Genomic DNA, 56,603 nt, shown 5'->3' on the forward strand with positions numbered 1-56,603 from the left:
CCCCCCCCCCCCCCCCCCCCCCCCCCCCCCCCCCCCCCCCCCCCCCCCCCCGCCCGGTCGGTCGGGGTGCGCTTCACGCCGTCGTTCTCGACCACCACGCGGCAGCTGCCGGACGTGGTGCTGACGCGAGCCGCGTCCGTGCGCAGCGGTTCCCAACCGCACACCATGACCGGCCGAGGCCGATTCACCCTCGTCCTCGCGGCGACACCGACCGAGCAGTCGAGCCGTGCTTCGCTCGACGTCCGGTTCCTGCCCCGCATCTCGTTCCCTGCGCGCACGACGAAGGTGCGTGCCCACCGACCGGTCTCCCGCACCGTCACCATCCAGGACGGGGCCGGGTTGAAGGCCGAGCTGCAGTACTGGAACCCTCGGTCCGGCTGGGACCCTGCCGGGCTGGAGCGGTCCATCTCGAGTGCCGGGAAGGTCCGCCTCACCGCTCCCGGTGCGCGTGGGACCCGGAAGTACCGGGTCGTCGTCTACTCGCCGGGCATCGGGGGTGGGCTGGAACCCGTCGTCGTCTCGCGCGCCACGTGGACGGTGCGCCACGGCTGAGCAAGCCCGGCCGATAGGTTGTGCGGGTGACTGCCGACGACCGCCTGGAGCGCCTCTGGGTGCCGTACCGCATGTCCTACGTGCGGGGCGAGGAGCCCGAGCCCGACGACTCCTGCCCGTTCTGCCGCATCGCCTCCGGCGGCCGCCAGTCCGAGCTCGTCGTGCACCGGGGGACCCACTGCTTCGTGGTCCTCAACCTCTACCCGTACAACCCAGGGCACCTGATGGTGGTCCCGAACCGGCACGTGGCCGACTACACCGACCTCACCGAGGACGAGACCTGCGAGGTCGCCACGCTCACCCAGCAGGCCCTGCGCGCGGTCCGTGCCGCCTCGAACCCCCACGGGTTCAACGTCGGGCTCAACCTCGGGGGAGTGGCGGGCGGCTCACTGTCGCAGCACCTGCACCAGCACGTGGTGCCTCGGTGGTCCGGCGACGCCAACTTCATGACCGTGATCGGGCAGACCAAGACGCTCCCGCAGCTGCTCGAGGACACCCGCGACCTCCTGGCCGACGCCTGGCCGGGGGAGACGCCCACGACCGAGGACGACGCCTGATGCTCGAACGTTTCCGCCAGTTCTGGACGAACATCTGGTCGCCCCTGGCCGACCTGCTGCTGCGGCTGGGCGTCAAGCCCGACCACGTCACGATCGTCGGCACCCTCGGGGTCAGCGCCGGCGCGCTGTGGTTCTTCCCGCGCGGGCAGTTCTTCGTCGGCGTCATGGTGGTCACCGCGTTCGTGTTCAGCGACCTCATGGACGGCTACATGGCCCGCAAGTCCGGTCAGTCCTCGAGGTGGGGGGCCTTCCTCGACTCGACGCTCGACCGGGTCGGCGACGCCGCGGTGTTCGGCGGACTCCTGCTCTACTACACGCGCGCCGACGCCGAGACCACCCTCGGCCCGGCCGACCTCTACCTCGGCCTGAGCCTCGCCTGCCTCGTGCTGGGCAACCTCACCTCCTACGCGCGGGCCCGCGCCGAGAGCCTGGGGATGCAGGCCAAGGGCGGCATCGCCGAGCGGGCCGACCGACTGGTCGCGATCCTGGTGATGACCGGTCTGAACGGTCTGTTCGGGCTGCCCGTCCTGACCGAGATCACGCTGTGGGCACTCGCCCTCGCGAGCCTGGTGACCGTGTTCCAGCGCATGGCGATCGTGCACCGGCAGGCTTTCCCACCCGCCGGGACGGAGTCCTGACCGTCCTCGACCGAACGTGACATCGCGAATGTGACATCGCTCTTGACACGTAGAGATGCGGGTCACATACTCGCGGTATGACCCTCATGGACGAGCACGACCTCGACCGCACCCAGGACGCGCTGGCCTCCCTGACGCGCAGCGAGTACGAGGCCACGCTGACCCAGCTGTCCCAGGCGTCGGTCGACCGTCACTTCGACGCGTTCGTCGATGTCCCGTGGGACCACCCGGACTTCGCGATCGACCCGACCGACGCCCACTGGGTGCTTCCGGAGGCCGACCCGCTCGGTGCCCACCCCTGGTACAAGTCGCTCCCCGTCGAGCGGCAGATCGAGATCGGGATGTGGCGCTACGCGAACATCTTCAAGGTCGGTCTGCAGTTCGAGAACCTCCTGATCCGCGGCATCATGCAGTACGTCTTCTCCCGCCCCAACGGGTCGGCCGAGTTCCGCTACCTCACCCACGAGGCCACGGAGGAGTGCCACCACACGCAGATGTTCCAGGAGTGCATCAACCGCATCGGCGCCGACGTCCCGGGCATGCCGCGGTGGATGCGGGCGATCCACGGGATCATCCCGCTCATGGCCTCGCGGTACCCGCTCGGCTTCTTCATCGCGGTGCTCGCGGGCGAGGAGCCGATCGACCACACGCAGAAGAAGATGCTGCGCGAGGGTGCCACGATCCCGCCGGTCATGCGCCGCATCATGCAGATCCACGTGGCGGAGGAGGCGCGGCACATCTCGTTCGCGCACGCCTACGTCATGCGCAGCGGACCCAACCTCGGGAAGGTCGACCGCTGGGTCATGTCGATGTTGTTCCCGATCATCATGCGCGTCGCGGGCGACCTCATCCTGGTCCCGCCGAAGGAGCTCCGGACCGAGATGGGCGTGCCGAAGGACGTCGTCAAGGAGCTCTACTGGAAGGCCCCGGAGTCGCGCGTGTTCCTCTCCGAGCTGTTCAGCGACGTGCGCATGCTGGCCGAGGAGTCCACGCTCATGACCCGGTCCTCGCGGCGCATGTGGCGCTGGCTCAAGATCGACGGTCGCCCGGCCCGCTACCGCAGCGAGCCTCCCGCGCGTCTGGCCGACCCCGCCTCGGTGGACCCCGCCTCGGTCGACCCGGTCTGACCCGTGACCCACGTCGTCACGCAGCCGTGCTGCGGTGACGCGGCCTGCGCGTTCGCCTGCCCCGTCAACTGCATCCACCCCACGCCGGACGAGCCGGACTTCGCGACGGCCGAGATGGTCTACATCGATCCTCAGGCCTGTGTCGACTGCGGAGCCTGTGTGAAGGCCTGCCCGGTGGGGGCGATCAAGCCGGAGTCGCGACTCACGGCCGACGAGCGCGTGTTCGTCGAGCTGAACGCGCTGTTCCACGCCGACTCCGACGTCGGCAACGGGCTGGAGTCCCCGACCCGACCGGCGCAGGCGCCGGTTCCGCCGGTCGTGCGCATCGACGGGTCGCGCCGGCTGAGCGTCGCCGTCGTCGGTGCCGGTCCCGCCGCGCTGTACGCGGCCGACGAGCTGCTCAAGCAGCGTCAGGTGCGGGTCCGCGTGCTCGACCGGTTGCCCACCCCGCACGGACTCGTCCGGGCCGGCGTCGCACCCGACCACCAGCACACCAAGGACATCGGGCGACTGTTCGAGAAGATCGAGTCCCACCCCGGCTTCGCGTACGAGCTCGGGGTCGAGGTCGGCACCGACGTCACGCACGACCAGCTGCTCGCCACCCACGACGCCGTCGTCTACGCGACGGGCGCGGCCGTGGACCGGCGACTCGACGTGCCGGGGGAGGACCTGCCCGGCAACGCGACCGCCACGGACGTGGTGGCCTGGTACAACGGGCACCCCGACCACGTGCAGGCGCCGCTGGACCTGACGGGGGACCGCATCGTGGTGGTCGGCAACGGCAACGTGGCACTCGACGTCTCGCGCGTGCTGCTGAGCGACCCGGAGTCGCTCGCGAGCACCGACATCGCCGACCACGCCCTCGACGCCCTGCGCGTCAGCAGGGTGAGGGTGGTGGAGGTCCTGGCGCGACGCGGTCCGGCCCAGGCCGCCTTCACCGTCCCCGAGCTCGTCGGGCTGCTGCACCACCCCGACCTCGACGTCGTCGTGCCGCAGCGCGAGCTGCTGGACGGGGACGACGTCAAGAGCCGCCTCCTGCGGGAGGGGACGGTCGCCGAGGCCGACCCGTCTCGACGGCACGTCGTCCTGCGCTTCCTCGTCGCACCGGTCGCGGTGCTGGGGGACGGGTCCGTCGCCGGGCTCGAGGTCACGCGCACGAGGCTCGCGACGGGACCCGACGGTGTGGTCGCAGCCGCGCCGACCGGCGACCACGACGTGATCCCCACCCGGGCGGTGCTCCGCTCCGTGGGGTACCGGTCCGCACCGGTCCCGGGGGTGCCGTTCGACCCGCTGACCCATCGCATCCCGAACGTCGGTGGACGCGTGCTCGACGTGCCGGGCGGGGACGTGCTTCCGCGCACCTACGTCGTCGGCTGGGCCAAGCGCGGTCCGTCCGGCTTCATCGGCACCAACAAGTCCTGCTCGCTCGAGACCGTGAACCACCTGCTCTCCGACGTGGCACAGGGACGGATCGAGGCCGTCGACCGGCCGGAGCTGCCGCGGGCGTCGGCCGGTGTGCTCGACCGCGAGGGCTGGCTGCTGCTCGACGCGCACGAGCGCGAGGCGGGCCGCAGGGCAGGACGTCCACGTCGCAAGGTGGTGGACCGGCGCCGGATGGTGGACGTCGTCGAGGCCGCCAGGAGCGGCCGATAGACTCGAGGGGTGAGCAACGAGCAGACCCCCTCCACGTCCCCCGACGGCACCAGCCCCCAGTCGACCGGCACCGCCCGCGTCAAGCGCGGCATGGCCGAGATGCTGAAGGGCGGCGTCATCATGGACGTCGTCGACGCCGACCAGGCGCGCATCGCCGAGGACGCCGGCGCCGTGGCCGTCATGGCCCTCGAGCGCGTCCCGGCCGACATCCGGGCCCAGGGTGGCGTGGCGCGCATGAGCGACCCGGACCTGATCGACGGCATCGTCTCGGCGGTCTCGATCCCGGTCATGGCCAAGGCCCGCATCGGGCACTTCGCCGAGGCGCAGGTGCTGCAGAGCCTGGGCGTCGACTACATCGACGAGTCCGAGGTGCTCACCCCGTCCGACTACGCGAACCACATCGACAAGTGGGCCTTCAACGTCCCGTTCGTGTGTGGCGCGACCAACCTGGGAGAGGCGCTGCGCCGACTCACCGAGGGCGCGGCCTTCATCCGCTCCAAGGGCGAGGCCGGCACGGGTGACGTCTCCAACGCCGTCACCCACATCCGGAAGATCACCGGCGAGATCCGCCGGCTGCAGTCGCTGCGCGACGACGAGCTCTACGTGGCGGCCAAGGAGCTGCAGGCCCCCTTCGAGCTGGTCAAGGAGGTCGCCGAGCTGGGCAAGCTGCCCGTCACGCTGTTCACGGCCGGCGGCATCGCCACCCCGGCCGACGCGGCGCTCGTCATGCAGCTCGGCTCGGAGGGCGTGTTCGTGGGCTCGGGCATCTTCAAGTCCGGCAACCCGGCCCAGCGCGCCGAGGCGATCGTCAAGGCCACCACGTTCTACGACGATCCCGACGTCGTCGCCAAGGTCTCCCGCGGACTGGGTGAGGCCATGGTCGGCATCAACGTCGACGACATTCCCGAGCCGCACCGCCTCGCCGAGCGCGGCTGGTAGCCGCACCCGGTGGCGGTGAGCCGCCGAGGTCTTTGGGATTTGTCTCCTACTTTCCCTGAATTCCCATGTGACGCAGGTCGCACGTCGCATGCTCGAGGTGAGGGCTCGTCCCTCGTGCCGGCGTAGGGAGCGCCGCGCCTCGAGACATGGGAGCATGCGATGAAGAACTCGACCAAGGGTGCGCTGGCCGCAGGTGCGGCCGCCGTCCTCCTGCTCGGTGGCGCCGGGACGCTGGCGTACTGGAGCGATGCCGTCGACCTTCCCGGCGGGAGCGTCACCTCCGGTGAGCTCAAGCTGCTGAACGAGTCCTGCGACGCCGACTGGGTCTATGCCGTCGGCAGTGCGAGCGCGGGCCAGACCGTGGACCTCGTCGTCCCCGGTGACGTGATCTCCAAGGAGTGCGAGTTCGAGGTCGTCGCCACGGGTGACAACCTGAGTGCCGACCTCGTCGTGCCCGACACCGCCACGTTCACGTCCGTGGCCCCGGCCGCCCCCAGCTTCGACGCGACGGTCGCGGCCACCTACGCCGACGCGGGCGGCGATCCGTTGCCGGCCACGATCACCGAGGCGAACGACGGTGTCGTCACCGCGACGATCAGCGTCACGTTCCCCTACGGCACGGCGCAGGACGATCCCGACCCGGTGAACATCAACGACACGCAGGGCGTGACGGCGACGTTGGACGCCATCACGGTCTCGGTCGAGCAGAACGACCCGAACTGATCGTCGGCGGTGATCCCGTGCGCCGGTGGTGGCGGATCGCCGTCCAGGTCGTGGCCTGGACGGTGATCCTCGGCGTCGGTGCGGCCCTGGTCGCGGCGGTCCTCGTGCCGCGCCTGGTCGGCGCCACCCCCTACACCGTCCTGACCGGCTCCATGCGTCCTGAGCTGCCGCCCGGGACGCTCGTGGTGGTCCGACCGGTCGACATGGACGACATCTCCGTCGGGGACACGATCACCTACCAGCTGCGATCGGGGGAGCCTGCGGTGGTGACCCACCGGGTGGTGGCCTCGGGGGTGAGGGCCGACGGGACGGCGGTGCTCACGACACGGGGCGACGCCAACCAGGTGTCCGACGCACGGCCGGTCCGTCAGGAGCAGGTGCGTGGCCGGGTCTGGTACGCGGTCCCGCACCTCGGGCGGCTCAACACCGCTCTCGACCCGGCGCAACGACAGACCGCGGTCCACGCCGTGGCGGCCGGTCTCCTGCTCTACTCCGCGTGGATCGTCGTCGCCGGCCTCGTCGCCCGCGGCGCGTCCGCACGTCGCGGGACCGTGAAGGAGGAAGCCCGGTGAAGCGCGGCCGACTGCTGCTCGCCGGCCTCGCGACGACGACGCTCCTCGGGGGGTCGGTGGCGCACGCGGCCGACGAGATCGGGCTCAGCAACGACGGGGTGACGTGGTCGTCCGGTCTGGACGCGCCTCTCTTCGACTCTGACGTGCGGTGGGTTCCGGGTGACTCGCGGACGGAGAGCTTCTACGTCCGCAACGAGGGGCCGAGCGGTGCCTCCCTGACCATCGAGGCCCGCAGCGAGGACGAGGACGACCTGCTCGCCGACGACGACATCGACCTGCGGGCGCGTGCGGACGGCGGCGCGTGGGTGGAGCTGCGCAACGGTGTCGCCTCCACCCGCCTCACCGAGCGTGAGATCGAGCAGGACGGGGTCGTGGAGGTGGACGTGAACGCGACGTTCGACCCGACGTCGACCAACCAGTCCCAGGTCCGGCGCCTGGCGCTCGACTTCCGTGTGCTGCTGGCCGACGCCGCCGGTACCGACGGGGAGAGCGACGCCGACGCGGACGGCGGCACCGATGCCGATCTCGACGGATCGGGCATCGACGCCGATCTCGACCCGCCGGCGGGCGAGGAGACCACCGGGGCCCTCCCCGGCACGGGCACGACGACCGAGCAGTGGATCCTGCTGCTCGGCGCCGCTTTCGTCGTCGGTGGGACCTCACTGGTGGTTCGCCGGCGCGACCGCGAGAGGGCAGGGCGATGAGCCGGCACGCCGGGCCGAGGCGGAGCAGGGCGGGAGAGCGTCGAGGACGGGTCCGGGTCCTTCTCTCCGCTGGGCTCGTGCTGGGACTCGGCTCGCTCAACACCATGGCGTCGTGGACGGACGACGCCGCGCTCGACGTCGGCACCATCCAGGCGGGTTCGCTCGACCTCCTGGTCGCCGGGAACCTCCCGGGTCAAGGGGGCACCACGACCACGCCGACGCTCGGTCTGACGGACATGGTCCCGGGCGAGAGCGTCGCCGTGACGGTCCCGGTCCAGCGTGCCGCGAGCACCGTCGGCTTCGCCTACACGGCGAGGGCGACCGCGGCGGGAGCGCTCGCCCCCTACCTCCGGTGGACCGTCACCGTCGGGTCGGCGGGCACGCCCAGCAGCTCCGGGCTGAGGACCAACACCTGCGGCGGGACCGCGCTCGTCACGAACGTCACGCTGTCGGGGACGCCCAGCGACGTCATCGCCTCGGCGCGCACGCTCTCCGGAGCGACCATGAGCGAGAACGTCTGCATCCGCGTGGAGCTCCCCAGCGGCACCGCCAACGCGGCGCAGGGTGCGTCGGCCACCGCCTCCTTCGTGTTCGCCGCGACGCAGCTGAGCTGATCGTCGTGCTGGAACGCGTGCGTCAGACGGTCCTCTGGGCGGGGGCCGGCCTGGGTGGTCTCTGCCTGTTGTGGGCGGTAGCGACCCACGTGCTCGGGCTCACGCCCCTCGTCTTCACGTCGGGGTCGATGGCCCCGCAGATCGCCGCGGGCGACCTCGCTCTCGCCGAGTCGGCCCCGGCGCGGGCGGTCGCGGTCGGCGACGTCGTCAGCGTGGTCAACGCCGCCGGTGTGCGCGTCACCCATCGCGTGGTCGACGTCGACCCGGTCGACGCCACGTCGGTCGTGCTCTCGTTGAAGGGTGACGCGAACGCCCGTCCGGACGCCGAGGCCTACAACGTCCGCGAGGTCGAGCGCGTCGTGACGTCGGTGCCCGCGGCGGGCTACGTCGTGGCGGCAGTCGGGACGCCGGCCGGGCGGTTCGCCGCCGGCGCAGGTCTGGGCCTGTGCCTCGTGCTCCTGGTGCCCTGGGGTCGTGGTGGGGCTCCTGCGGGCTCCCGCGCGGGTGTCCACCGGCGAGCTCACCCGCACCGCGCCCGTCGATCGATGTCGTCCGCGGGTCGCGGCGCGGCCGCGCTGGTCGCCGTCGCCCTGGCGGTGGCGCCCTCGTCCTCGCGGGCGGTGCCGACCGACGCGTCGTTCACCGACGACGGCACGCTGGCGTCGACCTCGTCCGCCCGCACGATCGGCTCCCAGGCCCAGCCGGTCTGCGCCAACGTCGACGGGGTGCTGGTGCTGGGCAACATCGCCCGCGTGACCTGGAGCCAGGTGGCCTCGGACCAGGAGTACGCCTGGGTGCTCCGGCGCACCGACAACGGCACCGCGGTCGCCTCGGGGACGGCAGGGACGGGCCAGGCTGCCGGGACGACCGTCCAGGTGGACCTCGGCACCGGGCTCCTCGGCACGAACACGAACTACGACCTCGTCGTGACGGCCAGGCTCGCGTCCTCGCCCACCTGGGTCGCCGCGACCTCGACCACCACGCCGGTGCGTCGCGCCAGCATCCTCATCATCGGCGCGGCCGTCCGGTGCGGGCACACGTGAGGCGCCACGCGGGCGCGGCGGGCCGCCTCACTACGCTGTCCCGGTGAGCTCACCGACCATCGGCGTCTTCGCCCTGCAGGGCGACGTCCGCGAGCACCTGCAGGCCCTCGAGGCGCTGGGCGTCCAGGCCGTCACGGTGCGTCGCGAGGAGGAGCTCGACCGCGTCGACGGCTTGGTGATCCCCGGCGGGGAGTCCACCACGATGATCAAGCTGGCCGACGTCTTCGGCGTGGCCGAGGCGTTCCGCCGTCGGATCGCGGACGGGTTGCCCACGTTCGGCACGTGCGCCGGGATGATCATGCTGGCCGACCGGCTCGTCGACGGTGCCGAGGGACAGACGACCTTCGGTGGGCTCGACGTCACGGTGCGGCGCAACGCCTTCGGGCGGCAGGTCGACTCCTTCGAGGCCGACGTCGACTTCACGACCTTCGACGACCCCGTCCACGCGGTGTTCATCCGCGCGCCCTGGGTGGAGGAGACGGGTGCTGGCGTGGAGGTGCTGGCCACGGTCCCGGTCGGTCCGGGTGCCGCGGCGGGCGCGACGGACCGTGCTGCCGATAGGATCGTGGCGGTCCGGCAGGGATCGGTGCTCGCGACGTCGTTCCACCCCGAGGTGGGCGACGACCTGCGCCTGCACCGCCTGTTCCTGGACCTCGTGACGACGTAGGGATCCGCCACTCGCCAGGGTGGCGCGGAAAGGGGCACGGGATGTCAGGCCACTCCAAGTGGGCGACGACCAAGCACAAGAAGGCCGCGATCGACGCCAAGCGCGGCAAGATGTTCGCCAAGCTGATCAAGAACATCGAGGTGGCGGCGCGCACGGGCGGCCCCGACCCCGACGGCAACCCGACGCTCTACGACGCGATCCAGAAGGCCAAGAAGTCGTCGGTCCCGAACGACAACATCGACCGTGCGGTCAAGCGCGGCGGCGGGATCGGCGAGGACGCCGTCGACTACACGACGATCACGTACGAGGTGTACGGCCCGAGCGGCGTCGCCCTCCTGGTGGAGTGCCTCACCGACAACAAGAACCGGGCCGCCATGGAGGTCCGCACCGCGGTCAGCCGCAACGGTGGCAACCTCGCCGACCCGGGCTCGGTGGCGTACATGTTCCACCGCAAGGGCGTCGTGCAGGTGCCGGCCCAGGACGCCGGCGAGGACGACATCCTCCTGGCGGTGCTCGACGCCGGTGCCGAGGAGGTCAAGGACCACGGCGAGTCGTTCGAGGTGATCAGCGAGGCGTCCGACCTGGTCGCGGTCCGCACCGCGCTGCAGGACGCCGGTCTGGACTACGACTCCGCGGAGGCCTCCTTCGTCCCGTCGGTCGAGGTGCCGGTCGACGTCGAGGGCGCCAAGAAGGTCATCAAGCTGGTCGACGCGCTCGAGGACCTCGACGACGTCCAGAACGTCTACTCCAACGTCGACATGAGCGACGAGGTGCTCGCCGCGCTCGACGAGGAGTAGGTCCGCCAGGGGCATCGGTCGTCGGTGCCGGCGGGAGGCGCGTCGGTCGGCGTGGCGTCCGGTGGGGCGTCGGGGGAGCGGGTTATCGTTCGAACATGCGTTCTCCCACGCGTGTGCTCGCGGTCGATCCCGGGCTCACCCGCCTCGGCCTCGGCGTCGTCGAGGGCTCGGTCGGTCGACCGCTGCACCTCGTCCACGTCGACGTGCTGCGCACCCCGGCCGACCTCGACACGGCCAAGCGACTGCACCGGCTCGAGCAGGGGCTCGAGGAGGCGATCCGGCTGCACCGTCCTGCGGTCGTCGCGGTCGAGCGGGTCTTCGCCCAGAACAACGTGCGCACCGTCATGGGCACCGCCCAGGCCAGCGGCGTGGCCATGCTGGTCGCCGCACGGCACGGCATCGAGGTCCGGCTGCACACGCCCAGCGAGGTCAAGGCCGCCGTCACCGGCAGCGGTCGGGCCGACAAGGCCCAGGTGGCCGCCATGGTGGTCCGGCTCCTCCGGCTCGCCGAGGCTCCGAAGCCGGTCGACGCCACCGATGCGCTGGCCCTGGCCATCTGCCAGATCTGGCGCGGGGGAGCGCAGAACCGCCTGCAGCAGGCGCAGGCCCAGCTGAAGGAGTCCGTCCGATGATCGCCCACGTGCGCGGCGAGGTCGCCGCCCTCTCGCTCGACTCCGCGGTCATCGACGTCGGCGGCCTCGGCCACCACGTCTACTGCACGCCGGGCACCCTCGCGCGGCTGCGGCTGGGGGAGCAGGCCCGGCTGGCCACGTCGCTCGTGGTGCGCGAGGACTCCCTCACCCTCTACGGCTTCGCCGACACCGAGGAGCGCGACATGTTCGTGCTCGTGCAGACGGCCAGCGGGATCGGCCCCAAGGTGGCCCAGGCCATGCTCGCCGTCCTCCCGCCGGACCGCCTTCGACGCGCCATCGCCGAGTCCGACCACGCCGCGCTCACCTCGGTCCCGGGCATCGGCCGCAAGGGTGCCGAACGCATCGTGGTGGAGCTCAAGGACCGGGTCGGGCCGGTGCTTCCTGCGTCCGCCGCGCCGGGGACCTCGACCGCGCCCTGGCGTGCCCAGGTCCTGCAGGCCCTCGAGGGTCTCGGGTGGTCCACCCGCGACGCCGAGAAGGCCGTCGAGTCCGTCGCCGACGCCGCCGGTGACTCGCCCGACGTCGGGCAGCTGCTGCGGCTCGCCCTCCGATCGTTGTCCAAGGCGTGAGCGGCGTGCACGACGACTCCTACCCCGAGGCAACCGCCTACGACGTCGACGGGCTCGACGCAGTTCTCGCCGAGGCCACGCCCGACGACCGTGCGTTCGACGCGGCCCTGCGTCCGCGCACGCTCGAGGAGCTCGTCGGCCAGGAGCGCGTGCGCGAGCAGCTGTCCCTCGTGCTCGAGGCCGCGCAGGGAAGGGGACGGACACCCGACCACGTGCTGCTGTCGGGACCGCCCGGCCTGGGCAAGACCACCATCGCGATGATCATCGCGCACCAGCTGGGAGCCCACCTGAGGCTCACCAGCGGGCCCGCGATCCAGCACGCCGGCGACCTCGCAGCGATCCTCTCGGGCGTCGACGAGGGCGACGTCCTGTTCATCGACGAGATCCACCGCATGTCGCGCCCGGCTGAGGAGCTCCTCTACATGGCCATGGAGGACTTCCGGGTCGACGTCATCGTCGGCAAGGGCCCCGGTGCCACGGCTATTCCCCTGGAGATCCCACCCTTCACCGTCGTCGGGGCCACCACCCGGGCCGGACTGCTGCCGGGGCCATTGCGCGACCGGTTCGGCTTCACCGCCCAGCTCGACTACTACGAGTCCGCCGAGCTCAAGCGCATCGTCGAGCGGTCCGCGCGACTGCTGGACCTGACGATCTCCGACGACGGCTCCCACGAGATCGCGTCCCGCTCGCGTGGGACCCCCCGCATCGCCAACCGCCTGCTGAGACGGGTGCGTGACTACGCCCAGGTGCGCGGCGACGGCACCGTCGGGCACGGCGAGGCCCGCAGTGCGCTCGCCCTGTACGAGGTCGACGACCTGGGGCTCGACCGTCTGGACCGGGCGGTGCTCCAGGCGTTGTGCGCCAGCTTCGGCGGGGGTCCGGTGGGCATCAGCACGCTCGCGGTCGCCGTCGGTGAGGAGCGCGAGACCGTCGAGGAGCTCGCCGAGCCCTTCCTCGTGCGTCTGGGCTTCCTGGCGCGCACACCGCGCGGGCGCATCGCGACGCCTGCCGCCTGGCGCCACCTCGGTCTGGCGGCGCCCGCCGGGACCGACCAGATGCCGCTCGACGACGCCGCGGACCCGACCTAGAGGTACCTGCTCGACCCGCGCGCCGTCCGTGGAAGCATGGACAGGGCCGCCGGGCTTGGTTGCATGTCTAAACTACTCCCTGGCCCCGTGCCAGGTCCGCTGTGCGGACGACATTTCCTTCGACGGAGCAATCTCGTGTCCGATGTCTACAGCTTCATCCCGCTCGTCCTCCTGCTGGTCATCTTCTACCTCCTGGTCATGCGGCCCGCGCGGGCTCGCCAGAAGGACTACCTCGCCACCCAGTCCGCGCTCGAGCCGGGCCGTCGGGTCATGCTCGCCAGCGGCATCTTCGGCGAGCTCGTGTCGCTGGGCGACACCGAGGCCGAGCTGCGCATCGCCCCGAACACGGTGATCACCGTCAACCGCCAGGCCGTTGCGAAGGTCGTCGACCCGAGCCCGACCACCGAACCGGAGAGTCCGATCGACTGATGGCCAGACCCGCGCCCCGCTCCGGCAGGAACAGTGCCGGCATCCCGCGTCCGCGACGCACGCTGCTGCTGTTCCTCGCCCTGCTCCTCGCCCTGTTCGGCCTGCTGGTGGGCCTCGACCTGAAGGACGGGGGCGGGGTCTGGAAGCCCAGGCTCGGGCTCGACCTGCAGGGCGGCACCCGCATCACCCTGCAGGCCGAGGCGTCGTCCGGTGACGTCACGGCGACAAAGCTGCAGGAGGCGCGCGACATCATCGACCAGCGGGTCAACGCGACCGGTGTGAGCGAGGCCGAGGTCTCCACGCAGGGCGGCAACCAGGTCGTCATCGAGATCCCGGGGGAGCGCAAGGGCAACATCGTCGACGAGGTGGGCCGCACCGCCCAGCTGCGCTTCCGCCTGCTCTGGGGATCGGGACAGAGCGCGACCCAGGCGCCCGACGAGAAGGCGGTCGCCGCGGCCGCCAAGACCGTCAGCGCAGCGGACTGGTCGAAGCTCTCGCTCGACCAGCTCATCGCCGCGGAGACCCAGGGTCTGGACTCGCTGCCGAAGGCCTACGCCTCGGCCGCCGAGGCGTTGCAGACCGAGCTGGCCGGGTTCCGGTGCACGAAGGACGACCTCGCGGTCGACGACGTGCCGGACGAGCCGATCGTCTCCTGCGACCCGTCCACGGGCGAGACGATGATCCTCAGCCCCACGGTCATCGAGGGCACCCAGGTCAAGAGCGCGGACGCCGTCGTGCCCCAGGGCTCCGTCGAGTGGGTCGTGGCGATCGAGCTGCGCAAGGCCGGGACCAAGGCCTTCGACACCATCACCGACGCGCTGTACCAGCAGGAGCAGGCCGGCAACCAGGCTGCGTCGCGCTTCGCGATCGTGCTCGACGGCGAGGTGCTGAGCGCCCCGACCACCAACGGCCACTTCACCAACGGGAGCTCGCAGATCTCCGGCGGGTTCACGCAGTCCACGTCGCAGTCGTTGGCCAACCAGCTGAAGTACGGGGCGTTGCCGCTCACCTTCGAGGTGAACGGGGTGTCCGTCGAGGGCCCCTCGCTCGCCGGGTCCCAGCTGCAGGCCGGCATCATCGCCGGAGCCATCGGGCTCGTGCTCGTGATGGCCTACCTGCTGCTCTACTACCGCGCGCTCGGACTCGTGGCCATCGGCTCGTTGCTCGTCGCCGGCGCGTCCACCTACGCCATGGTGCTGCTGCTCGGGAAGTCGCTCGGCTTCACGCTGACCCTGCCCGGCATCGCCGGCCTCATCGTGGCCATCGGGATCACCGCGGACTCGTTCATCGTCCTGTTCGAACGGATCCGTGACGAGGTGCGCGACGGCAAGTCGCTGCGGCTGGCCGTCGAGTCCGGCTGGGAGCGCGCACGTCGCACCATCCTGGCCGCGGACGGTGTCTCGTTGCTGGCGGCGGTGATCCTGTTCATCTTCGCGATCGGCGTCGTCCGCGGCTTCGCCTTCGCACTGGGTCTCACCACGGTGATCGACGTGGTCGTGGTGTTCCTGTTCACCAAGCCGCTCATGTCGCTCCTGGCCCGCACCAGGTTCTTCGGTCGCGGCCACAAGCTGTCCGGCTTCGACGCCGCCCACCTCGGCATCGGGGACCGGGCCGTCGACCGCACCGGTCCGGTCCGCCGTCCGGACCGGGCCCCGACACCCGGCAGCACCACGGGAGGACGATCCTGATGGGACGCATCAGCAGCTTCGGCCAGCACCTCTACACCGGGCGGGTCTCGGTCGACTTCGTCGGGCGTCGTCGGCTCTGGTACTCGATCTCCGTGCTCATCCTCCTCGCCTCCACGCTCGGCTTCGTCGTGCAGGGCTTCAACCTCGGCATCGAGTTCAAGGGTGGTGTGGAGCTGACCGCCAAGGTGCAGAAGGCCGACGCGGCCACCGCCGACGCCCTCTCCCAGGCGATCGAGGACGCCGACGTCCCCGCCGCCGGTGATCCGATCGTCACGACCTCCGGCTCGGACACCATCCGGATCGACGTCCGTGCCCTCAGCCAGGACGAGACGTCGGTGCTCGAGAAGGCCCTGACCGACGCGGGCGCCGAGGAGGTGAGCCAGAACCTCATCGGTCCGTCGTGGGGCAGGCAGGTGGCCAGCAAGGCGCTCACCGGCCTCGCCGTCTTCCTGGTCGTGGTCGTCATCTTCATCGCCGCCTACTTCCGTGACTGGCGCATGTCGCTCGCGGCGCTCGTGGCGCTCGCCCACGACGTCCTCATCACCGCGGGTGTCTACGCGTGGTCCGGCTTCGAGGTCACGCCGGCCACCGTCACCGGCTTCCTGACGATCCTGGGCTACTCGCTCTACGACACCGTGGTCGTCTACGACAAGGTGCGCGAGAACACGCACGGCGTGCTCGCCTCGTCGCGTCGTACCTATGCCGAGCAGGCGAACCTCGCCGTCAACCAGACGCTCGTGCGCTCGGTGAACACGTCCATCACCGCGCTGCTGCCCGTCCTGGCGCTGCTCGTCGTGGGCACGTTCGTGCTCGGGCAGGGACCGTTGAAGGACCTCGCGCTCGCCCTGTTCATCGGCATGGCCGCCGGAACCTACTCGTCCATCTGCATCGCGACACCGCTCGCCGTGCAGCTGCGCGAGCACGACCCGGAGGTCGCGGCCCACACCAAGCGCGTGCTCGCCCGGCGCGAGAAGGACGCCGCGGCGCCCAGCGCGGGCGAGGCGGCGCCGGTGACGTCCGGGGTGGGAGCGGGAGGTCGGCGCCAGCCGACGCGAGGTCCGCGGTCCTCGCGCAGGCGCGGCGGCACCGGTCAGGGCGGGGCGGGGCGGTCCTGAGCTCTCAGGCGGCCATGACATGCTTGCGCGCATGAAGAAGCTCGCTCTCGCCGGCGCCGTGCTCGCCGCCGCCACGACCCTGACCGCCTGTGGATCCGGGAGCAGCGCCTACTGCTCCGACCTCAAGTCCGCCACGAAGGAGTTCGACTCCCTCGAGGGCAGCGACCTCGGGCAGATCGACAAGGCCTTCGCCACCTTCCACAAGCTCGCCGACGAGGCCCCCTCCGACGTCGAGTCCGACTGGAAGGTGCTCGACGACGGCATCACCTCGGTCGAGAAGTCCCTCGACGACGCCGGCATCAAGCTCGAGGACCTCGCGAAGGTCCAGCAGGGCGAGCTGCCCGAGGGTGTCGACATGGCCAAGCTCCAGGGCCTGGCCGCGGACTTCCAGAAGCTGAGCGACGAGAAGTTCACGAAGGCCTCCGACGCCATCGAGAAGCACGCCAAGGACGAGTGCGACGTCGACCTGAGCGGCAACGGCTCCTGAGCTCCATGGACGCGGCCACGGCCATCGACGCCTGCGTCCGGCCGGTCGAGGACTGGCCGGCGCAGGGCGTCACCTTCCGTGACGTCACGCCCCTGCTGTCGAACCACGAGGCCTTCTCGGCCGTCTCGGCGGCCCTGTGCGACGCCGTGCGCGACCTCGAGCCCGACGTCGTCGTGGGCGTCGAGGCGCGCGGCTTCATCTTCGGCGCACCGTTGGCCCTCGAGCTCGGCGTCGGCTTCGTGCCGGTCCGCAAGCAGGGCAAGCTGCCGGCCGACACCCACAGCGCCACCTACGCGCTGGAGTACGGCGAGGCCACGCTCGAGATCCACACCGACGCCCTGGCGCCGGGGGCCCGGGTGGTCGTCGTCGACGACGTGCTCGCCACCGGGGGCACGCTGGTCGCGGCCGGCGAGCTCGTGGCGGCGTGCGGCAGCACCGTCGTCGGCAACGTCGTGGTCCTCGAGATCGGCGCGCTCGGGGGCCGGGACGTGCTCTCCGGCACGCCGCTCGTCAGCCTGCGCCGCTACTGACCCCTCGCTCGTCGACCCCGCGATCCGTCAGGACACCCATGAACCCCCGTCACACCCGAACCATCGCCCTCGTGCTCGTCGCGATCCTGGTGCTCGGCGCCGCGGCCACGCTGCTCGACGTCCTGCTCTGAGGTCTGGTCGGTCCCGTGACCGCGGTGATCGGGCCTGTCCTACGATGGAAGGCACGACAGGAGCACTGAGTGGCTGAGCGCATCGACACCGACCACGGCGGAGCCGCCGACACGGCTGCGCCGCCGGAACCTGCCCGCGCCGACCAGGCGCCGGCCGGTGCCCGCGTGCGCAGCCGGCTGGCCCGCATCGGCGGCCGCTCGACGCCGCAGAACCCCGTGCTCGACCCCTTGCTCGCGGTGTACCGCGAGAACCACCCCAAGGCCGACGTCGACGTCATCCGCAAGGCGTACGAGATCGCCGAGCGCATGCACGAGGGGCAGACCCGCAAGAGCGGCGACCCCTACATCACCCACCCGCTCGCGGTGTCCACCATCCTGGCCGAGCTGGGCATGACCGGGCCCACCCTGTGCGCGGCGCTCCTGCACGACACGGTCGAGGACACGCCCTACACGCTCGACACGCTCCGCGTGGACTTCGGCGACGAGGTGGCCCTGCTCGTCGACGGCGTGACCAAGCTCGACAAGGTCAAGTACGGCGACTCCGCGCAGTCCGAGACCATCCGCAAGATGGTCGTGGCCATGAGCCGCGACATCAGGGTGCTCGTCATCAAGCTCGCCGACCGCCTGCACAACATGCGCACGCTTCGCTACCTGCGGCAGGACAAGCAGGAGCGGATCGCGCGCGAGACGGTCGAGATCTTCGCCCCCCTGGCCCACCGGCTGGGCATGAACACCATCAAGTGGGAGCTCGAGGACCTCGCGTTCGCGACCCTGCACCCCAAGGTCTACGACGAGATCGTGCGCCTCGTGGCCGACCGGGCACCGTCGCGTGGGCAGTTCCTCGAGCGCGTGATCGGTGACGTCGAGTCCGACCTGCGGCACGCCAAGATCAAGGCGACGGTCAGCGGCCGCCCCAAGCACTACTACTCGATCTACCAGAAGATGCTGGTGCGGGAGCGCGAGTTCACCGACATCTTCGACCTCGTCGGCGTCCGGATCCTCGTCGACACGGTGGCCGACTGCTACGGCGTGCTCGGGGTCCTGCACGCCCGGTGGAACCCCATCCCCGGCCGCTTCAAGGACTACATCTCGGTCCCGAAGTTCAACATGTACCAGTCGCTGCACACGTCGGTGATCGGTCCGCAGGGCAAGCCGGTCGAGCTGCAGATCCGCACCCGCGCCATGCACCGTCGCGCCGAGTACGGCGTCGCTGCGCACTGGAAGTACAAGGAGGACGGGAGCGCGAACCCGTCCACGGCGAAGGGCGCGTCGCCCGGCAGCGACGACATGGCCTGGCTGCGCGAGCTGGTCCAGTGGCAGTCCGAGACCGAGGACTCCGTCGACTTCCTCGACAACCTGCGCTTCGAGATGAACAGCGTCGGCGTGTACGCGTACACGCCGCGCGGCGACGTCATCCAGCTCCCGGCCGAGGCCACGCCCGTCGACTTCGCCTACGCCGTGCACACCGAGGTCGGGCACGCCTGCATCGGTGCGCGCGTGAACGGACGGCTGGTGTCGCTGGAGTCCGAGCTCAAGACCGGCGACGTGGTGGAGGTCTTCACGTCCAAGTCGCAGGACGCCGGACCCAGCCGCGACTGGCTCGAGTTCGTCAAGAGCCCGCGCGCCCGCAACAAGATCCGGCAGTGGTTCACGAAGGAGCGTCGCGAGGAGGCGATCGAGCGCGGTCGTGACCTCATCGCCAAGCAGATGCGCAAGGAGAACCTGCCGCTGCACCGCATCTTCAAGCACGACACGCTCGACGCGATCGCCAAGGACCTCAACCTGCCCGACGTCTCCGCGCTCTATGCCGCGGTGGGGGAGAACAACGTCGGCGCGCAGAACGTGGTGGAGCGGGTCATCGCCCTCTCTGGCGGGCGCGACGGTGCCGAGGAGGACCTCGCGGAGGCCACGGTCATCCCCGGCAGCGGCTCGCGCCGCCAGCGGGCCGACGGCCAGGCCGGCGTGCTGGTCGAGGGCGTCTCGGGCGACGTGATGGTCAAGCTCGCCCGCTGCTGCACCCCGGTCCCCGGCGACGTGATCGAGGGCTTCGTGACGCGTGGCTCCGGCGTGTCGGTGCACCGCAGGGACTGCGTCAACCTGCAGTCGCTGAGGTCGCAGCCCGAGCGGCTGGTCCCGGTGCAGTGGGCGCCCAACGCGCACAGCACGTTCCTCGTGGCGATCCAGGTGGAGGCGCTCGACCGTCCCCGTCTGCTGAGCGACATCACGCGGATCATCTCCGACCAGCACGTGAACATCCTGTCCGCCGCGCTCTCCACCGGGCGCGACCGTGTGGCCAAGAGCAAGTTCAGCTTCGAGATGGGCGACCCCAAGCACCTCGACCACGTGCTCGCGGCCGTCCGCACCATCGAGGGCGTCTTCGACGTCTACCGCGTCACGCAGTGACGTCGGGCGGCGTGACCGGCCGCTCGGTGGTCACCCGGACGTCGCTTCGGTCCGTGACGCTCGGGTCGTGACCTCGGGGGAGATCGACCGTTGCCGCCGTCCGTTCCGATCAGCTCTACGGCGAGGTCGAGATCGACGTCCGTACCCGTGCCCTGGCGGTCACGCTGCGCGACGTCGAGGGCTGGGGCCTGTACTCACGCGCGCTGCAGGCGCAGTTTGACTGAGCCGGCCTCGCCCGTCGGGTGAGTCGGTCCGGCTGCGGCTCGTCGTGCGGCATCCGAGAGGGCCTCGACTGGGGGCTGGGCTCGGGTGGGTCTGCTGGGCGCGGCTGGGCTTCCACTCGCTGCTGCGTCGTCGTGGCTGCGAGTGGGCGTGGTCTCCGAGAGGGCCTCGACCGGAGCGGGGGGGGTCTCGACCCGGGTGGGTCTGCGGGGCGCGGCCACGATTCTCCGTCTCTGCGGGATCCACGCACGATTCTCCCTTCGCGTGGACCGTGCCTCGCGAAGGAAGCATCGTGGCGACGACTTCGGCCTCGTAGGGGCAGTGATTCTCCATCGTCGTGGAACGGTCCGCGAGAAGGGAGAATCCCTGCCCCACCGCCGCGCACCATCGCCCCCGCCGACGCAAGATTCTGCCGTCGCGTCCTGAAGTCCGAACGATGCTGCGTTCGCGACCGGATCCGAACACGAACGCAGCATCCTTCGACCCCTCACGCACGAACGCAGAACCTTGCGTCCCCGAAGCCACGCTCCGAGTGTTCGACCGACCCCGGACCCGTCCGCCGGTCGAGGCCCTTTCGGAGACCGACCTGACTCGGCGCCACAGCAGCGCAGCAGCAGGAGAAGACCCAGCAGCGGCGACGCACCAGCAAGGCACGCCCCACCGCGGCGACGCAGCAGCAAGGCACGCCCCACCGCGGCGACGCAGCAGCAAGGCACGCCCCACCCGCAGCGGCCGAACAGCAGCCCAGCCGCCGCCCCGGCCGACGGCCGGCTCAGCTGTAGTCGGACGCGGCCTTCTGAGCCATGGCGAGGAACGACTCGTTCGACTCCAGCTTCTGCGTCAGGTCCTTCACCTTGCGAGCGTCGCCGGCGGCTTCGGCCTTGGCGAGGGACTCGCGGGTCTCGTCGATGGCGCGCTGAAGCTTGCCGATCATGTCGTCGGCGCGAGCCGACTTCTCCGGGTCCGAACGCTTCCACTCCTGCTCACCGGCGGCACGCACGGCCTGCTCGACGGTGCGCAGACGCCCCTCGAGCTCCTTGACCCGGCCGCGCGGGACCTTGCCGGCGGCCTCCCAGCGGTCGGCGATGTCGTGCAGCGCCTTGCGGGCGGCGTCGAGGTCGGTGATCGGCAGCAGCGCCTCGGCCTCGACCAGGATCTGCTCCTTGACCACGGCGTTGGCGGCGAACTCCTCGTCGAGCGCGGCGTTGGCGGCGTCGCGGGCCTGGAAGAAGACGTCCTGGGCGGCTCGGAACCGCTTCCAGAGCTTGTCCTCGACGTTGCGCGGGGCGGACCCTGCCTTCTTCCACTCGGTCATGAGGTCGCGGTACTTGCCCGACGTCGGACCCCACTCGGTCGAGGACGACAACGCCTCGGCCTCGACGATCAGCTTCTCCTTGACCTTCTGCGCCGCCTCGCGCTGGGTGTTCTGCTCGGCGAAGTGCGTCTTGCGCTTGCGGGTGAACGAGGTGCGGGCGGCGCTGAAGCGGTGCCAGAGCTCGTCGTCGGCGGACTTGCTGAGGCGGGGGAGCGCCTTCCACTCCTCCAGGAGGGCGCGGAGCCGGTCGGCCCCGGCACGCCAGTCCTGGCCGGCGGCGATCTTCTCGGCCTCCTCGACGATGCGGGTCTTGGCCACGGTCGCCTCGGCGACCTTCGCCTCACGCTCGGCCCGACGCTCCTCGCGCTGCTTCTCGATGGCGGGAGCGAGCGCGTCCAGTCGCGTGTCGAGCGACGCGAGGTCACCGATCGCGGCGGCGTCGGCCACCTCGCCGCGCACCTTCGCGACGGCCTTCGCCGCCTCGTCGGGCGAGAGCGCACCGGTGGTGAGGCGCTTCTCGAGCAGGTCGACCTCGGTCTCGAGGCCCTCGAAGCGACGCACGTAGAAGGCGAGACCCTCGGCAGGTTCTCCCACCTTCCACTCGCCGATCTCGCGCTCGGCGTCACCGGTCTTGACGAAGACCCTTCCTTCGGCGTCGACGCGGCCCCACGGATGCTCGGCGGCAGAGGTCATGGCGACAGTCTAGGAGGACACCACCTGGGCATGACCACCCCGGCGTCGCCTGGGCGTCGCCGCCCCGGACGAACCGCCGGGCGATCCGACGTCGCGGCCCCGCGTACCCTGTGGTGCGTGCTGCTCACGTCCTTCCCCGCCGGCCCGCTTCAGGCCAACTGCTACGTCGTGGCCCGAGGTCCCGGCACCGGCTGCGCCGTCGTCGATCCGGGCATGGACTCGATCGAGGGCGTGCGCCAGGTCGTCGCCGAGCACCGGTTGACGGTCGACGCCGTGCTCATCACCCACGGCCACTTCGACCACATGTGGTGCGCGCAGGACGTGGCCCGCGAGCTCGACGCACCGGTGTGGATCCATCCCGCCGACCGGCACCTCCTGGCCGACCCGATGGCCGCGATCTCCGGACCGTCGGCGGCGATGCTGCGCGCCCAGTTCGGCCTCGACGACCTGCCGGAGTTCCGCGAGCCCGACGACGTCCGCGACGCGGTCGACGGTGCGGTCGTGGAGGTCGACGGACTGCGGATCAGCGTCGACCACGTGCCCGGGCACACCCCGGGCACCGTCTACTACCGAGTGGACTGGGACGGCCCCGAAGACGTGTCGCAGGTGATGTTCTCCGGCGACTTCCTGTTCGCCGGGTCGATCGGACGGACCGACCTCACCGGCGGTGACCACGACCAGATGCTCACCAGCCTGCGCGAGCGCATCCTCCCGCTGCCGGACGACGTCGTCGTGCTCCCCGGGCACGGGCCGCAGACGTCGATCGGACGCGAGCGGGCCACCAACCCCTTCCTGGCCGATCTGAAGGAGGCCTGACGTGGCGAAGCTGAGCGGGTTCCCCGAGCTGCTGCCCGCCGACCGTGCGGTCGAGCTGGCCGTCACCGACGCCCTGCGTCGCGTGTTCGAGCTGCACGGCTTCGCCAACGTCGAGACGCGTGCGGTCGAGCCGGTCGAGACGCTGCTGCGCAAGGGCGAGATCGACAAGGAGGTCTACGTCGTGCGTCGCATCCACGACGACGCCTCCCCAGGAGCGTCGTCGTCGCGGTCCGACGCGCTCGCCCTGCACTTCGACCTCACCGTCCCGTTCGCGCGCTACGTGGTCGAGAACGCCGGCAAGCTGCAGTTCCCGTTCCGGCGCTACCAGATCCAGAAGGTCTGGCGGGGCGAGCGACCGCAGCAGGGTCGGTTCCGTGAGTTCACCCAGGCCGACATCGACATCGTCGGCGACGGCACCCTGCCCTTCCACGCCGACGTCGAGGTCGCGCGGGTGATGGCCGAGGCGCTGGCGGCCGTGGCGACGGTCCTCGGTCTCGGCGCGGGGACGACCCCCGGCGGGGGTGCCGGGCTCCGGGCGGCTCCGGAGGAGCTGTTCACGCTCCAGGTGAGCAACCGCAAGGTGCTCGAGGGCTTCTACATCGGGCTCGGGGTGGCCACGCCGACCGCCGTCATGCAGGTCGTCGACAAGCTGGACAAGCTGCCGGGCGAGAAGGTCCTGGAGCTCCTGGCCGAGGCCGGTCTCGACGACGCCTCCGCACGCGCCTGCCTCGCGCTCGCCGAGATCAGCACCGAGGACACCTCGTTCGTGGAGCGTGTCCGCGCGCTGGGCGTGCAGCACCCGCTGCTCGACGAGGGCCTCGACGAGCTCGCCTCCGTGGTGGCCGCGTGCGCCGACGTCGAGGGCGTCCGGGTCACCGCCGACCTCCGCATCGCCCGTGGCCTGGACTACTACACCGGCACGGTCTTCGAGACCCGCATGAACGGCCACGAGCAGCTCGGCTCCGTGTGCTCCGGTGGTCGCTACGACGAGCTCGCCTCCGACGGGAAGCGCACGTACCCGGGCGTCGGCATCTCGCTCGGCCTCTCGCGGCTGCTGGTGCCCCTCGTCGCCGACGGGCTCACGAGCAGCCGGCCCGTCCCGTCCGCCGTGCTCGTCGCGGTCACCGACGAGGAGTCCCGACCGGCCAGCGACTCGCTGGCCCAGCGGTTGCGCTCCCGTGGCATCCCCACCGAGGTGTCCGCCGCCGCGCAGAAGTTCGGCAAGCAGATCCGCACCGCCGAGCGCCGCGGCATCCCGTACGTCCTCTTCCCGGGCGAACCGCCTAGTGTCAAGGACATCCGCACCGGCGACCAGGTCGAGGTCGACCCCGACACCTGGACGCCCCCCGCTCACGACCTGACGCCCACCGTCGTCGGGACCCCCCTCTCGAAGGAGACCTCGCCGTGATCCGCACCCACGACGCCGGAAGCCTGACCGCCGCCCACGTCGGCGACCAGGTCACCCTCGCCGGATGGGTCGCGCGCCGACGCGACCACGGCGGCGTCGCATTCATCGACCTGCGCGAGGCCAGCGGCGTCGTGCAGGTGGTGGTGCGCGAGGAGGTCGCCCACCAGCTCCGCTCGGAGTTCTGCCTGAAGATCGTCGGCACCGTCGAGAAGCGTCCCGAGGGCAACGAGAACGCCGCGATCCCCACCGGCGAGATCGAGGTCATCGCGAGCGACGTCGAGATCCTCAGCGCGTCGGCGCCGTTGCCGTTCCCGATCGACGAGCACGTGGAAGTGGGGGAGGAGGCGCGTCTGCGCTACCGCTACCTCGACCTGCGCAGGCCCGCCCCTGCCCACGCCATCCGGCTGCGCAGCAAGGTCAACGCCGTGGCCCGTCAGGTGCTGGAGCGCCACGACTTCGTCGAGGTCGAGACGCCCACGCTCACCCGCTCCACGCCCGAGGGCGCCCGCGACTTCCTCGTGCCCGCGCGTCTGCGCCCGGGCAGCTGGTACGCCCTGCCGCAGAGCCCCCAGCTGTTCAAGCAGCTGCTCATGGTCGGCGGCCTGGAGCGGTACTACCAGATCGCGCGCTGCTACCGCGACGAGGACTTCCGTGCCGACCGTCAGCCGGAGTTCACCCAGCTCGACATCGAGATGAGCTTCGTCGACCAGGACGACGTGATCGCTCTGGCCGAGGAGGTCTACGCCGAGCTCTGGAAGCTCATCGACGTCGAGCTCCCGCGCCCGTTCCCGCGCATCACCTACGCCGACGCGATGCGTCGCTACGGCTCCGACAAGCCCGACCTGCGCTTCGACCTCGAGCTCGTCGAGCTGACCGACTACTTCAAGGACACCCCGTTCCGGGTGTTCCAGGCGCCGTACGTCGGGGCCGTGGTGCACCCCGGCGGCGGCTCGCAGGCACGCCGCACGCTCGACGGCTGGCAGGAGTGGGCCAAGCAGCGCGGTGCGCGTGGTCTGGCCTACGTGCTCGTCGGCGAGGACGGGACGCTCGGCGGCCCCGTCGCCAAGAACCTGTCCGAGGCCGAGCGCGACGGACTGGCGGAGGCCGTCGGCGCGAAGCCCGGCGACGCCATCTACTTCTCGGCCGGTCCGGTCAAGCAGATGCGTCAGCTGCTCGGCGCGGCCCGCATCGAGATCGCCCGCCGCGAGAACCTCATCGACGAGTCGGCGTGGGCGTTCTGCTTCGTCGTCGACTGGCCGATGTTCGAGGCCGTGAGCGACCTCGACTCCGGCGACGTCGCCGTGGGAGGTGGCGAGTGGACCGCCGTGCACCACGCCTTCACGGCGCCCCAGGACCCGGCCACGCTGGCCGATCCGGGCAGCTCGATCGCGCAGGCCTACGACATCGTGTGCAACGGCAACGAGGTCGGCGGCGGGTCCATCCGTATCCACCGTCCCGACGTCCAGAAGCGCGTCTTCGAGATCATGGGCATCGGCGAGGAGGAGGCGCAGGAGAAGTTCGGCTTCCTGCTCGACGCCTTCGCCTTCGGCGCCCCGCCGCACGGCGGCATCGCGTTCGGGTGGGACCGCACCGTCGGTCTGCTGGCGGGCACGGACTCCATCCGCGACGTCATCGCCTTCCCGAAGTCCGGCGGCGGCTACGACCCCCTCACCGCGGCCCCGGCGCCCATCACGCCGGAGCAGCGCAAGGAGGCCGGCGTCGACGCCGTGGCCGAGGACGAGGGGTCGGAGGAGGCGTCGGAGGCCTGACTCCCGTCGCGTCCGTCCGCCGGCATCGGTGGCTGAGCAACATCTGGGCGCCGTCTGCGGTTGCCGATCCACCGGTGCGCGGCCTGATGTTGCCGATCCACCGATGGGGGCGATGTCGGGGTCGGTGACTAGGCTCGCGGGGTGAGCGACGACGGACTGTTCGACCTGCCCGCGGCGGACGACCGCCCGGCGGCGCGGCCCGGCGGGGGCGCCGGGCCGTGGGCGGCGAACGGAACGGGCTCGTCGGGCTCGCTCGCCGGCAACGCTCACTCCTCGGCGCCGCTGGCGGTGCGCATGCGTCCGCGCACGCTCGACGAGCTGGTGGGCCAGCAGCACCTGCTCACCCCCGGATCGCCCCTGCGGCAGGTGATCGACGGCGACCAGCCGCTCACCATCCTGCTGTGGGGCCCGCCGGGCACTGGCAAGACCACGATCGCCTCGCTCATCAGCAACCACACGAACCGGCGCTTCATGGAGGTCTCGGCCGTCTCGGCGGGGGTCAAGGAGGTGCGCGACGTCATCTCCGGTGCCCGCCGGGCGCTGCAGAACGGCGTCGAGACCGTGCTGTTCGTCGACGAGGTGCACCGCTTCTCCAAGGCCCAGCAGGACGCGCTCCTGCCCGGGGTCGAGAACCGGTGGGTCTCGCTCGTGGCCGCCACCACGGAGAACCCCCACTTCAGCGTCATCTCGCCGTTGCTCAGCCGTTCGCTCCTGCTGACCCTGCAGTCGCTCGACGATGACGACGTCGCCACCATGATCGACCGGGCGGTCGAGGATCCCCGCGGTCTCGGCGGGGCGGTCTCCCTGAGCGACGACGCCCGCGACCACCTCGTCCGGCTCGCCGGGGGCGACGGCCGACGGGTCCTCACCTACCTCGAGGCCGCCGCCGGTGCCACGCTCAGCCAGGGTCGCATCGAGGTCACGGTCGACGACGCTGCGCTCGCGGTCGACAAGGCGGCGGTGCGCTACGACCGGCAGGGCGACCAGCACTACGACGTCACCAGCGCCTTCATCAAGAGCATCCGCGGGTCAGACGTCGACGCCGCCCTGCACTACCTCGCCCGGATGATCGAGGCGGGGGAGGACCCGCGCTTCATCGCCCGGCGGCTGATGATCCACGCCAGCGAGGACATCGGCATGGCCGACCCCACGGCGCTGCCGGTGGCCACGGCCACGGCCCAGGCCGTCGCCATGATCGGGTTCCCCGAGGCTCGCATCCCTTTGGCCCAGGCCGTGATCCACCTGGCCACGGCCCCGAAGTCGAACGCCGTGGTCCAGGCCATCAACGCCGCCCAGACCGACGTCCGCGCCGGCCGGGTGGGTGCCGTCCCGCCGGCCCTGCGCGACGCGCACTACGCAGGTGCCAAGAAGCTCGGCCACGGGCACGACTACCGCTACGCGCACGACGACCCGCGCGGTGTCGTCACCCAGCAGTACGCACCCGACGACGTCGACGGCCGCGACTACTACGAGCCCGGACGCCACGGAGCCGAGGCGGCCGTCGCCGAACGGCTGGCCCGCATCCGCGCCATCCTGCGCGACCGCTGACGACGGCGCCGAACCTCGACGGGCGGGTCGCGCGAGCACGGTGAGCCCGCCCCGGCGCTCGCGGGGGCCGGCCCTAGTAACCTCGAGGTCATGTCCGCCGACGTCGCCATCCTCGTCGCCATCGCGGTCCTCGCGGTCGTGACCGTGGCGGCCGCGGTCGTGGCGGTCGTGGCTGCCCGGCGGGTCGCCCGTTCGGCCGCTGCTGCGGTGTCGGCCCCGGACGACGCGAGCCACCACGACCGGACGCCGCGACCCGCGTCGGTGCAGCGCTCGACCGGGCCGGAGGCACGCCCCGACGCCGCCGCTGCGCTCGAGGTGCGGCCGGTGGCGCTGGAACCTCGTGTCGTCGAGGGTCGGGTCGTCGTGCCGCCCACCCAGGATCAAGTCGTCGAGGCCGCGCTCAGCCGTCCACAGGTCAGGTTCGCCGTGGTCGTCCAGGGTGTGGCTCACGCCCTGCGACCCGAGAGCCGCGACCGGATCGGCGCCCTGATGCGCCGGGAGTACCGCAACCGGCGACGTGACCGACTCCGGGCCGGACGCCGGGCCGCTCGTGCGGCCCACGCCTCCACGGCACCGCCGCCGCCCTCCGACCAGTGGCTGGGGGAGCGATGAAGCCGCGCGCCGTCTGGTTCGTCGCCGGCTCGGCCGTGGGTGTCTACGCCAGCGCCAAGGCCCGGCGGGCCGCCTACCGGGTCTCGATGCCCGGACTCATCGACCAGGCTGCCGCGCTCGGCACCGGGTGGCGGGCCTTCGCCGACGAGGTCCGCGACGGGATGTCCACCGCCGAGTCGCGGCTCGCCGACCAGATCACGCCACCCCGACCCTCGCTCGAGGCCCCAGCCGCGGACCAATCGGCCGCGGACCGTCCCGAGCTCACCGACGAGAGAGACCACCCCTGATGGAGACCGCAGAGATCCGGCGCCGATTCCTCGAGCACTTCGAGGCCGCCGGGCACACCGTGGTGCCCTCGGCCCCACTGCTGCTGGACGATCCCAACCTGCTGTTCGTCAACGCGGGCATGGTGCCGTTCAAGCCCTACTTCCTCGGCCAGGAGACGCCGCCCTACGGCACCGCCACCAGCGTCCAGAAGTGCGTGCGCACCCTCGACATCGAGGAGGTCGGCAAGACCACGCGGCACGGCACGTTCTTCCAGATGAACGGCAACTTCAGCTTCGGCCAGTACTTCAAGGAAGGTGCGATCACCCACGCCTGGCGCCTGGTGACCGGCCACGTCGACGACGGGGGCTTCGGCTTCGACGCCGACCGGGTGTGGGTCACGGTGCTCGAGGGCGACGACGAGTCCCGCGCGCTCTGGAAGTCCGTCGCGGGCCTGCCCGACGAGCGGATCCAGGACCGGGGTCTGCTCGACAACTACTGGCACATGGGCGTCGCCGGTCCTGGCGGCCCGTGCAGCGAGATCTACATCGACCGTGGCCCCGAGCACGGGCCCGACGGCGGCCCGGTCGTCGACGAGGACCGGTTCCTGGAGATCTGGAACCTCGTGTTCATGCAGGAGGAGATCACCAACGTCCGCGCCAAGGACCAGTTCGACGTCGTGGGCCCGCTGCCGAGCCAGAACATCGACACCGGGATGGGCCTGGAGCGCGTCGCCTACCTGCTGCAGGGCAAGCAGAACCTCTACGAGATCGACGAGGTGTACCCCGTCATCGAGCGCGCGTCCGAGCTGACCGGACGGGCCTACGGCGCGAACCACGAGGACGACGTCCGGTTCCGGGTCGTGGCCGACCACGTGCGCAGCGGGCTCATGCTCATGGGCGACGGCGTGACCCCCGGCAACGAGGCGCGCGGCTACGTGCTGCGGCGCCTGCTGCGGCGCGCGGTGCGGTCCATGCGTCTGCTGGGCTACGAGGACCCCGCCCTGCCCGAGCTGCTCCCGGTCAGCAAGGACCGGATGAAGGCGTCGTACCCCGAGCTCGAGGCCGACTTCGCCCGCATCTCCCAGGTCGCCTACGCCGAGGAGGACGCGTTCCGGTCCACCCTCGGCAAGGGCACGCAGATCTTCGACGTCGCGGCGCAGAAGGTGAAGGCCGACGGCGGGAGCGGCCTGTCCGGCTCGGCGGCGTTCACGCTGCACGACACCTACGGCTTCCCGATCGACCTGACGCTCGAGATGGCCGAGGAGCAGGGCCTCACGGTCGACGCCGAGGGGTTCCGGTCGCTCATGGCCGAGCAGAAGGCCCGGGCGAAGGCCGACGCGAAGGCCAAGAAGGGCGTCCACGCCGACACCACCGCCTACCGCGCGGCCCTCGACGCGAACGGTCCGACCGACTGGCAGGCGTACACGACCCTGTCGACGGAGTCTCGGGTCCTCGCGCTGCTGAGCGAGGGCGCAGCGACGCCGGCGCTCGGTGCGGGGAGCGTGGGCGAGGTCGTCCTGGACCGCACGCCGTTCTACGCGGAGTCCGGCGGCCAGAACGCCGACGCGGGCACCATCACGTGGACGTCGGGCGGAGGAGGCAGCGCCGAGGTCCTCGACGTGCAGCGGCCCATCAAGGGCCTGGTCGTCCACCAGGTGCGCGTGCTCGAGGGCGAGCTCGTCGTCGACGAGACCGTCTCGGCCGACGTCGACCGCGAGTGGCGCACCGGAGCGCGTCAGGCGCACTCGGGCACGCACGTCGTGCACGCGGCGCTGCGCGAGGTGCTGGGCCCCACCGCGCTGCAGTCGGGCTCGTACAACCGACCCGGCTACCTGCGTCTCGACTTCGGGTGGAACGGGGCGCTGTCGCCCGAGCAGCTGCACGACGTCGAGCACGTGTCGAACCGCGCGCTGCGCGAGGACCTGCTCGTCTCGGCCCAGTACATGACCCTGCCCGAGGCCCGCGAGTGGGGCGCTCTCGCGCTCTTCGGCGAGACGTACGGCGAGCAGGTGCGCGTGGTCGAGATCGGCGGTCCCTGGTCGCGTGAGCTCTGCGGTGGCACCCACGTGGAGCGGTCCAGCCAGATCGGCACCGTCGTCATCACCTCGGACGGCTCGGTCGGAGCCGGCAACCGCCGCATCGAGGCGCTCACCGGCATCGAGGGCTTCGCCTACCTGGCCAAGGAGCGCGATCTCGTGCTCCAGCTCACCGACGTGCTCAAGGCGCGGCCGGAGGAGGTGCCGGTCCGGGTCGGCGACCTCGTGGCACGGCTCAAGGCCACCGAGAAGGAGCTCGAGAAGCTCAGGACCGCGCAGCTGCAGGGAGCGGCCGGCGACATCGCCGCTGCCGCGGCCGACGTCGACGGGGTGGCCGTCGTGACGCACCGTGCCGAGGGTGTCGGTGGCGGCGACGTCCGGTCCCTCGCCCTCGACGTCCGCGGCCGCCTGCAGGACCGGCCCGCCGTGGTGGTGGTGATCGGAACCGCGAACGACCGACCCTCCGTGGTCGTGGCCGTCACGCCCGCAGCGCAGGAGCGCGGGCTCTCGGCCAACACCCTGGTCGGGGTCGTCGGTGAGCGCATCGGCGGCAAGGGCGGCGGGAAGCCCGACGTCGCGCAGGGCGGAGGCACCGACGTCGGCGGGATCGACGCTGCGTTCGGGGCGGTCGTCGAGACCGTGCGCGAGACGGTCTCTCGGTGAGGCAGGTCCGATGAGAAGGGGACGTCGACTCGGCGTCGACGTCGGCGACGTCCGCATCGGCGTGGCCGTGTGCGACCCCGACGGGCTCGTGGCCACGCCGCTGGAGACGGTGGCCGCCGGACCCGACGCGATCGGCCGGCTCTCCGCCCTCGCCTCCGAGGTCGACGCGCTGGAGCTCGTGGTCGGTCTCCCGGTGTCGCTGAACGGGCGCGAGGGTCCCGCGGCGGCGAAGGTGCGGGTGTTCGCCCGCGCTCTCGCCGACACGGTGGCGCCCACAGTTGTCCGGCTGTTCGACGAGCGGATGTCTACGATGACTGCGGACAGCCTGCTCCGCGAGGGCGGGCGGTCCGGGCGGTCTCGACGCTCGGTGATCGACCAGGCTGCGGCCACGGTCATCCTGCAGACCGCCCTGGACACCGAACGGACCCGGGGATCGGCCCCGGGCGAGACGATCTGAGGTCGACGTGAGTGACAGCGGACTCGACATCCTGGGCGCCGACAGTGGTGGGCGACGCGCCACCAAGGCCGGCGGCCGGCGTGCCCCCCGCAAGCGCGGACCCCGCTGGGGACGCATCCTGCTGGTGCTCGTGCTCCTGGCCGGCCTCGTCTTCGCCGGCAAGGTCGTGTGGGACAAGGCCGGCTCGTACCTGAACGGCCCGGAGGACTACTCCGGCCAGGGCAGCGGCGAGGTCGTCGTCGAGATCCCCGCCGGGTCGGACGGCCAGGCGATGGCGTCGATCCTGGCGAAGCAGGACGTCGTGGCCAGCGCCGAGGCGTTCTACCAGCTGTCGCTGAACGACGAGCGCTTCGCGACCATCCAGCCCGGCTTCTACCAGCTGCGGCGCAAGATGTCGGCGGAGTGGGCGATGCGTGAGCTCACCGACGCGAGCAACCGGGTCGAGGGCAAGGTCACCATCCCCGAGGGCTCGAGGGTGGGCCAGATCGTCAAGGCGATCGCCGCCGGCTCGGAGATCAGCGAGGACGAGGTGACCGCGGTGCTCGACGACCCGAAGGACCTCGGCCTGCCCGAGGGCGCCAACGGCAACCCCGAGGGGTACCTGTTCCCGGCGACCTACACCGTCGAGCCCGGCACCACGGCGCTCGAGCTGATGCAGCAGATGGTCAAGAAGACCCTCGAGGTCGAGGCCGACCTCGACATCGACGCCCGCGCCAAGGCCCTCGGGCTGTCCAAGGAGGACGTCCTCACGATGGCGAGCATCCTGGAGTACGAGGCGGCCCGCGACGAGGACTACCCCAAGGTGGCCCGGGTGCTCTTCAACCGGCTCGAGGACGGCATGCCGCTGCAGCTGGACTCCACGGTCTCGTACGTGAGCCAGCGGGAGGGCGACGTGTGGACCACGCCGGAGGAGCGCGCGAACCCGTCGGAGTACAACACGTACCAGAACGCCGGGCTGCCGCCCGGCCCGATCGGCTCACCGGGCGAGAAGACCATCGAGGCGGCCCTCAACCCCGCCGACGGCGACTGGTTGTACTTCTTCGCCGACAAGGAGGGCGTCACGATCTTCAACACCGACTTCGCCCAGCACAACGCCGACTGCCAGAAGGTCTACGGCGCCGGCTCCTGTGGTGGCTGACCCGCGTACCGGGCGGCCCGCTCGTCGACGCTGTGCGGTGGTGGGCCACCCGGTCGCGCACTCCCTCTCGCCGGTCATGCACCGCGCGGCCTACGCCGAGCTCGGCCTGGACTGGACGTTCGACGCGGTCGACGTCGAGCCGGCGGGCCTCGGTGCGTGGGTCGAGCGCCTCGACCCCACGTGGCGCGGCCTCGCCGTGACCGCCCCGCACAAGCGTGACGCGCTCGAGCTGGCGGACGACGTCTCCGACGTCGCCGCCGCCGCTGGTGGGGCGAACACCCTGCTGCTGGCCGACGGCGTGGTCCGCGCCGACAACACCGACGTGCCCGGCACGCTCGCTGCGCTGCAGGAGGCCGGCATCGCCGACGTGCCGCTCGTTCGTGTCCTCGGCGCGGGTGCCACGGCGTCGTCGGTCGCCCACGCCGTGGTGGGGCTGGGTGCCCGCCGGATGGAGCTGGTCGTCCGCGACGTCGCGCGGGCCGAGACGACCGCGGCGTCGGCGCGTTCGGCCGGGCTCGAGGTGGTCGTGCGCTCGAGCGACGCCCCGTTCGTCGACGTCGCGGACCTGCTCGTCTCCACGGTGCCGGAGGACGCGGCCGGTGCTCGGTCCCACGAGCTGGTCGAGTCCGCCGCCGCGGTCTTCGACGTCGTCTACGACCCGTGGCCCACCCGGCTGCTGCTCGCGGCGCACGAGGCCGACCGGCCCGCGGTGTCCGGGCTCGACCTCCTGGCCCACCAGGCCGCGCTGCAGCTCGCCCTCATGACGGGCTCGCGGGTCGACGTCGACGTGCTGCGCGACGCCGCGCTCGCGGAGCTGTCGGCCGCGCGCGACGTGCCCTAGGGTGGCGGCCGTGCAGACCCTCTACGTCGTCGCCACCGTCGTCGGTGCGGGGGTGCTCGGCCTGCTCGGCCCGCTCGTGATCTCCCGGCTGCCCGAGCCGGAGCCGGACCCCTCCGAGGTCGACGAGCCCCCGAAGCCGCTCTACGTCGACCTCGCCCGACGCCCTCGCCTCGCCCCGGCGCTCGCCCTGGTCGCGGCGGTGCTGGCGCTCGTCGTCGCGCTCGGCATCGACGAGCCGCTGCTGCTGCCGGCCTGGGCGGTCTTCGCCGGCGTCGGCACGTGGTTGTCGTACATCGACCTGCGCACCCGGCTGCTGCCCTACGCCCTCACGCTGCCGCTGCACGTGGTGGTGCTCGTGCTCGTCGCCCTGGCGTCGCTCGTGGCCCAGGACCGGTCGATCATCCTCAAGGGGTTGATCGGCAACCTCGTGCTCTACGGGGTCTTCCGGCTCATCTACGCCCTCGGCCGGTGGATCAGCCAGCCGTTCGGGTTCGGCGACGTGCGGATCGCGGGCGTGATCGGCTTGCTTCTGGGTGCGCTCGGTGCCGCCGAGACGCTGTACGGCGGCTACGCGGGGTTCATCCTGGGCGCCCTCGTCGGGCTGGGGCTGTACGCCACGGGACGGATCGGACGCCGCGACCCGTTCGCCTTCGGTCCGTACCTCGTCGTGGGGGCCTTCCTCGGCCCGCCGCTGGTGGCCCTGCTCCGCTGACGGCGCGTCAGTGGGTGAGCTTCAGCCCGACGATCCCGGACACCACGGCCAGCAGGCACAGGACCCGCGCCACGGACACCGGCTCGTCGCCCTGCGCCATGGCCCAGGCGGCCGTGAGCGTGGCGCCGATGCCCACCCACGCGGCGTATGCCGTCCCGGTCGGCAGGTCACGCATCGCCCACGCGAGGCCGACCATGCTGAGCACGAGGGCGACGCCGAACACGAGGCTCGGGACGAGGCGGCTGAAGCCGTCCGAGCGACCGAGGGCAGTGGCCCACACGGCCTCCAGCACTCCTGACCCGACGAGCACGATCCAGCTCATGACGACTCCTGACCTGCCGTCTTTGCGCTGATCGGGTACGGCAGCCTCGTCCGAGCCCCCAGGGAGCGGGCGACCCCATCCTGGCACAGCCGGGCAGGCCCTCCGTGCCGCCCCGACTGCTCCTGACAGAATGACCCCCATGCTTCGATGGCTGACTGCCGGAGAGTCCCACGGACCCGCGCTCGTCGCGATCCTCGAGGGACTCCCAGCCGGCGTGCACGTGACCAGCAAGGACGTGCAGGACGCGCTCGCCCGGCGCCGCCTGGGCTACGGGCGGGGCGCGCGCATGAGCTTCGAGGCCGACGAGCTCGAGGTCATCGGCGGCCTGCGGCACGGCGTCAGCATGGGCAGCCCCGTGGCCCTGCGCATCGGCAACAGCGAGTGGCCGAAGTGGGAGCAGGTCATGGCGGCCGACCCGGTCGACCCCGAGGTGCTCGACGGGCTCAAGCGGGGTGCGCCGCTGACCCGGCCCCGACCCGGCCACGCCGATCTCGCCGGCATGCAGAAGTACGGCTTCGACGAGGCTCGTCCCGTGCTCGAGCGGGCCAGCGCCCGCGAGACCGCCGCCCGCGTCGCGCTCGGCGAGGTGGCGGCCAAGTTCGTCGAGCAGACCACCGGCGCCACGGTCCTGTCGCACGTCGTCGAGCTGGGCACCGTCACGGCGCCCGCCGGCCTCGTGCCGAGCGCCTCGGACGTCGAGGCGCTCGACGCCGACCCGGTGCGCTGCTTCGACGCCGCCACGAGCGCGGCGATGGTGGCCGAGATCGACGTGGCCCACAAGGACGGTGACACCCTCGGCGGTGTCGTCGAGGTGGTCGTGGAAGGCCTGCCGCCCGGCCTCGGCTCGTACACGCACTGGGACCGGCGTCTCGACTCCCGGCTCGCAGGTGCCCTCATGGGCATCCAGGCCATCAAGGGCGTGGAGGTGGGCGACGGGTTCGAGCTGGCCCGTACCCGCGGATCGCTGGCCCACGACGAGATCGTCCCCACAGACGACGGCATCCGCCGCGTCTCCGGCCGCTCCGGCGGGACCGAGGGCGGCATGACCACCGGGGAGCTGCTGCGCGTGCGTGCCGCCATGAAGCCGATCGCGACCGTGCCGCGGGCCCTGCGGACCGTCGACGTGGCCACCGGAGAGGAGACGCGTGCCCATCACCAGCGTTCCGACGTGTGCGCCGTCCCGGCCGCCGGCATCGTGGCCGAGGCCATGGTCGCGCTCGTGGTCGCCGACGCGATCACCGAGAAGTTCGGGGGCGACTCGGTCGAGGAGGTCCGACGCAACGTCGAGGCCTACCGCGACCACCTGAGGTTCCGTTGAGTCCGGTCGTCGTCCTGATCGGAGCGCCCGGCGCCGGCAAGACCACGGTGGCCCACCTGCTGGCCGAGGCTCTCGGCACCACGGTGCGCGACACCGACGCCGACGTGGAGGCCGTGGCCGGGACCAGCGTGCAGGACCTGTTCGTCCAGCGCGGCGAGGCGCACTTCCGTGAGCTCGAGGCCGCGGCGGTCGCCACGGCCCTCGAGGAGCACGACGGGGTGCTGGCGCTCGGCGGTGGTGCGGTGATGCACCCCCGGACGCAGGAGAGGCTGCGCGGCGAGCGCGTCGTCTTCCTCGACGTCGGGCTGACCGCCGCGGCCCAGCGAGTGGGGCTCGGGACGAACCGCCCGCTCCTGCTGGGCAACGTGCGGGCCACGCTGAAGGCGCTGCTCGACGGTCGCCGACCCCTCTACCAGGGCCTCGCGGTCCACACGGTCGTCACCGACGACCTCGACCCCGCCGACGTGGCCGACCACGTCCGACACTTCCTCCAGGAGGAGATCCACCCGTGACCACCCGCATCAGGGTCGAGACCGCCGCCCCCTACGACGTCGTCGTGGGCGCCGGTGCGTCGGCCCGCCTGGCCTCGCTCGTCGGCGACGACGTGCGTCGAGTGGCGATCCTGCACCCCGCCGCGTTGCGGGAGCGTGCGGCACGGCTGCGCGCCCAGCTGATCAGCGAGCAGGCGACCGACACGGTCGACGTGCACCTCGTCGAGCTGCCCGACGGCGAGGCCGCGAAGACCGCCGAGGTGCTGCAGTACTGCTGGGGGATCCTCGGCCAGGCGGGCTTCACGCGTTCCGACGTGGTCGTCGGGTTCGGCGGGGGAGCCACCACGGACCTCGCCGGGTTCGTGGCGGCCAGCTGGTTGCGCGGCGTGCGGTTCATCAACCTGCCGACCACCGTCCTCGGCATGGTCGACGCGGCCGTGGGTGGCAAGACCGGCATCAACACCGCCGCGGGCAAGAACCTGGTGGGTGCGTTCCACGAGCCGGTCGGCGTGCTCTGCGACCTCGAGCTGCTCACGGACCTGCCGTCGGCCGAGCTGCGCAGCGGCCTGGCCGAGGTGGTCAAGTGCGGCTTCATCGCCGACCCGTCGATCCTGGAGCTGGTGGAGGGTGCGGGGGCCGCGACGGTGCTCGACCCGACGTCACCGATCCTCGCCGAGCTGGTGGCCAAGGGCATCCGGGTCAAGGCCCGGACCGTGGCCGGCGACCTGCGGGAGACCGGTGGATCCCGTGAGGACGAGGCGTCGATCGGACGGGAGGCGCTCAACTACGGGCACACGCTCGGCCACGCGATCGAGCGCGAGGAGAACTACTCCGTGCGCCACGGCGAGGCGATCAGCGTGGGCATGGTCTTCGTGGCCGAGCTGGCGCAGCGGCACGACCTCATCGACGCCGACCTCGTGCAGCGTCACCGTGACGTGCTCGGCTCCCTCGCGCTGCCGACCACCTGGGCCGGGGCCTTCACCCCGCTGCTCGCGGCCATGCGGCTCGACAAGAAGACGCGGGGCGACCAGCTGCGCTTCGTCGTGCTGGAGGACCTGGGCCGCACGACCATCCTGGCCGGACCCGACGAGACCACGCTGCGCGACTCGTTCGCCGCGCTCACGAGCCGATGACGGCGCTCCTGGGCACCACGCCAGGCGCCGATGACCTCGCGCGGCGACGACGTCGGGTGGGTGCCGCGCTCTCGGAGGCAGGACGCGACGGCCTCGTCGTCACGACGCTCGTCAACGTGCGGTACCTGACGGGGTTTACCGGCTCCAACGGTGCGCTCGTGCTGCACGCCGACGGAAGCGGGGTCTTCCTCACGGACGGTCGCTACCGGGACCAGGCCGCGCAGGAGGTGCCGGGGCTCGAGCACGTCATCACCCGCGACCTCGTGGGTGTCGCCGCCGAGCGGATCACCGCGTCCGGGCAGACGTCGTGGGCGGCCGAGACGCACGCGCTCAGCGTCGACGCCCACGCCCGCCTGGTCGAGGCGGCCCCGGCGGTCACGCTGGTGCCCGCCGGCCGGCTCGTCGAGGACGCCCGCACCGTCAAGGACGACACCGAGATCGCCGCCCTGCGGGAGGCGTGCCGGATCTCCACCGCGGCGCTCGAGGGACTGTGGGCCGGTCCGCTCGTGGGCCGGACCGAGCGCGACGTGGCGCGTGACCTCGAGTGGCGCATGCTCGAGCTCGGCGCCGAGGCCATCGCCTTCGAGACGATCCTGGCGTCCGGCCCGAACACGGCGGTCCCGCACCACCACCCGACCGACCGGGTCCTGCAGCCCGGGGACCTGCTCAAGACCGACTTCGGTGCCCGGGTCTCGGGCTACCACGCCGACTGCACGCGAACCGTCGTGCTCGGCACCGCCGACGCCTGGCAGCGAGAAGTGCACGCGGCCGTGCGAGCCTCCCAGGCCGCCGGCGTGGCCGTGCTGCACGAGGGCCGCCCGGTGGCCGAGTCCGACACGGTTGCGCGTGGCGTGCTCGCCGACGCCGGCTGGCTCGAGCACTTCACGACCGGTCTCGGGCACGGGGTGGGCCTGGAGATCCACGAGGACCCGTTCATCGCCGCCTCGCACGCCGGTACACTGGCGAGTCGCACCACCTTGACCATGGAGCCGGGCATCTACGTCCCGGGCCGCGGGGGAGTGCGCATCGAAGACACCGTCCTCGTCACGCCGGCGGACCCGGGAACCCCCGAGGTGCTGACCGACCTGACCACCGAGCTCCTGGAGATCGCCTGATGGCCACCACGAACGACCTGAAGAACGGCATGGTGCTGAACATCGACGGCCAGCTCTGGACCATCGTCGAGTTCCAGCACGTCAAGCCCGGCAAGGGTCCCGCCTTCGTGCGCACCAAGATGAAGAACGTCGAGTCCGGCAAGGTCGTCGACAAGACGTTCAACGCCGGTACGAAGGTCGAGACCGCCACCGTCGACAAGCGCGACATGCAGTACCTGTACAACGACGGGTCGAGCTACGTGTTCATGGACGTGCAGACCTTCGACCAGCTCGAGATCGCACCGGAGGCCATGGGCACGGCCACGGACTTCCTGCTGGAGAACCAGAACGCCGTGGTGGCCACGAACGAGGGCCGGGTGCTCTACGTCGAGCTCCCCGCCTCCGTGGAGCTGCTCATCGAGCACACCGACCCGGGCCTGCAGGGCGACCGCTCCAGCGGCGGCACCAAGCCCGCGCGCCTGGAGACCGGCCGCGAGATCCAGGTCCCGCTGTTCGTCAGCTCGGGCGAGAAGATCAAGGTGGACACGCGCGACGGTGGCTACCTCGGTCGCGTGAAGGCCTGATGGGCGCCAGGACCAAGTACCGCAAGCGGGCGCTCGACGTCCTCTTCGAGTCCGAGATGCGGGGCGTCCCCCTCGGCGGCACCCTCGCCGCCCGGCTCGAGACGAACGACCCGCCGGTCAACCCGTACACGGTCCAGCTCGTGGAGGGCGTGGCCGCGCACCAGGAGAGCATCGACTCCCTGATCACCGAGCACGCACGGGGCTGGACGCTGGACCGGATGCCCGGGGTCGACCGCAACATCGTGCGGGTGGCGGTCTACGAGATCCTTCACGTCGACGACGTCCCCGGTCCCGTGGCCGTGAGCGAGGCCGTCGACCTCGCGGCCGACCTGTCCACGGACGAGTCGCCGAAGTTCGTCGGCGGCCTGCTGAGCCGCATCCTCGAGGTCTCCACCCCCGCCTGAGCGTCGTCGGGACCCTCCGCACCGGATCGTGTGCCGTCTGCTGCCCGTTCAAAGTTGCACCGCTGAACAACTTCGTTACGGTCGTGGGGACCCGTGACGAGGTCCGGAGGGCTCCGCCCGCCGTCCTCGTCCTGACGAGAGGCGACGCGTGAGCTTCATCGAGTTCGTCCAGGAGCGGTGGTCCGTGCTGTCGTTCCTGGCCTACCAGCACCTCAGTCTGGTGGTGCAGACGTTGGCGATCGCCACGCTGCTGGCCATCGTGCTGGGCGTCCTGGCCTACCGGTCCTCCGTCGGCACGTCGATCGCGCAGGCCCTGTCGTCGGTGGGGCTGACCCTGCCGTCCTACGCGCTGCTCGGCCTCCTGGTCGGCGTGGTGGGCATCGGCGTCTTCCCGTCGGTCATCGCGCTCGTGTTCTTCGGCTTCCTGCCCATCCTGCGCAACGTCATCGTCGGTCTCACCGGCGTCGACCAGGCTCTCGTGGAGTCGGCGCGGGGGATGGGCATGGGGCGGCTGACGACGCTCGTGCGGCTCGAGCTGCCGCTCGCCTGGCCGGTGATCATGACCGGCGTCCGCGTCTCGGGGCAGATGCTCATGGGCATCGCCGCGATCGCGGCCTACGTGCTGGGCCCCGGCCTGGGCGGCTACATCTTCTCCGGCATCTCCCGCGCCGGCGGCGCCAACGCGACCAACTCCATCCTGGCGGGCACCCTCGGCGTCATCGTGCTCGCCGTCCTGCTCGACCTCGTCCTGAACCTGCTCACCCGCGTCACGACCTCGAGGGGCATCCGTGTCTGAGACCACCCAGCCGTCCACGCCAGAGACCGACGCCGAGCACGGGCAGTCCTTCGGCCAGCGGATCCTGCTCGAGAACGTCACCAAGCGCTACGGCGGGCAGGCCGATGCCGCCGTCGACGACGTGACCATCGAGATCCCCGCCGGCGAGATCGTCATGCTGGTCGGCCCCTCGGGCTGCGGCAAGACGACCACCATGAAGATGATCAACCGGTTGATCGAGCCCACCAGCGGGAAGATCTTCATCGGTGACGAGGACGTCACGCACCGCAACGCCGACGACCTGCGCCGCCACATCGGCTACGTCATCCAGGGTGCTGGACTGTTCCCGCACTACACGGTGGCGGAGAACATCGCGATCGTCCCGCGCCTGCTGGGCTGGAAGAAGGACCGCATCGCCGCCCGGGTCGACGAGCTGCTCGAGCTGGTCAACCTCGAGCCCGGGCAGTACCGGGACCGCTACCCGCGCGAGCTCTCCGGAGGTCAGCAGCAGCGCATCGGCGTGGCGCGGGCCCTGGCCGCCGACCCGCCCGTGCTGCTGATGGACGAGCCGTTCGGTGCGGTGGACCCGATCACGCGTCAGCGGCTCCAGGACGAGCTGCTGCGGCTCCAGGAGGAGCTGCGCAAGACCATCGTGTTCGTGACCCACGACTTCGACGAGGCGGTCAAGCTCGGCGACCGGATCGCGATCCTCGACGTCGGCTCGCGGATCGTCCAGTACGACACGCCCGAGGCGATCCTGGCCGCACCGGCCAGCGACTTCGTCGAGGGCTTCGTCGGCCACGGGGCCGCGCTCAAGCAGCTCACGCTCACCCGCGTGCGCGACGTCGAGCTGCACGAGGCTGCCGTCGCGCAGGTCGGCGGGGACCCGGTTGCCGCAGCGCAGGACGCCCGCGCGAAGGAGCGGGAGTGGGTCATCGTCCTCGACGACCAGCAGCGTCCGCAGCGATGGGTCTCCGTCAAGGAGCTCGAGCGCGGCGGGTCGCTCGACCGGGTCACCCGCGACCGTGAGCTGGAGGTCGTCAGCACTGCGTCGACCCTCAACGACGCGCTCGACGAGATGCTCACGTCGTCGCACGGGGTCGTGGTCGTGACCGGTCGGCGCAACACCTACCAGGGCGTCGTGCGGGTCGAGACGATCATGCAGGCGATGCAGCAGATCAGCAGCGCTGCCGCCGACGCGCGTCCGGTGGAGCCGTGAGCACCGCCACCGCTCGACCTGCCGTGGAAGGGGAGGCGGCCACCCCGAACGTCACCGTCGATCGTCCCGGCATCGCCCGGTGGATCGGCCAGCCGATCGTCGTGGTCGCCGCGGTCGCGGGCTGCCTGGTGTACGTGAACACCGCCTCGATCACCGACGTCGAGCGACGTTCGCTCACGGCCGGCAACCTGATCGACCTCACGCAGCAGCACCTGACCATCAGCCTGATCGCCACCGCGCTCACCTGCCTGATCGCCATCCCGCTGGGGATCGCGCTCACGCGCGGTCCGATGCGTCGTTACTCCAAGCCGATCATCACCGTCGCCGGGTTCGGCCAGGCCGCGCCCGCCATCGGCCTGATCGCGCTCGGTGCCGTGATCTTCGACGTCGGCCGCACCGGCGCGATCGCCGCTCTCACGGTCTACGGCATCCTGCCGATCGTGGCCAACACGGTCACGGGCATCGACGGTGTCGACCGGCGTCTCATCGAGGCGTCGCGGGGGATGGGCGTCTCGGCCCTGGGCACCCTCATGAGGGTCGAGCTGCCGCTGGCGCTACGGGTCATCGTCGCGGGTGTCCGCACGGCGCTCGTGCTCATCGTGGGCACCGCCGCCCTCGCATCGTTCACGGGAGCCGGCGGGCTCGGCGACCTCATCACCACGGGCATCAAGCTCCAGCAGAACGTGACGCTGGTCGTCGGGGCGGTCCTCGTGGCCGCCCTCGCCCTGTTCATCGACTGGCTGGCTCGTCTCGTGGAGATCGCGGCTGCCCCGAAGGGAGTGGGCTGACATGCGTCAGCACACCAGCAAGACGATCGTCGGCACCGTCGCCGGACTGCTCTACCTGGCCCTCGCCGGCTGCGGCCTCCAGTCGGCCTCCGGCGCCGTGCTCGGTGCCGACCCAGGGACGATCAAGCCGGTGAAGTCCCTCGAGGGCGTACCGGTCACCGTCGCTGCGAAGGACTTCACCGAGCAGCTGGTGCTCGGCAACATGATGTCGACGGTGCTCAGCGTCGCGGGCGCCGACGTGACCAACCTCAGCAACACCCCGGGCAGCTTCGGTGTCCGGCAGGCGCTGCTCGACGGTCGCGTGGACATCTCGCCGGAGTACACCGGCACGGGCTGGATCAACTACCTCGGCAACGACAAGCCCGTGAAGGGTGAGGAGCAGCAGTACAAGGCCGTGTACGACGCCGACCTGAAGAACGGCCTGACCTGGCTGCCCTACGCGCCGATGAACAACACGTACGCCTTCGCGATCGCCGAGAAGAAGGGCGAGGAGCTCGGCATCACCAAGCTGTCCCAGCTGGCCGACCTGCCGCCGGAGGAGCTGACGTTCTGCGTCGAGAGCGAGTTCGCCAAGCGCGACGACGGCTTCGTGCCGATGCTGAAGGCCTACGACCTCACCGAGTCCGACCTCGCCAAGGTGACCAACCTCGACACCGGCGTCATCTATACGGCGACGGCCAACGGCACCTGCAACTTCGGCGAGGTGTTCACCACCGACGGCCGCATCCCAGGTCTGGACCTGAGGGTGCTCGAGGACGACCGCGAGTTCTTCCCGCTCTACAACCTGAGCTTCGTGGCCAAGACGTCGTTCCTCGAGAAGCATCCTGAGGTCGCAGACCTGTTCGCGCCTGTGCTCTCGAAGCTGACGAACGAGGTCATGCTCGACCTGAACGCGAAGGTCGACGTCGAGGGGCAGGACCCGGCGATCGTCGCGCGTGACTGGCTGAAGTCCGAGGGACTGGTGTCGTAGGGCGTTCGCGGCAGCGCCGGTCAGCGCAGGTCGAGCCTCATGAGGACTCTCGGGAAGCCCGCGAGGGTCGACGTGGTCTCGGCGGCCTGCTCGAATCCGGCGGCCTCGAAGAGCGCCTTCGTCCCGACGTAGGTCATGGTCAGGTCGACCTTCTCGCCGCGGTTGTCGACGGGGTAGCCCTCGACCGCGGGTGCGCCCTGCTGACGGGCCAGGTCGACGGCGCCGGCCAGCAGCGCGTGGGAGATCCCCTGCTTGCGGTGGCCGGGACGGACACGGATGCACCAGATCGACCAGACGTCGAGGTCGTCGACGTGCGGGATTTTCCGGTTGGTGGCGAAGGAGGTGTCGGCGCGGGGATGCACGGCGGCCCACCCGACGACATCGCCCTCCTCGTCGTAGGCCAGCACACCGGGTGGGCCCTGCTCCATGAGCTCGCGCACACGCTCGCCACGCTGCGTCCCCGCAAGTGACTGGTTCTCCTTGGACGACGTGAGCCGGTAGCTCAGGCACCAGCAGACGTTCGCATCCGGTCGCTTGGGGCCGACCATGGTGCGGACGTCGTCGAAGTCGGTGGCAGGGCGGGTCGTGACGGCCATGGTCCAGTGTGCCTCTCGTGGGAGGTCGGTTGCGGCGGCGAGGGTTTCAGCCCGCTCGGGCGATGCGGGTGTGTCGTCCGGTGCGGTGGGTGCGCAGGGTGCGGCCGATCTCGTGGGTGGTGGGATCGATCGTGAAGTACCCCTGGTGCACGAGTGCGTGGCATCTCGGGCAGAGCCCGATGAGGTTCTTGAGGTCGGTGGTGCCGCCGTGGGACCAGTACTCGACGTGGTGGATGTGGACGATGGGCCCCCAGCAGCCGAGTCCGCCGCAGCGTCCGCCCTGTCGTGCGACGACGGCCTTGCGTTGGGCGGGGGTGGCCAGACGTGCGGTGCGGCCGACGTCCAGGACCGAGTGCTTGCCGGCGGTCAGGATCGGGGTCAGGGCTGAGTCGCAGAGCATCTGTTGGAGCTGGGCCGGTCCGATGGTGCCGAAGCCGGCGAGGTCGGCGGTCGTGGTGTCGACGTCGTCGGCGAGGTCAGCGAGGTCAGCGAGGTCGAGCGTCAGTGAGACGTGGGGTCGGACGCCCTTGTCCTGGGGAAGCCCGGACTCGAGGATCCTGCTGAGCATCTGGTCGAGGGCGGTGACGCGTCGTTCGTTGACGGGTCGGTCGTCCTCGGCGCAGGTCGGTGCGGACAGCGACTCCAGCACGGTCTTGAACTTCGTACCGGTGTCGAACGGCAGGAAGCCGGTCACATGAAATCCCTCGCCGACGGCGGAGAGCTTGATGTCGTGCTTGGCCATGCCCTTGATCCAGGCCTCGTCGAGGTCGTCGGGGTGGGTGGCGTCGCGCAGCTTCTTCACGGCCCTGCGGATCTGGGCGGGCTCGGCGCGTTCGGCCAGGTGCAGCAGGGCGTCCATGCAGGTCTCGACCGCGGAAGGGTCGATGTGGCGGGCGGCGTAGGTGAACGCATCGACGTGGTCCAGCGAGACCGCACCAGCCGTCGCGAGGTCGGCGAGCTCGGGCATGTCGGTCAACGTCCGGGCCGACCGGGTCAGCTGGGAGGCGTCCCTGGCGTCGAGATGCAGCTGGTCCCGCAGCCAGTTCTTCACGCTCGAGCAGCCCTCGGCCTCGTGGTCACCGTGCTCGGCCATCTCGGCGACCAGGTCGACCTTGGCCGCGTCGATCGCGTTCTGCACGACCTGCAGCACCCGCAGCGCATCGGTGGTCGTGGGGTACTCACGCAACGCACGCGCAGCAGTGGTGAGCTGCTCGGCGACGTGCTGCGTGATCATGCAGTCACACTACCGAACATATGAGCGATACCACAGGGTCGAAAGTCCCGAAAAGTCTCGCCATTGCAGCGTTTCCCGCGAAGGACGTGAGCACCTTCCGGCGATAGACGAGTCGGGTGGACCCGGTCGTGGGAGCCTGCTTCCGTGACCGATTCCGCGTGGCTGGAGATCCTCGTGCGCATGACCGCGGGTGAGGGGGCCGAGCAGCCGACCGAGGGCATCGTCGCGATCCGGCTCGACAAGGAGTCCGAGCAGCTCACGCGGTTCCGCGTCTGGAAGCACGGTCAGCGCTGGCGCGTGGAGCACCTCTCCGGGCGGCCGCGCAGCATCCAGGGCGACCGCTTCACCTACACCTTCGACGACGAGGACGGGGAGCTCGACGAACCACGTCGGACGGAACGGGCTCGCGGCGACCGCCCGCTCGACGAGGTCTCGTCCGTCCTGAGGCGACGTGACCCGTGGGACTGGCGTCCGGACGACGATGACTACAGCCACCCCGCCGCGCCGCCGGAGCGCACGACGTTCCTGAGTCGGGACGCGTGGGAGGTGAGACTGGCTCCGCCCCGCCACAAGACCGGCGAGCTCGTCGAGGTGGTCGACGCGCACGACGGCAGGCTCCTGGCGCGGCGCAGCACCGTCCACGGGGACATCGCACGCTGGGAGGAGCTACGCGTCGTCGAGTCGCTGTCCGACGACCTCTTCGTCTGGGACGGACCGTTCTCGGCGGTCCAGGCCTTCGGGGAGGAGGACGTTCCTGACGAGCTCCTGGAGGCGGTCGAGGACGAGCGGCGTGCCGAGGAGGCCTTCGTCGCCTCGCTCGGTCTCGGTGACCTGTGGGTGGAGGGCAGGGGTGACACCTTCGGTCACGTCGACCACGACGGTGGTCGCGCACTCGTCCACTGGAGCGCCGCAGCAGGTTTCCACCTGCTGCGGGACCCGCTCGGGTCGCCCGTGGACGAGGAGGACGAGGGGGTCGAGCAGACGGTCTGGACCGACGACCGGTGGCGCTGGACCCTGGTCACGTCCGGCGTCGGGCCGCACGCGCGCTCTCGACTGGTGAAGGACCTCCAGGAGCGCACGCGGTCCCTGTCCGCCACGCCTGACCCCTGACGGTGGCACCGGCCGCCGCTGCTAGGCTCGGGCACGTTCCACTCGACATCCTTTAACCACCGTCCCGTGAGGCGGAGAAGGAGGTCAGACATGGTCGTGCCCGACGGCACATCCGGTCCTGACGCTCGTGCAGCCACCCCCTCCGACGCGGGGCGCACCGTCCTCGACGAGACCGACATCTCCCGGGCCCTCACCCGGATCACGCACGAGATCCTCGAGCGCAACCGTGATGCCGACGGTCTCGTGATCCTGGGCATCCCCACCCGCGGCGTGCCCCTCGCGAAGCGCATCGCGGCCCGCATGAGCGAGGTCGAGGGACGCCCCATCAACGCAGGCGCGCTCGACATCACGATGTACCGCGACGACCTGCACAGCGGCCCCGTCCGCTCGCTGGAGCACACCGAGATCCCCGACGACGTCGACGGGCGCACCGTCGTCCTCGTCGACGACGTGCTGATGAGCGGTCGCACCATCCGCGCCGCGCTCGACGCGCTCGCGGACCTCGGCCGCCCCAAGGCCGTCCAGCTCGCCGTCCTCGTCGACCGCGGTCACCGGGAGCTGCCGATCCGCGCCGACTTCGTGGGCAAGAACCTGCCGACGTCGCTCACCGAGAAGGTGCGCGTGCGCCTCGCGGAGGCCGACGACCGGCCCGACGCCGTCTCCATCGAGGGAGGCACGGCATGAAGCACCTGCTCAGCGCCGGCGACCTCGACCGCGACGAGGCTGTGCGGATCCTCGACACCGCGGAGGAGCTCCTCGGGGTCGCGCAGCGACCGATCAAGAAGCTGCCGACGCTGCGTGGGCGCACCGTGGTCAACCTCTTCTTCGAGGACTCCACCCGCACCCGCATCAGCTTCGAGGCGGCGGCCAAGCGGCTCTCCGCCGACGTCATCAACTTCTCCGCCAAGGGATCCAGCGCCTCCAAGGGCGAAGGTCTGAAGGACACCGCGCTCACGCTCCAGGCCATGGGCGCGGACGCCGTGGTGGTCCGGCACGGCGCGTCGGGCGCCCCGCACCGGCTGGCGCACGAGGCCTGGACGAAGGGCGCCGTGGTCAACGCCGGCGACGGCACGCACGAGCACCCCACCCAGGCCCTGCTCGACGCGTTCACCATGCGCCGTCACCTGACCGACGATTCGGCGAACGGCACCGGCGCCGACCTGGCCGGCAAGCGGGTGACGATCGTCGGTGACGTGCTGCACAGCCGAGTGGCCCGGTCCAACGCCCTGCTGCTGCACACGCTCGGCGCGCACGTCACGCTCGTCGCTCCGCCCACCTTGCTGCCCGTCGGTGTGGACACCTGGCCGGTCAAGACGTCCTACGACCTCGACGAGACCCTCGAGGGCACCGATGCGCTCATGATGCTGCGGGTCCAGGGGGAGCGGATGAACGACGCCTACTTCCCGAGCGCTCGCGAGTACAGCCGCCGCTACGGTCTCGACGTCGCCCGCATGAACCGGCTGCCGGACCACGGGATCGTCATGCACCCCGGCCCCATGAACCGCGGGATGGAGATCAGCGCCGACGTGGCCGACTCCGGCCGCTCCGTCATCGTCGAGCAGGTCACGAACGGCGTCGCCGTCCGCATGGCCGTCCTGTACCTGCTGCTCGGCGGCTCCCAGAACCAGAACGAAGGAACGGCATGACCTCCTACCTCCTGCGCCACGCCCGACCGCTGGGCGGCGACCCCGTCGACGTGCTGCTGCGCGACGGCGTCATCGTCGAGATCGGTCCGGACCTCGACGCGGACGGGGCCGTGGTGGTCGACGCCGAGGGCCTCGTGGCCCTGCCCGGTCTCGTCGACCTGCACACGCACCTGCGTGAGCCCGGTCGCGAGGACGCCGAGACGGTGCTCACCGGGACGCAGTCCGCGGCACGCGGCGGCTTCACCTGCGTGCACGCGATGGCCAACACCTCGCCCGTCGCCGACACCGCCGGCGTCGTGGAGCAGGTCTGGCGGCTCGGTCGCGAGGGCGGCTTCTGCGACGTCCAGCCGGTCGGCGCCGTCACCGTGGGCCTGAAGGGCGAGCGACTCGCCGAGCTGGGTGCCATGGCCGACTCCGCCGCCGGCGTCCGGGTGTTCTCCGACGACGGCATCTGCGTGTCCGACGCCGTCCTGATGCGCCGCGCGCTGGAGTACGTCAAGGCCTTCGACGGCGTGGTCGCCCAGCACGCGCAGGAGCCGCGGCTCACCGAGGGTGCCCAGATGAACGAGGGCGCGCTGTCCGGCGAGCTCGGTCTCGTCGGCTGGCCCGCCGTGGCGGAGGAGGCGATCATCGCCCGCGACGTGCTGCTGGCCGAGCACGTCGGCTCCCGGTTGCACGTCTGCCACCTGTCCACCCGCGGGTCGGTCGAGATCGTGCGCTGGGCCAAGAGCCGCGGCATCGACGTGACGGCCGAGGTCACGCCGCACCACCTGCTGCTCACCGACGACCTCGTGCGCAGCTACGACCCGATCTACAAGGTCAACCCGCCGCTGCGCACGGCCGACGACGTGGCAGCCGTGCGCGAGGGTCTCGCCGACGGCACGATCGACATCGTCGCCACCGACCACGCCCCCCACCCCATGGAGGACAAGGAGTGCGAGTGGTCCGCCGCCGCCTTCGGGATGATCGGCCTGGAGACCGCGCTGCCCATCGTGCAGCAGACGATGGTCGACACCGGCGCCCTCTCCTGGGAGCAGGTCGCGGAGGTGCTCTCGGCGCGTCCGGCCCGCATCGGCCGCGTGCGTGAGCACGGCCGACCGCTCGCCGTGGGCGAGCCGGCCAACGTCGTGCTGTACGACCCCGACGCCGCCCGCACCGTGGTGCCCGGGGACACCGCGTCGTTGTCGCGCAACACCCCCTACGCCGGGCGCGAGCTGCCCGGCCGTGTGGTCGCCACCTTCCTGCGTGGCGTCCCCACCGTCCTGTCCGGCGAGCTGACCGAAGGAGCGCACGCATGACCCAGATGTCCACCACCCGACCGAGCGGGTCGCGCCGTGCGCCGGTCCCCGCCGTGCTCGTCCTCGAGGACGGCCGGACGTTCCGCGGCGAGTCGTTCGGCGAGCAGGGCACGACGATCGCCGAGATCGTGTTCTCCACCGGCATGACCGGCTACCAGGAGACCCTCACCGACCCGTCGTACCGCGGCCAGATCGTCGTCATGACGGCGCCGCACATCGGCAACACCGGTGTCAACGACGAGGACTTCGAGTCCCGACGCGTGTGGGTCGACGGCTACGTCGTGCGCGACCCCTCCCGCGTGCGCAGCAGCTGGCGCGCCAACCGCTCGCTCGACGAGCTGCTCACCGAGCAGGGCGTCGTCGGCATCAGTGGTGTCGACACCCGCGCGCTCACCCGCCACCTGCGTGAGCGCGGCTCCATGCGCGCTGCCATCAGCAGCGAGTCGCGGCACGTCGACGGCCCGGTCGACGCGCTCCTCGCGCTCGTCCAGGAGGCGCCCTCGATGGAGGGCTCGAGCTTCCTCGACGACGTGACCACGCCGGAGGCCTACGTCGTGCCCGCGGTGGGGGAGAAGCGGTTCACGGTCGCGGCCGTCGACCTCGGCATCAAGGGCATGACCCCGCGCCGCATGGCCGAGCGCGGCATCGAGGTGCACGTGCTGCCCGCGTCCTCGACCATCGACGACGTGCTGGCGGTACGGCCCGACGGCGTCTTCATGTCCAACGGTCCCGGCGACCCGGCCACGGCCGACCACGTGGTCGGCGTCCTGCGCGAGGTGCTGGAGCGGCGCATCCCGTACTTCGGCATCTGCCTGGGCAACCAGATGCTCGGCCGCGCCCTCGGGCGCGGAACCTACAAGCTCAAGTACGGCCACCGCGGCATCAACCAGCCCGTGCAGGACCGCACGACCGGCAAGGTCGAGATCACGAGCCAGAACCACGGGTTCGCGGTCGACGCGCCGCTCGACGGCACCTTCGAGACGCCGTACGGCAACGCCCACGTCACCCACGTGGGCCTGAACGACCAGGTCGTCGAGGGCGTCGCGCTCGTCGACGGCCCGGCCTTCAGCGTCCAGTACCACCCCGAGGCGGCTGCCGGCCCGCACGACGCGGCCTACCTGTTCGACCGGTTCGTCCAGCTGATGGCCGACCACGCCCCCGACCACACGCCCGACACCCCTGGGAAGGACGGCGCCTGATGCCCAAGCGCACCGACATCTCGTCGATCCTCGTGATCGGCTCCGGCCCGATCGTCATCGGTCAGGCCTGCGAGTTCGACTACTCCGGCACCCAGGCCTGCCGTGTGCTCCGCGAGGAGGGCATCCGGGTCGTCCTGGTGAACTCCAACCCGGCCACGATCATGACCGACCCGGAGTTCGCCGACGCCACCTACGTCGAGCCGATCACGCCGGAGTTCGTCGAGAAGGTCATCGCGAAGGAACGCCCCGACGCCCTGCTGGCGACCCTCGGCGGCCAGACCGCCCTCAACGCGGCCATCGCGCTCGACAAGTCCGGCGTGCTGGAGAAGTACGGCGTCGAGCTGATCGGCGCATCCGTCGAGGCGATCGAGAAGGGCGAGAACCGCGAGATCTTCAAGCAGATCGTCGAGGGACTGCCGCAGGAGTGGGGCGCCGAGGTGGCCCGCTCGGTCATCTGCCACACGATGGACGAGTGCCTCGCCGGAGTCGACGCGCTCGGCGGCTACCCCGTGGTCGTGCGGCCGTCGTTCACGATGGGCGGCTCGGGCTCGGGCCTGGCCTACGACGAGGAGGACCTGCACCGCATCGCCGGTTCGGGCCTGGCCCTGAGCCCCACCACCGAGGTGCTCCTGGAGGAGTCGATCCTCGGCTGGAAGGAGTACGAGCTGGAGGTCATGCGCGACACCGCGGACAACGTGGTGATCGTGTGCTCCATCGAGAACTTCGACCCCGTGGGCGTGCACACCGGCGACTCCATCACGGTGGCGCCGGCGTTGACCCTGACCGACGTCGAGTACCAGCGTCTGCGCGACATCTCGCTCGGTGTCATCCGCGAGGTCGGCGTCGACACCGGTGGCTGCAACATCCAGTTCGCGGTGAACCCCGAGAACGGCCGGATCGTCGTCATCGAGATGAACCCGCGGGTCTCCCGGTCGTCGGCACTGGCGTCGAAGGCCACGGGCTTCCCGATCGCCAAGATCGCCGCGAAGGTGGCCATCGGCTACACGCTGGACGAGATCCCCAACGACATCACGCGCGAGACCCCCGCGTCCTTCGAGCCGACGCTCGACTACGTGGTCGTCAAGGTCCCGCGCTTCGCGTTCGAGAAGTTCCCGGCCGCCGACTCCACCCTCACCACGCACATGAAGTCCGTCGGCGAGGCGATGGCGATCGGACGGAGCTTCACCGAGGCGCTCCAGAAGGCCCTGCGGTCGCTCGAGCGCCCCGACGCGGAGTTCGACTGGACCAAGGAGTGGGTCGAGCTCGACAAGGACGCGCTGCTCGAGGAGGTCCGTCGCCCGCACGACGGTCGGCTCAAGAAGGTCATGGACGCCATCCGCGCGGGCGCCACGCCCGACGAGGTGTTCGAGGCCACGAGCATCGACCCGTGGTTCGTCGACCAGCTGGCCCTCATCAACGAGGTCGCGACCGACCTGATCGCCGCCGAGGAGCTGTCGCCCGTGCTGCTGCGTCGCGCCAAGCGGCACGGCTTCTCGGACCGGCAGATCGGTCGCATCCGCGGCATGTCCGCCGACGTCGTGCGCGGCGTGCGCCACGCCCTGGGCGTGCGGCCGGTCTACAAGACGGTCGACACCTGCGCCGCGGAGTTCGCGGCGAAGACGCCCTACCACTACTCCTCCTACGACGAGGAGACCGAGGTCGAGCCGCGCGAGAAGCCGGCCGTCCTGGTGCTCGGCAGCGGCCCGAACCGCATCGGCCAGGGCATCGAGTTCGACTACTCCTGCGTGCACGCGGTGCAGGCGCTGAGCGCGGTGGGCTACGAGACGATCATGGTCAACTGCAACCCCGAGACCGTGTCGACGGACTACGACACGGCCGACCGGCTCTACTTCGAGCCGCTCACGCTCGAGGACGTGCTGGAGGTCGTGCACGCCGAGGAGCAGGCCGGCCCAGTCGCCGGCGTCATCGTGCAGCTGGGTGGTCAGACGCCCCTGGGCCTCGCCGCCGGGCTGGAGGAGGCGGGCGTCACCATCGTCGGCACGCAGCCGTCGGCCATCGACCTCGCCGAGGAGCGGGGCGCGTTCGGCCAGGTGCTCGACGCTGCCGGGCTCGTGGCGCCCAAGAGCGGCATGGCCACCACGTTCGACCACGCGAAGCAGATCGCCGACGAGATCGGTTACCCCGTGCTGGTGCGTCCGTCGTACGTGCTGGGCGGCCGTGGCATGGAGATCGTCTACGACGAGCAGACCCTCGGTGACTACATCACCCGCGCCACGGAGATCACGCCCGAACGTCCTGTGCTGGTCGACCGGTTCCTCGACGACGCCATCGAGATCGACGTCGACGCGCTCTACGACGGAACCGAGCTGTTCCTCGGCGGGGTCATGGAGCACATCGAGGAGGCCGGCGTCCACTCCGGTGACTCCGCGTGCGCGCTGCCGCCGATCACCCTCGGCAACCTCGAGATCGACCGCATCCGCGAGGCCACCGAGGCCATCGCCCGCGGCGTCGGCGTGCGCGGCCTGGTGAACATCCAGTTCGCGCTGTCGTCGGACATCCTCTACGTCATCGAGGCCAACCCACGGGCGAGCCGCACGGTGCCGTTCGTGTCCAAGGCCACCGCGACGCCGCTCGCGAAGGCCGCCGCGCGGATCATGCTGGGGGAGAGTGTCGCCGACCTGCGTGCCGAGGGCCTGCTCCCGGCCGACCGCGACGGCGGACGGCTGCCGGACGACGCGCCCATCGCGGTCAAGGAGGCCGTGATGCCGTTCAACCGGTTCCGGACCTACGAGGGCACGTACGTCGACACCCTGCTCGGCCCGGAGATGCGCTCCACCGGCGAGGTCATGGGCTTCGACACGACGTTCGGCACCGCGTACGCCAAGAGCCAGGCGGGTGCGCAGAACGGCCTGCCGATGTCGGGCAAGGTGTTCGTGTCGGTGGCCAACCGCGACAAGCGGCACATGATCTTCCCGATCAAGCGGCTGGCCGACCTCGGCTTCGAGATCCTCGCCACTAGCGGGACGGCCGTGGTGCTCGCCCGCAACGGCGTGAAGGCCACGGTCATCCGCAAGCTGCAGGAGGAGCCGCTCCCGGGCCAGGAGCCGTCGACGATCGTCGACAAGATCCGTGACCAGGACGTCGACCTCATCATCAACACCCCGCACGGCATCTCCGGCGGTGCCAACGCACGCGTCGACGGGTACGAGATCCGCACGGCCGCCGTGGCCGAGGGCATCCCGTGCATCACGACGGTGCAGGGCCTCGCCGCCGCAGTGCAGGGCATCGAGGCGCTGCGAGAGCAGCGGGTGGGTGTCCGGTCGCTCCAGGAGTGGGCCGAACGGTTCGAGCCGGCCGCGCCCGCGACGTCGGGAGGCGCCTCGTGAGCTTCGGATCCCGTGCCCGCGCGGCGATGGACGCCTACGGTCCTGCCTGCGTCGGCATCGATCCGCACGGCTCGTTGCTCGAGGCGTGGGGCGTGGGGGACACCCTGGAGGGTCTCGACCGGTTCGCGGCCGCCTGCGTGGAGGCGTTCGCGGGCCAGGTGGGCTTCGTCAAGCCGCAGTCGGCGTTCTTCGAGCGGTTCGGTGCGCGAGGGGTGGCGATCCTCGAGCGCACACTGCAGGACCTGCGGCACACCGGCACCCTCACGATCCTCGACGTCAAGCGCGGCGACATCGGCTCCACCGCCGAGGCGTATGCCGACGCGTACCTGGACGAGGACAGCCCCATGGCCGCCGACGCCGTGACCGTGAGCCCCTACCTCGGCTTCGGCTCGCTGCGGCCGTTCCTCGAGGTGGCCGAGAAGAACGACGCCGGCGTGTTCGTGCTGGCGCTGACCTCCAACCCCGAGGGTCCGGAGGTCCAGCACGCCCTGGTCCAGCACAGCCGCTCGGCGGGGGTGCCGGGCCGTGGGCGGCAGACCGGCACCGTCGCCGGTGACGTGCTCTCGGCTCTGCGAGACGCCAACGCCGGCGCGACGCCGATGGGGTCCTACGGCGCCGTCGTGGGTGCCACGATCGGCGAGACCGACGAGGACCTCGACGTCAACGGTCCGCTCCTCGCGCCCGGCTTCGGCAGCCAGGGCGGCACCGTCGACGACCTGCGTCGGATCTTCGGCGACGTCGCGCACCTGGTGCTGCCGTCCACCTCGCGCCAGGTGCTGTCGGCCGGTCCCGACGTCGACGCGCTGCGTGCTGCGGCCGTCGCCGTGAACGACTCCCTGCAGTTGTAGGCTCACCCTGACCACCGCGCGTCTGCGCTGGTCAGAGCACCCGCATCGATTCGAGGAGACCTGCATGACGCGCCCTCGCGTGAAGCACGCCGCGACCGCCGTGGCGGCGACCCTGGCCGGTGTCCTGCTGGCAGGCTGCGGTGGGCAGAGCCCCTACTGCGGAGCCGTGGAGAAGAACGCCGACACCCTCAACTCGTTCGGCAAGACGCGCACCGACGCGGCGTACACCTCCTACTCCAAGACGTTCAAGAGCATCGCCAAGGACGCGCCCGCGGGCGTCAAGGACGACTGGACGACCCTGGCCGAGGTGACCGACGGCGTGCTCGCCGCGCAGAAGAAGGTCGGCCTGCCGCTGGAGGACATGCGTGACGAGAAGGTCGTGGCCGAGCTCGACGACGCGCAGCTCAAGACCCTGAACGACGCCTACGAGGCGTTCAACGCCACGGCTGACCAGCGCACCGCGGTGGTCAAGAACGCCAAGACCGAGTGCGAGATCACCCTGAAGTGATCGCCCTGCATCCATCGACGTCGTGGCGCGCAGGCGTCCGGCAGGAGAGAGGTAGACCATCGTGGCCCTCCCACAGCTGACGCCCGAGCAGCGGCAGGCCGCGCTCGCGAAGGCGGCACAGGCCCGCCAGGTGCGCGCCGAGGTCAAGAACCGGCTCAAGCACTCCGGTGCCAGCCTCGCCGACGTGATCGCGGAGTCGCGCGTGGACGACGTGATCGCCAAGCTGAGGGTCAGCGACCTGCTGCAGTCGATGCCCGGCGTCGGCAAGGTCCGCGCCCGCGAGATCATGGACCGCATCGGCATCGCCGACAGCCGCCGGCTCCGAGGCCTCGGCGTCAACCAGGTGCAGGCCCTCCTGCGCGAGTTCGGCAGCCGTGAGCGCTGACGGTTCCCCTGCCCGTTCCAGGCTCGTGGTGCTGGCCGGGCCGACGGCGGTCGGCAAGGGCACCGTCGCGGCCTGCGTCCGCCGCGAGCGGCCCGACATCTGGATCTCCGTCTCCGCCACGACCCGCCCACCGCGGCCGGGCGAGCAGGACGGGATGCACTACCACTTCGTGAGCGAGGCCGAGTTCGACCGCCTGGTCGAGACCGACGGCCTGCTGGAGTGGGCCGTGGTGCACGGTCGCCATCGCTACGGCACGCCCCGCGAGCCCGTGGAGCAGCGGCTGAGCGCCGGGAAGCCGGCCCTGCTCGAGCTGGACCTCCAGGGCGCACGTCAGGTCCGTGAGGCCATGCCGGAGGCTCTGATGTGCTTCCTGGCGCCCCCGTCGTTCGAGGAGCTGGAGCGTCGGCTGCTGGGACGGGGCACCGAGGGGCCCGAGGAACGCGACCGTCGGCTGCGCACCGCGCACGAGGAGCTGGCGGCCGAGAGCGAGTTCGACGTCACCATCGTCAACACCGACGTCCCGGCGGCGTGCCGGGAGTTGATAGGCTTGTTCGAGGGCCCGCGCCAGAACGACGCCGCGAGTCCGGACCAGACTTCTTCCGCCATCCATCACAGCGAGGCACAGTGACCAGCACGCGTTCCGTGGCCGAGGGCATCACGAACCCGCCCATCGACGACCTGCTCGACAAGGCCGACTCCAAGTACAAGCTGGTGCTCTACAGCGCCAAGCGTGCGCGGCAGATCAACGCCTACTACTCCCAGCTCGGCGAGGGCCTGCTCGAGTACGTCGGCCCCCTCCTCGAGACCGAGGTCCAGGAGAAGCCGCTGTCCATCGCCCTGCGCGAGATCAACGCCGGTCTCCTGACGTCGGAGGACATCGACGGCTCCGAGGCCAACAGCACCGGGACGGTCAAGGCCGAGAAGGCCTGAGCATCCGCTCATGACCGATCCCGCGGCCGGGGTGCCGGACCGACCTCGCGTCGTGCTCGGCGTCGCCGGCGGCATCGCCGCCTACAAGGCGGCGTCGTTGCTGCGCCTGTTCACCGAGTCCGGCCACGACGTGCGCGTCGTGCCCACCCGGTCCGCGCTGCAGTTCGTGGGTGCCCCCACGTGGGAGGCGCTCAGCGGGCAGCCCGTGTCCACGGAGGTCTTCGCCGAC

The 56,603-nt window shown here is 71.2% G+C and carries 59 protein-coding genes and 1 riboswitch (1 of these 60 running past the window's edge); of the genes, 55 read left to right on the forward strand and 4 right to left on the reverse strand.

From position 1 onward, the window contains the following. Window positions 1-165: 165 nt before the first annotated feature. The 22 genes from NUV38_RS09960 to NUV38_RS10065 all read left to right on the forward strand — a co-directional run bounded on the left by NUV38_RS09960 (window position 166) and on the right by NUV38_RS10065 (window position 19,679). A complete protein-coding gene (locus NUV38_RS09960) occupies window positions 166-552 on the forward strand; it encodes a hypothetical protein (RefSeq protein WP_257728980.1) in 387 nt (128 codons plus the stop codon). A 71-nt stretch (window positions 553-623) separates the two neighbouring features. Next, complete coding sequence (locus NUV38_RS09965; protein WP_257729058.1) at window positions 624-1,109, forward strand: HIT domain-containing protein; 486 nt, start codon at window positions 624-626, stop codon at window positions 1,107-1,109. Then, a complete protein-coding gene (pgsA, locus tag NUV38_RS09970) occupies window positions 1,109-1,747 on the forward strand; it encodes a phosphatidylinositol phosphate synthase (RefSeq protein ID WP_257728981.1) in 639 nt (212 codons plus the stop codon). The genes NUV38_RS09965 and pgsA overlap by 1 nt, the downstream gene beginning before the upstream one ends. A gap of 77 nt (window positions 1,748-1,824) precedes the next feature. After that, complete coding sequence (locus tag NUV38_RS09975; protein ID WP_257728982.1) at window positions 1,825-2,874, forward strand: diiron oxygenase; 1,050 nt, start codon at window positions 1,825-1,827, stop codon at window positions 2,872-2,874. A gap of 3 nt (window positions 2,875-2,877) precedes the next feature. Next, window positions 2,878-4,527 (forward strand): FAD-dependent oxidoreductase, encoded by a 1,650-nt coding sequence (locus NUV38_RS09980; RefSeq protein ID WP_257728983.1) that lies wholly within the window; start codon window positions 2,878-2,880, stop codon window positions 4,525-4,527. Between the two features lie 9 nt (window positions 4,528-4,536). Then, a complete protein-coding gene (gene pdxS / locus NUV38_RS09985) occupies window positions 4,537-5,466 on the forward strand; it encodes a pyridoxal 5'-phosphate synthase lyase subunit PdxS (protein WP_257728984.1) in 930 nt (309 codons plus the stop codon). A gap of 159 nt (window positions 5,467-5,625) precedes the next feature. Further along, window positions 5,626-6,189 carry an alternate-type signal peptide domain-containing protein gene (locus tag NUV38_RS09990; protein ID WP_257728985.1) on the forward strand — a complete coding sequence of 188 codons (564 nt, stop codon included), beginning with the start codon at window positions 5,626-5,628 and terminating at the stop codon, window positions 6,187-6,189. A 17-nt stretch (window positions 6,190-6,206) separates the two neighbouring features. Next, on the forward strand, window positions 6,207-6,761 hold the full coding sequence (locus NUV38_RS09995) for a signal peptidase I (protein WP_257728986.1): 555 nt from the start codon (window positions 6,207-6,209) through the stop codon (window positions 6,759-6,761). Beyond that, window positions 6,758-7,465 (forward strand): LPXTG cell wall anchor domain-containing protein, encoded by a 708-nt coding sequence (locus tag NUV38_RS10000; RefSeq protein WP_257728987.1) that lies wholly within the window; start codon window positions 6,758-6,760, stop codon window positions 7,463-7,465. The genes NUV38_RS09995 and NUV38_RS10000 overlap by 4 nt, the downstream gene beginning before the upstream one ends. After that, entirely contained in the window at window positions 7,462-8,079 is a 618-nt protein-coding gene (locus NUV38_RS10005) for a SipW-dependent-type signal peptide-containing protein (protein ID WP_257728988.1), read from the forward strand. The genes NUV38_RS10000 and NUV38_RS10005 overlap by 4 nt, the downstream gene beginning before the upstream one ends. 17 nt (window positions 8,080-8,096) lie before the next feature. Then, window positions 8,097-9,122, forward strand: a complete 1,026-nt coding sequence (locus NUV38_RS10010) for a signal peptidase I (protein ID WP_257728989.1) — start codon at window positions 8,097-8,099, stop codon at window positions 9,120-9,122. A 43-nt stretch (window positions 9,123-9,165) separates the two neighbouring features. Beyond that, a complete protein-coding gene (gene pdxT / locus NUV38_RS10015) occupies window positions 9,166-9,789 on the forward strand; it encodes a pyridoxal 5'-phosphate synthase glutaminase subunit PdxT (RefSeq protein WP_257728990.1) in 624 nt (207 codons plus the stop codon). Between the two features lie 41 nt (window positions 9,790-9,830). Then, window positions 9,831-10,586 (forward strand): YebC/PmpR family DNA-binding transcriptional regulator, encoded by a 756-nt coding sequence (locus tag NUV38_RS10020; RefSeq protein ID WP_257728991.1) that lies wholly within the window; start codon window positions 9,831-9,833, stop codon window positions 10,584-10,586. Between the two features lie 95 nt (window positions 10,587-10,681). Beyond that, window positions 10,682-11,218, forward strand: a complete 537-nt coding sequence (locus tag NUV38_RS10025; RefSeq protein WP_257728992.1) for a crossover junction endodeoxyribonuclease RuvC — start codon at window positions 10,682-10,684, stop codon at window positions 11,216-11,218. Continuing rightward, a complete protein-coding gene (ruvA, locus tag NUV38_RS10030; protein WP_257728993.1) occupies window positions 11,215-11,808 on the forward strand; it encodes a Holliday junction branch migration protein RuvA in 594 nt (197 codons plus the stop codon). The genes NUV38_RS10025 and ruvA overlap by 4 nt, the downstream gene beginning before the upstream one ends. Window positions 11,809-11,813: 5 nt before the next feature. Continuing rightward, the gene (ruvB, locus tag NUV38_RS10035) at window positions 11,814-12,896 is read left to right on the forward strand and encodes a Holliday junction branch migration DNA helicase RuvB (RefSeq protein WP_257729059.1); all 1,083 of its coding nucleotides are present in this window, start codon (window positions 11,814-11,816) and stop codon (window positions 12,894-12,896) included. A gap of 135 nt (window positions 12,897-13,031) precedes the next feature. Beyond that, the gene (gene yajC / locus NUV38_RS10040) at window positions 13,032-13,325 is read left to right on the forward strand and encodes a preprotein translocase subunit YajC (RefSeq protein ID WP_257728994.1); all 294 of its coding nucleotides are present in this window, start codon (window positions 13,032-13,034) and stop codon (window positions 13,323-13,325) included. Then, window positions 13,325-15,013, forward strand: coding sequence for a protein translocase subunit SecD (gene secD / locus NUV38_RS10045; RefSeq protein WP_257728995.1), 1,689 nt, complete (start codon window positions 13,325-13,327; stop codon window positions 15,011-15,013). Before yajC ends, secD begins: the two co-directional genes overlap by 1 nt. Then, window positions 15,013-16,128: a protein translocase subunit SecF gene (secF, locus tag NUV38_RS10050; RefSeq protein WP_257728996.1), complete on the forward strand. Its 1,116-nt coding sequence runs from the start codon at window positions 15,013-15,015 to the stop codon at window positions 16,126-16,128. Before secD ends, secF begins: the two co-directional genes overlap by 1 nt. A gap of 31 nt (window positions 16,129-16,159) precedes the next feature. Next, window positions 16,160-16,615 (forward strand): hypothetical protein, encoded by a 456-nt coding sequence (locus NUV38_RS10055; RefSeq protein WP_055970478.1) that lies wholly within the window; start codon window positions 16,160-16,162, stop codon window positions 16,613-16,615. Between the two features lie 5 nt (window positions 16,616-16,620). Beyond that, a complete protein-coding gene (locus NUV38_RS10060) occupies window positions 16,621-17,145 on the forward strand; it encodes an adenine phosphoribosyltransferase (RefSeq protein WP_257728997.1) in 525 nt (174 codons plus the stop codon). 200 nt (window positions 17,146-17,345) lie between these two features. Further along, on the forward strand, window positions 17,346-19,679 hold the full coding sequence (locus NUV38_RS10065; protein WP_374626755.1) for a bifunctional (p)ppGpp synthetase/guanosine-3',5'-bis(diphosphate) 3'-pyrophosphohydrolase: 2,334 nt from the start codon (window positions 17,346-17,348) through the stop codon (window positions 19,677-19,679). A 994-nt stretch (window positions 19,680-20,673) separates the two neighbouring features. On the opposite strand, the gene NUV38_RS10070 is transcribed toward NUV38_RS10065, so the two are convergent. After that, window positions 20,674-21,909, reverse strand: coding sequence for a DUF349 domain-containing protein (locus tag NUV38_RS10070; RefSeq protein ID WP_257728998.1), 1,236 nt, complete (start codon window positions 21,907-21,909; stop codon window positions 20,674-20,676). A 117-nt stretch (window positions 21,910-22,026) separates the two neighbouring features. On the opposite strand from NUV38_RS10070, the gene NUV38_RS10075 reads away from it, so the two are divergent. The 11 genes from NUV38_RS10075 (at window position 22,027) to NUV38_RS10125 (ending at window position 34,175) form a co-directional block, all read left to right on the forward strand. Then, on the forward strand, window positions 22,027-22,725 hold the full coding sequence (locus NUV38_RS10075; protein ID WP_257728999.1) for an MBL fold metallo-hydrolase: 699 nt from the start codon (window positions 22,027-22,029) through the stop codon (window positions 22,723-22,725). 1 nt (window position 22,726) lies between these two features. Beyond that, window positions 22,727-24,133, forward strand: coding sequence for a histidine--tRNA ligase (gene hisS, locus NUV38_RS10080; RefSeq protein WP_257729000.1), 1,407 nt, complete (start codon window positions 22,727-22,729; stop codon window positions 24,131-24,133). Further along, window positions 24,130-25,902, forward strand: a complete 1,773-nt coding sequence (gene aspS / locus NUV38_RS10085; protein WP_257729001.1) for an aspartate--tRNA ligase — start codon at window positions 24,130-24,132, stop codon at window positions 25,900-25,902. The genes hisS and aspS overlap by 4 nt, the downstream gene beginning before the upstream one ends. Before the next feature lie 141 nt (window positions 25,903-26,043). Continuing rightward, on the forward strand, window positions 26,044-27,450 hold the full coding sequence (locus NUV38_RS10090; RefSeq protein ID WP_257729002.1) for a replication-associated recombination protein A: 1,407 nt from the start codon (window positions 26,044-26,046) through the stop codon (window positions 27,448-27,450). Between the two features lie 90 nt (window positions 27,451-27,540). Beyond that, the gene (locus NUV38_RS10095; RefSeq protein ID WP_257729003.1) at window positions 27,541-28,062 is read left to right on the forward strand and encodes a hypothetical protein; all 522 of its coding nucleotides are present in this window, start codon (window positions 27,541-27,543) and stop codon (window positions 28,060-28,062) included. Then, complete coding sequence (locus tag NUV38_RS10100; RefSeq protein ID WP_257729004.1) at window positions 28,059-28,349, forward strand: DUF6167 family protein; 291 nt, start codon at window positions 28,059-28,061, stop codon at window positions 28,347-28,349. Before NUV38_RS10095 ends, NUV38_RS10100 begins: the two co-directional genes overlap by 4 nt. Then, window positions 28,349-31,027 (forward strand): alanine--tRNA ligase, encoded by a 2,679-nt coding sequence (alaS, locus tag NUV38_RS10105; protein ID WP_257729005.1) that lies wholly within the window; start codon window positions 28,349-28,351, stop codon window positions 31,025-31,027. The genes NUV38_RS10100 and alaS overlap by 1 nt, the downstream gene beginning before the upstream one ends. Before the next feature lie 10 nt (window positions 31,028-31,037). Further along, window positions 31,038-31,484, forward strand: coding sequence for a Holliday junction resolvase RuvX (gene ruvX / locus NUV38_RS10110; RefSeq protein WP_257729006.1), 447 nt, complete (start codon window positions 31,038-31,040; stop codon window positions 31,482-31,484). Between the two features lie 7 nt (window positions 31,485-31,491). Next, window positions 31,492-32,622 carry an endolytic transglycosylase MltG gene (mltG, locus tag NUV38_RS10115; RefSeq protein WP_257729007.1) on the forward strand — a complete coding sequence of 377 codons (1,131 nt, stop codon included), beginning with the start codon at window positions 31,492-31,494 and terminating at the stop codon, window positions 32,620-32,622. Beyond that, complete coding sequence (locus NUV38_RS10120) at window positions 32,615-33,463, forward strand: shikimate dehydrogenase (RefSeq protein ID WP_257729008.1); 849 nt, start codon at window positions 32,615-32,617, stop codon at window positions 33,461-33,463. The genes mltG and NUV38_RS10120 overlap by 8 nt, the downstream gene beginning before the upstream one ends. Window positions 33,464-33,473: 10 nt before the next feature. Continuing rightward, window positions 33,474-34,175 (forward strand): prepilin peptidase, encoded by a 702-nt coding sequence (locus NUV38_RS10125; RefSeq protein ID WP_257729009.1) that lies wholly within the window; start codon window positions 33,474-33,476, stop codon window positions 34,173-34,175. A gap of 7 nt (window positions 34,176-34,182) precedes the next feature. Here the strand turns inward: NUV38_RS10125 and NUV38_RS10130 are convergent, their stop codons facing one another. Beyond that, entirely contained in the window at window positions 34,183-34,497 is a 315-nt protein-coding gene (locus NUV38_RS10130; RefSeq protein ID WP_257729010.1) for a multidrug efflux SMR transporter, read from the reverse strand. Between the two features lie 10 nt (window positions 34,498-34,507). Further along, a riboswitch (guanidine-III (ykkC-III) riboswitch) is annotated at window positions 34,508-34,572 on the reverse strand. Between the two features lie 64 nt (window positions 34,573-34,636). On the opposite strand from NUV38_RS10130, the gene aroC reads away from it, so the two are divergent. The 10 genes from aroC to NUV38_RS10180 all read left to right on the forward strand — a co-directional run bounded on the left by aroC (window position 34,637) and on the right by NUV38_RS10180 (window position 43,273). Next, window positions 34,637-35,815 carry a chorismate synthase gene (gene aroC / locus NUV38_RS10135; protein WP_257729011.1) on the forward strand — a complete coding sequence of 393 codons (1,179 nt, stop codon included), beginning with the start codon at window positions 34,637-34,639 and terminating at the stop codon, window positions 35,813-35,815. Next, a complete protein-coding gene (locus NUV38_RS10140; protein WP_257729012.1) occupies window positions 35,812-36,327 on the forward strand; it encodes a shikimate kinase in 516 nt (171 codons plus the stop codon). Before aroC ends, NUV38_RS10140 begins: the two co-directional genes overlap by 4 nt. Further along, a complete protein-coding gene (gene aroB, locus NUV38_RS10145; RefSeq protein ID WP_257729013.1) occupies window positions 36,324-37,439 on the forward strand; it encodes a 3-dehydroquinate synthase in 1,116 nt (371 codons plus the stop codon). The genes NUV38_RS10140 and aroB overlap by 4 nt, the downstream gene beginning before the upstream one ends. Then, on the forward strand, window positions 37,436-38,554 hold the full coding sequence (locus NUV38_RS10150; protein ID WP_257729014.1) for a Xaa-Pro peptidase family protein: 1,119 nt from the start codon (window positions 37,436-37,438) through the stop codon (window positions 38,552-38,554). Before aroB ends, NUV38_RS10150 begins: the two co-directional genes overlap by 4 nt. Then, window positions 38,554-39,117 (forward strand): elongation factor P, encoded by a 564-nt coding sequence (gene efp / locus NUV38_RS10155; RefSeq protein WP_257729015.1) that lies wholly within the window; start codon window positions 38,554-38,556, stop codon window positions 39,115-39,117. The genes NUV38_RS10150 and efp overlap by 1 nt, the downstream gene beginning before the upstream one ends. Next, on the forward strand, window positions 39,117-39,521 hold the full coding sequence (nusB, locus tag NUV38_RS10160; RefSeq protein WP_055970429.1) for a transcription antitermination factor NusB: 405 nt from the start codon (window positions 39,117-39,119) through the stop codon (window positions 39,519-39,521). Before efp ends, nusB begins: the two co-directional genes overlap by 1 nt. A gap of 148 nt (window positions 39,522-39,669) precedes the next feature. Continuing rightward, entirely contained in the window at window positions 39,670-40,317 is a 648-nt protein-coding gene (locus NUV38_RS10165; RefSeq protein WP_257729016.1) for an ABC transporter permease, read from the forward strand. Further along, on the forward strand, window positions 40,310-41,515 hold the full coding sequence (locus tag NUV38_RS10170) for a betaine/proline/choline family ABC transporter ATP-binding protein (RefSeq protein WP_308219683.1): 1,206 nt from the start codon (window positions 40,310-40,312) through the stop codon (window positions 41,513-41,515). The genes NUV38_RS10165 and NUV38_RS10170 overlap by 8 nt, the downstream gene beginning before the upstream one ends. Continuing rightward, the gene (locus NUV38_RS10175; protein ID WP_257729017.1) at window positions 41,512-42,303 is read left to right on the forward strand and encodes an ABC transporter permease; all 792 of its coding nucleotides are present in this window, start codon (window positions 41,512-41,514) and stop codon (window positions 42,301-42,303) included. The genes NUV38_RS10170 and NUV38_RS10175 overlap by 4 nt, the downstream gene beginning before the upstream one ends. Window position 42,304: 1 nt before the next feature. After that, window positions 42,305-43,273: a glycine betaine ABC transporter substrate-binding protein gene (locus NUV38_RS10180; RefSeq protein ID WP_257729018.1), complete on the forward strand. Its 969-nt coding sequence runs from the start codon at window positions 42,305-42,307 to the stop codon at window positions 43,271-43,273. 20 nt (window positions 43,274-43,293) lie between these two features. Here the strand turns inward: NUV38_RS10180 and NUV38_RS10185 are convergent, their stop codons facing one another. Next, window positions 43,294-43,869 carry a GNAT family N-acetyltransferase gene (locus tag NUV38_RS10185; protein WP_257729019.1) on the reverse strand — a complete coding sequence of 192 codons (576 nt, stop codon included), beginning with the start codon at window positions 43,867-43,869 and terminating at the stop codon, window positions 43,294-43,296. Between the two features lie 46 nt (window positions 43,870-43,915). After that, window positions 43,916-45,103 carry an HNH endonuclease gene (locus tag NUV38_RS10190; RefSeq protein WP_257729020.1) on the reverse strand — a complete coding sequence of 396 codons (1,188 nt, stop codon included), beginning with the start codon at window positions 45,101-45,103 and terminating at the stop codon, window positions 43,916-43,918. A gap of 144 nt (window positions 45,104-45,247) precedes the next feature. On the opposite strand from NUV38_RS10190, the gene NUV38_RS10195 reads away from it, so the two are divergent. From NUV38_RS10195 to coaBC, 12 genes are all read left to right on the forward strand, one after another. Then, window positions 45,248-46,213, forward strand: a complete 966-nt coding sequence (locus NUV38_RS10195) for a hypothetical protein (protein ID WP_257729021.1) — start codon at window positions 45,248-45,250, stop codon at window positions 46,211-46,213. A gap of 90 nt (window positions 46,214-46,303) precedes the next feature. Next, window positions 46,304-46,897: a bifunctional pyr operon transcriptional regulator/uracil phosphoribosyltransferase PyrR gene (gene pyrR, locus NUV38_RS10200; protein WP_257729022.1), complete on the forward strand. Its 594-nt coding sequence runs from the start codon at window positions 46,304-46,306 to the stop codon at window positions 46,895-46,897. Next, complete coding sequence (locus NUV38_RS10205) at window positions 46,894-47,859, forward strand: aspartate carbamoyltransferase catalytic subunit (protein ID WP_257729023.1); 966 nt, start codon at window positions 46,894-46,896, stop codon at window positions 47,857-47,859. Before pyrR ends, NUV38_RS10205 begins: the two co-directional genes overlap by 4 nt. Beyond that, entirely contained in the window at window positions 47,856-49,157 is a 1,302-nt protein-coding gene (locus tag NUV38_RS10210) for a dihydroorotase (RefSeq protein ID WP_257729024.1), read from the forward strand. Before NUV38_RS10205 ends, NUV38_RS10210 begins: the two co-directional genes overlap by 4 nt. Next, on the forward strand, window positions 49,154-50,356 hold the full coding sequence (gene carA, locus NUV38_RS10215; RefSeq protein ID WP_257729025.1) for a glutamine-hydrolyzing carbamoyl-phosphate synthase small subunit: 1,203 nt from the start codon (window positions 49,154-49,156) through the stop codon (window positions 50,354-50,356). The genes NUV38_RS10210 and carA overlap by 4 nt, the downstream gene beginning before the upstream one ends. Beyond that, window positions 50,356-53,703, forward strand: coding sequence for a carbamoyl-phosphate synthase large subunit (carB, locus tag NUV38_RS10220; protein ID WP_257729026.1), 3,348 nt, complete (start codon window positions 50,356-50,358; stop codon window positions 53,701-53,703). The genes carA and carB overlap by 1 nt, the downstream gene beginning before the upstream one ends. Next, window positions 53,700-54,551 carry an orotidine-5'-phosphate decarboxylase gene (pyrF, locus tag NUV38_RS10225; protein ID WP_257729027.1) on the forward strand — a complete coding sequence of 284 codons (852 nt, stop codon included), beginning with the start codon at window positions 53,700-53,702 and terminating at the stop codon, window positions 54,549-54,551. Before carB ends, pyrF begins: the two co-directional genes overlap by 4 nt. Before the next feature lie 64 nt (window positions 54,552-54,615). Continuing rightward, entirely contained in the window at window positions 54,616-55,059 is a 444-nt protein-coding gene (locus tag NUV38_RS10230; RefSeq protein ID WP_257729028.1) for a hypothetical protein, read from the forward strand. 61 nt (window positions 55,060-55,120) lie between these two features. Continuing rightward, complete coding sequence (gene mihF, locus NUV38_RS10235; protein ID WP_055970407.1) at window positions 55,121-55,444, forward strand: integration host factor, actinobacterial type; 324 nt, start codon at window positions 55,121-55,123, stop codon at window positions 55,442-55,444. Continuing rightward, entirely contained in the window at window positions 55,434-56,072 is a 639-nt protein-coding gene (gmk, locus tag NUV38_RS10240) for a guanylate kinase (RefSeq protein ID WP_257729029.1), read from the forward strand. The genes mihF and gmk overlap by 11 nt, the downstream gene beginning before the upstream one ends. Beyond that, window positions 56,069-56,374: a DNA-directed RNA polymerase subunit omega gene (gene rpoZ / locus NUV38_RS10245; RefSeq protein WP_257729030.1), complete on the forward strand. Its 306-nt coding sequence runs from the start codon at window positions 56,069-56,071 to the stop codon at window positions 56,372-56,374. Before gmk ends, rpoZ begins: the two co-directional genes overlap by 4 nt. A gap of 10 nt (window positions 56,375-56,384) precedes the next feature. Further along, on the forward strand, window positions 56,385-56,603 hold the start of the coding sequence (gene coaBC / locus NUV38_RS10250) for a bifunctional phosphopantothenoylcysteine decarboxylase/phosphopantothenate--cysteine ligase CoaBC (RefSeq protein ID WP_257729031.1). It continues 1,035 nt past the right edge of the window; only the first 219 of its 1,254 coding nucleotides appear in the window; its start codon is at window positions 56,385-56,387; its stop codon lies beyond the right edge, outside the window.

Origin of the sequence: Aeromicrobium sp. 50.2.37 (assembly GCF_024655735.1) — a bacterium.
In the GTDB taxonomy this organism is placed as follows: Bacteria; Actinomycetota; Actinomycetes; order Propionibacteriales; family Nocardioidaceae; genus Aeromicrobium.

What these genes read in the sequence shown, in the direction of transcription:
- NUV38_RS09960 (WP_257728980.1), top strand. Translation starts at nt 166, where the DNA reads ATGACCGGCCGAGGCCGATTCACCCTCGTCCTCGCGGCGACACCGACC.
- NUV38_RS09965 (WP_257729058.1), top strand. Translation starts at nt 624, where the DNA reads ATGTCCTACGTGCGGGGCGAGGAGCCCGAGCCCGACGACTCCTGCCCG.
- pgsA (WP_257728981.1), top strand. Translation starts at nt 1,109, where the DNA reads ATGCTCGAACGTTTCCGCCAGTTCTGGACGAACATCTGGTCGCCCCTG.
- NUV38_RS09975 (WP_257728982.1), top strand. Translation starts at nt 1,825, where the DNA reads ATGACCCTCATGGACGAGCACGACCTCGACCGCACCCAGGACGCGCTG.
- NUV38_RS09990 (WP_257728985.1), top strand. Translation starts at nt 5,626, where the DNA reads ATGAAGAACTCGACCAAGGGTGCGCTGGCCGCAGGTGCGGCCGCCGTC.
- NUV38_RS10005 (WP_257728988.1), top strand. Translation starts at nt 7,462, where the DNA reads ATGAGCCGGCACGCCGGGCCGAGGCGGAGCAGGGCGGGAGAGCGTCGA.
- NUV38_RS10020 (WP_257728991.1), top strand. Translation starts at nt 9,831, where the DNA reads ATGTCAGGCCACTCCAAGTGGGCGACGACCAAGCACAAGAAGGCCGCG.
- NUV38_RS10025 (WP_257728992.1), top strand. Translation starts at nt 10,682, where the DNA reads ATGCGTTCTCCCACGCGTGTGCTCGCGGTCGATCCCGGGCTCACCCGC.
- ruvA (WP_257728993.1), top strand. Translation starts at nt 11,215, where the DNA reads ATGATCGCCCACGTGCGCGGCGAGGTCGCCGCCCTCTCGCTCGACTCC.
- secD (WP_257728995.1), top strand. Translation starts at nt 13,325, where the DNA reads ATGGCCAGACCCGCGCCCCGCTCCGGCAGGAACAGTGCCGGCATCCCG.
- secF (WP_257728996.1), top strand. Translation starts at nt 15,013, where the DNA reads ATGGGACGCATCAGCAGCTTCGGCCAGCACCTCTACACCGGGCGGGTC.
- NUV38_RS10055 (WP_055970478.1), top strand. Translation starts at nt 16,160, where the DNA reads ATGAAGAAGCTCGCTCTCGCCGGCGCCGTGCTCGCCGCCGCCACGACC.
- NUV38_RS10060 (WP_257728997.1), top strand. Translation starts at nt 16,621, where the DNA reads ATGGACGCGGCCACGGCCATCGACGCCTGCGTCCGGCCGGTCGAGGAC.
- NUV38_RS10070 (WP_257728998.1), bottom strand. Translation starts at nt 21,909, where the DNA reads ATGACCTCTGCCGCCGAGCATCCGTGGGGCCGCGTCGACGCCGAAGGA.
- NUV38_RS10095 (WP_257729003.1), top strand. Translation starts at nt 27,541, where the DNA reads ATGTCCGCCGACGTCGCCATCCTCGTCGCCATCGCGGTCCTCGCGGTC.
- NUV38_RS10100 (WP_257729004.1), top strand. Translation starts at nt 28,059, where the DNA reads ATGAAGCCGCGCGCCGTCTGGTTCGTCGCCGGCTCGGCCGTGGGTGTC.
- alaS (WP_257729005.1), top strand. Translation starts at nt 28,349, where the DNA reads ATGGAGACCGCAGAGATCCGGCGCCGATTCCTCGAGCACTTCGAGGCC.
- ruvX (WP_257729006.1), top strand. Translation starts at nt 31,038, where the DNA reads ATGAGAAGGGGACGTCGACTCGGCGTCGACGTCGGCGACGTCCGCATC.
- NUV38_RS10130 (WP_257729010.1), bottom strand. Translation starts at nt 34,497, where the DNA reads ATGAGCTGGATCGTGCTCGTCGGGTCAGGAGTGCTGGAGGCCGTGTGG.
- aroC (WP_257729011.1), top strand. Translation starts at nt 34,637, where the DNA reads ATGCTTCGATGGCTGACTGCCGGAGAGTCCCACGGACCCGCGCTCGTC.
- NUV38_RS10150 (WP_257729014.1), top strand. Translation starts at nt 37,436, where the DNA reads ATGACGGCGCTCCTGGGCACCACGCCAGGCGCCGATGACCTCGCGCGG.
- efp (WP_257729015.1), top strand. Translation starts at nt 38,554, where the DNA reads ATGGCCACCACGAACGACCTGAAGAACGGCATGGTGCTGAACATCGAC.
- nusB (WP_055970429.1), top strand. Translation starts at nt 39,117, where the DNA reads ATGGGCGCCAGGACCAAGTACCGCAAGCGGGCGCTCGACGTCCTCTTC.
- NUV38_RS10180 (WP_257729018.1), top strand. Translation starts at nt 42,305, where the DNA reads ATGCGTCAGCACACCAGCAAGACGATCGTCGGCACCGTCGCCGGACTG.
- NUV38_RS10185 (WP_257729019.1), bottom strand. Translation starts at nt 43,869, where the DNA reads ATGGCCGTCACGACCCGCCCTGCCACCGACTTCGACGACGTCCGCACC.
- NUV38_RS10190 (WP_257729020.1), bottom strand. Translation starts at nt 45,103, where the DNA reads ATGATCACGCAGCACGTCGCCGAGCAGCTCACCACTGCTGCGCGTGCG.
- pyrR (WP_257729022.1), top strand. Translation starts at nt 46,304, where the DNA reads ATGGTCGTGCCCGACGGCACATCCGGTCCTGACGCTCGTGCAGCCACC.
- NUV38_RS10205 (WP_257729023.1), top strand. Translation starts at nt 46,894, where the DNA reads ATGAAGCACCTGCTCAGCGCCGGCGACCTCGACCGCGACGAGGCTGTG.
- NUV38_RS10210 (WP_257729024.1), top strand. Translation starts at nt 47,856, where the DNA reads ATGACCTCCTACCTCCTGCGCCACGCCCGACCGCTGGGCGGCGACCCC.
- carA (WP_257729025.1), top strand. Translation starts at nt 49,154, where the DNA reads ATGACCCAGATGTCCACCACCCGACCGAGCGGGTCGCGCCGTGCGCCG.
- carB (WP_257729026.1), top strand. Translation starts at nt 50,356, where the DNA reads ATGCCCAAGCGCACCGACATCTCGTCGATCCTCGTGATCGGCTCCGGC.
- NUV38_RS10230 (WP_257729028.1), top strand. Translation starts at nt 54,616, where the DNA reads ATGACGCGCCCTCGCGTGAAGCACGCCGCGACCGCCGTGGCGGCGACC.